The organism is Paenibacillus glufosinatiresistens (assembly GCF_031470375.1).
In the GTDB taxonomy this organism is placed as follows: domain Bacteria; phylum Bacillota; class Bacilli; order Paenibacillales; family Paenibacillaceae; genus Paenibacillus_AQ; species Paenibacillus_AQ glufosinatiresistens.
The window spans coordinates 1-54778 of the sequence record NZ_JAVFHT010000022.1 but is presented as its reverse complement, the minus strand read 5'-3'; the positions used below and the strand labels follow the sequence as shown (position 1 = coordinate 54778).

Sequence of the window (54778 nt, the reverse complement as noted above, 5' to 3'; positions counted from 1 at the left end):
CTGAATATTGTTTGAGCTTCTGCCCTTTAAACGCCATAAAAATGCACCCCTTAGATTTTATCGGAATAACCAGGGGGGGTTTCCAATGTCTATTCTAAGGGGTGCACTTCAATTCGGCGACGGGGCTGTTCATTTTGGCGTAAAATTCCCGAACTACAGTTCCAGGCTCTCTCCCGGCAGCAGCGGGCACCCCTCGATGCCCTCCGATTTCAAGCGACGGCTGAATTCGCCGGCATCCTGGGCGATGGCCGGGAAGGTATTGTAATGTATCGGCAGAACTTTGTCGGCCCGCAGCCACTTGGCTGCAAGCAGCGCGTCGTCGGGGCCCATCGTCAGCATATCTCCGATCGGCAGCGCCGCGAGATCAATATTATGACGCTCGCCGATCAGCCGCATATCGCTGAACAGCGACGTATCCCCTGCATGATAGAATGTCCGTCCGCCCATATCCAGCACAATACCCGCCGGTTCCCCCGCATAGATCCAGCTGTCCCCTTCCGTTATGGACGAAGAGTGCAGCGCCTGCGTGTACTTCAGGGTGAAATCGCGGTAGGTGCAGCCTCCCCCGATGTTCATCGGCATGACTTCAGCCCCCTTCTTCCGGCAGTACTGCGCCAGCTCGAAGGGCGCGAAGATCGGGCATTCGTTGGCAAGAGCGATTTCCACCGCATCTCCCAGATGATCGGAATGGCCATGCGTCAGCAGAACCGCGCTCACCTTGACGGCATCCGGAGCGATGCCCGACTTGGGATTACCCGAGAGAAACGGATCGATAATCACGGCGCTCTCGCCGCTCTCCGCCAGCACAGCCGAATGGCCGTAATACGTCACTTTCAACATTTTAAGAATCCTCCTCCGAAGGGCGCAGGATAGTTACTCTAATCCATTAACCGTTTTGGCAGGTTCTCCTATCTGTAAAAAGAATGATTGCCGATGGTCACGGCAAACTTGCGCGTGTGGTGAACCGTCAGATCCTGGGCCAGCCGAAGCGACAGAAAATAATAGGTGTCGTCGGTAACTGCCTTGACGCCGCTGAGCGCCTCATTCACGGCGCGGATGCTGTCGGCGTTGGGCTTGACACGCTGAAGACGCCCGTTCTGCACCGGGCTGAATTGGCTCTTCTGATAGATCACATCTCTAATGGTATCGGGAAAATTGGCTGACCGCAGCCGGTTTAGGACAACATTGGCGACTGCCACTTTGCCTATGTACGGTTCGCCCTCTGCTTCCGCCATCACAATTCGCTGAAGGAGAAGCAGATCCTCGCGAGAAACGCTGTAGCTCTCGGTTGCCCGGTCTTTCTGATCCGGGGTCAGCAGCTCGGTTCTCGTGAAGTATAAGATAGTGGGGGTATTGGCCTGGACGGCCGTCTTGGACTTCTGCGCGGCTTGTCTGGCGGCTGCCTGTGCCTTAGCCTTGGCCTGCCGCTGCGCCTGCGCGATTGCGGCCTGGGCCGCCTGTTCCTTCTTGTCCCGGTCACTCTTCCACTGGTCCAGCACCTCTGCCGCCGGGCGGGTCTCCCATATTCGGGTTCCCGAGGTCTGAGCGGGCAGCAGCGACAATTCGCTTAGCTGCCGATCCCGTCCCGGCTGACTGGCTCGGATGCCGCCCGGCGATTCCGTCATGGCCGCAGGCGCCGCGGATACCGGCTTCGCCTCCGCCCGGCCCCCCTGAAGCCGGTTCATCGTGACGCGGTCCCCGTATTCCCCGCCTCTTACGCGCGGCTGAAACAGAATTATGGAAGAAAAACACACCAGAATAACGCCGACAAGCAGCGCTACCCAGCGGTTTTGTCTAAATATAAGCATGATATTCCTCCCCGATTTTCGACACATTCCTATTCTATGTAACCGAAAAGGGGAGGTTTGAAAACTTCAACCGTTTATTTGGAAGTATTTAATGAAAATTCAGCAATCGTTTCATACATCGGAACAGCCCCCATCCGCGTAGCCAGCAGCACCATCCGGTCCGCCTCCCACAAGCCGCCCTCTTCGTCCAGGACGCGCTCGACCGCTGTGCGAAGCTGTTCCAAAGCCTGTCTGTCCTCCGGGCCTCCGCGAAATTTCCGCGCCAAGGTGACATGCGGACTGTACGCCCGCTCCTCTGCGCGGAACCCGAGCGGTCCGGTGGCGGCGGTAACCGCCCGCTGAAGCCCGGCCAGGCGGTCCCGTTCCCCCTCGACGCCGGCCCAGAGCACCCGGGGCGCCTCCGGCCTTCCGAAAGAGCCGGTCCCGGCCAGCCGCAGCCGGAACGGAGCCGACTGAAGGGCGGCCCGCTCCAAGGCGCGGGTAAGCCCCGGCACGGCAGCGGTCTCGGTGTCTCCCAGGAACTGGAGCGTGATATGATAATCCTCCGGGTAAGGCCAGCTTGCGAACAACGAACGGGCCGGACCGAAGCGGCAGACCGCGCCCAGCGGCTCCAAAAGCCGCTCCGGCAGACGGATGGCGGTGAACAATCGCATTTTCTCCATCACATTTCACCTTTCTTTCGCAATTTGCTATCCTAGGATGGATAGAGAAGCACCCGGAGAGGAGAATCCCCATGTCCAGATTGATCGTAAGCCTGCACGCCCTCAACGAGAAGCAAAAATCCCTAATCCTCGAGGCTGCGCCCGGTTACCGGCTCGAAGAGACCCGCGCCGATTCGCCCGACCCTGCGCTTCTGGCGCAAGCGGAGATTCTGATCGGCTGGGGCAAAGGCATTGCCGGCCATGTGCTCGCGGAAGGAACGCCCCTCCGCTGGGTGCAGTCCTGGTCGGCAGGCATCGACCGGATGCCGCTGGATCGCCTGCGGGAACGGGGCGTCTTCCTGACCAATGCCAGCGGCGTGCATGCCGAGCCGATCGCCTCGGTGATTATCGGCTTTATGCTGCTCTTTGTCCGCGATTTCCATACGGCGGTCCGCAATCAGGAACGCCGGCTGTGGCAATCGTCCGGCGCCGAGAGCGAGTTGACGGGCAAGACGGCCGTCATTGCCGGAACCGGCCGCATCGGGGCCGAGACCGCGCGGCTCGCCAAGGCGTTCCGCATGAAGACCGTCGGCATCCGCAGCAAGGCCGAGCCGGTTCCCGGATTCGACGAGATCCGGACCACCGGACAGCTGCGCGAAGCGGCCGCGGAGGCCGACTTTGTGATCAATACCCTGCCGCTCACCGACCGCACCCGCGGTCTGTTCGACGCTTCCGTCTTCTCCGCCTTCAAGCCGGGCGCTTACTATATCAGCATCGGCCGCGGCGGCACCACGGTAACGGACGATCTGATCGCGGCTCTTCACAGCCGACGGCTCGCCGGAGCCGGACTGGACGTGTTCGAGCAGGAGCCGCTGCCGGCGGACCATCCGCTCTGGGCCATGGAGCAGGTGGTCATAACCCCGCACAGCGCAGGCAATACGGACCGGTATGCCGACCGGATGGCCGATATTTTTGCCGGGAATTTAAAAGCTTATGCCGCCACAGGAACGCCGGACCTCAATCTCGTCGATTACGAACGCCAATATTGAGCCGGCGGCAGCAATCCCGTCCCGGCTCCCGGCCGCCGCTTAGCGGCAGATCCAGATGAACCGGGTCAGGCTGCTCTTGGATACGGCGCAGCTCTCTTCTACTCGGAAGCCCGCCTGTCCGATCTCCCGCTCAAGCGGCTGTGTGGAGACGATTACCGCCCGGCCGGTCAGCCGGCGCAGCGCCCGCAGCATCTCCAGCGCTTCCTCCGGCGGCAGCACGGAGCACAGATTATAGGGCATGTCCAGAACGGCCGCATCGTACGTCCCCTCCAGACTGCGCATATCCGCCAGCCGGACGGCATCTTCGGGGTAGCCGAAGTGCCGGAGGTTGCCGCGGGCTCCGCGGACAGCCAGCGGGTTCAGATCGCAGCCCGACATCCGGACGCCCATGCTAAAGCCTTCAATCAGCACGTTGCCCATTCCGCAGCAGGGGTCGATGACCCTCTTCTGCTCCGGATCGGGGACGGCCAGATTGACCAGCGAGCGGGACAGCCCGACTCCAAGACCGGTGGAGTACGGATGCGGCTTGATGCGCCGCGCCTGCCAGCTCCGGTCGGCTTCCCGGTACGGGCCGAAGGCATAGACCCCGCCGCGCCGCACAATGCCGTAGACCTGCCCGGGCGAGCGCAGATCGGCTCGGCCCCGGATACAGCGGCCTACCCGGCGCTCCAGTTCCAGCCGTTCCTCGTAGCTGCCTTCGCTTTCTCTGGGGCAGCTTACCCGGAACGATGTTTCGCCCGGCGGAAGCTCGGCCGCGAAGCGGCAGATGTCCTCGACCGAGCCGGAGGCCGACCACACTTCCATGACGCCGGACAGATACGGGCTTCGGCCGGGGTCCACCGCGGCTGCGGAGGACCGGATGCCCGCCGAACCGCGGTCCGCATTGCCCCCGCTGCCTTCTTCCCCTTCCTCTCCAAGCAGAACCTTCAGCTCCAGCCGGCAGAGTTCGCTCTCGGTCTCATGGCTGCGGTAGAAATAATAATAAATCGGTTCCAATGGGTTCATCGCATTGCAAGTTCCTCTCCTCCGCCGTGAATGCTAATCGAGATCGTAGATCGAGCCGACCTTCAGGCCGAACAGCTCGTTGTAGATTTTCTCGGCGAACGCGTCGGTCATTCCGGCAATATAATCAATCACCATATGCTCCCAGGTCCAGATCGGCCGAGCCTGCTTCTGGTCCTTCTCGAACCGCTGCAGCCAGTCGGTCGGGATGATCGCCTTGGAGGCGACCGGGTCCAGGAATGCGCTCCACAGTCGCCGGATAATCCATTCGCTGCGCTTCTGCAGCCGCTGAACCCGCAGATCGCGGATCATGGTGACCCAGGCAAAGCTCTTCAGCACGCTTACCGTGCGAAGCAGATCCTCATCCTCGGCCCCGTCCTTGACAAAAGTAACCTTCTTCCAATCCCCGTCGGAGATTACGCCGAGACTGGCCACGAAGGTGCTGACCCAATATCCTTTGACTTCGCGCCGGGTGCGCGAATAGTCGTTCTCGCAGACCGGCATCTTCTCCTTCCAGACGCGGAGGAACTCGGTCAGCACCGCTTCCGCCTTGCGCCGGATCTGTTCGTCGCTCCACCCTTCCCAGAAGAAATCCTCCAGCGTCAGCACCTTCTCGACAATCAGGCGCAGCGTGTAAGGGTCCTGAAGAAAATACTCATGGACCTCAATCTTGCCTGCCTTAATGCCGTCTTCGAGATCATGGGCGGAATAGGCGATATCGTCGCACAGGTCCATCAATTGGGCCTCCAGCGTTTTTTTGCCGTCCGGAATCCCCCACGCTCCCCGAATCTGCGAGATGTATTCCCACTCGTGCAGGTACATGCCTTTCTTCAGCACCGTTCCGGGGAACGGGTATTTGTTGATCCCCAGCAGAACGGCATCGGACAGATTGAGTCCGTCGAAATTCTCCCGTTTCTCCAGGAACATAATCAGCCGGAAGTTATGGGCATTGCCCTCAAAATGCTCGTATTTGGTCTTCATGCGCGCGCGGATCGCTTCCAGACGCACCGGGTCCGCCCCCGTCTGCGCCGCTTCCTGCAGCGTCTTCTCCTCAATCAGCTTCTCCAGAATGCTGTCCAGCACCTCTTCGCCCTTGTGGCCGAACGGCGGATGGCCGAAATCATGGGCGATGGCCGCGCATTCCACAACCTCGGGGTCGATCACAAGTCCGGGATTGTCGGCTTGTCCGGTCTCGACCTCCGGGTAAGCGCGCAGCAGGCTCTTCGCCGCTTCCCGCGCAATCTGGGCCACCTCCAGCGAATGGGTCAGCCGGGTGCGGTAATAATCGCCGGTGCCCGCGCCGAACACCTGGGACTTGCCCTGAAGACGGCGGAAGGTCGGCGAGTGAATCAGCCGGGAATAGTCCCGCTCATAGACGGCACGCGAAGTTTCCAGCCGGGCAGCTTCCGGGTATTGCCGGTGCTCCCGCTCCTGAAATCTGGTCATTTGAAGCCACCCCCTGATCGGTCTGTTCGTTATAGTAATTCATTATAAGGGATTTTCGGTCAAAGTTTCATCCTCTATACAGGCGGAGGTTCTTCAATTGCAGCCCCCGGTTAAATCGGGTAGTCTTATAAGAGGATGCACTGCCGCCAAGGAGGCTGATGAACCGTGCCCGAAGAGGTTTCCTATACAACCGAAGAGGTCGCCAAGCTGCTGAAGATCTCCAAGCTGAAGGTATATGATCTGATCAAAAAGGGCGAGCTTCCCTCGTACCGGGTCGGCAAGCAAATGCGCGTGGACGCTTCGGATCTCGAGCTGTACAAACGCCGCTCCCGGGAAGGCGGCGCTCCGCCGCCGCTTCCGCTCCCGCAGGCGCCTTCCGCCGGGCAGGGCTTGCCGCCCTGGCAGCAGGCTCCGGGAACGAACCGCGCCGGCCTGCGCGATATCGTCATCACCGGCCAGGATATGAGCCTCGACATTCTGGCCCAGCATCTCGAACGGTCCTCGCCCTCGATGCGTCCGCTGCGCTCCTACGCAGGCAGTCTCGACAGCCTGATCTCGATGTACCGGGGAGAGTCCGACATTGTCAGCACCCATCTGCTGGACGGAGATACGGGGGCCTACAACCTGCCTTATGTACGCCGGCTGCTCGTAGGTCTTCCCTTCCTGATAGTCCGACTGCTGACCCGGAGCGCGGGCCTGTACGTCGCCAAGGGCAATCCGAAGGGAATAACCGGGTGGGAGGATCTTGCCCGGAGCGGATATGTGCTCGTCAACCGCGAGCGCGGCTCCGGCGCCCGCGTTCTGCTGGACGAGCAGCTCCGGCTGCTCGGCCTCTCCTCCCGCGGAATCGAAGGCTACCGCACCGAAGAGACGAGCCATCTGGCAGTCGCAGCCAAGGTGGCGCGCGGAGAGGCGGATATCGGCGTCGGCACCCTGAAGGCCGCGAAGATCGTCGAGGGCGTCGATTTCATTCCGCTTATTGAAGAAGAGGTGGATCTCGTGATGATCAGGAGCGAGGAGAATGAAGGCTGGATTCAATCGGTTCTCGGCATCCTTCGGTCTCCCGCCTTCCGGCGGGAGCTGAGCGCTATCCACGGCTGCGATACCAGGAAGGCCGGCACCATCCTCTATGAAGCGGAATACCGGCAGGACCGGAGCGCAAGCGCCGAATGATCCGTCTCGCCGTCCACAGCAAAGGCCGCCCCTGCCGGGACGGCCTTTCTGCATAGCGGTCAACCGCCGCAGCCCTCGGATGGCCCGCCGGGCCTACCGGGTCCGGTTCGCCGCCAGCAGCATGAGGAAGGAGAGCAGCAGCACCGCCCCCACCCAGAGCCAGGCCATGGCCATGCTGCCTCCGTCCACGGCGGTGTAGATCGCGGCGGGAAGCGTCTGCGTCCGGTGCGGAATATTGCCGGCTATCATAATGGTCGCCCCGAACTCGCCCAGTCCCCGGGCAAACCCCAGCATATAGCCGGTTGAGAGCGACCGGCTCGCCAGCGGCAGCGTGACATAGCGCAGCACCTGCCACTCCCCGGCTCCCTGGGCCCGGGCGGCGTCTTCCAGATCACGGTCCACTTCCTCGAACCCCGCCTTCACCGTCCGGTACGCCAGCGGAAAAGCGACCACGACCGCTGCGATCACCGCCGCGCCCCAGGTGAACAGAATCGGCTGGCCCGTCCACTGCTCGTAGAGACGCCCGAACCGGCTCTGCCGGCCAAGTGCCACCAGGAGAATGAACCCGACTACTGTAGGCGGCAGGACCAGAGGCAGCAGCAGCAGCGTCTCGATCACGGTTCTTCCCGGGAACCTGCGGTGCGCCATTACCCTGGCCGCCGCGGCGGCCAGCACAAAGACAATCACCGAAGCGGGGATGGCTACCTTGACGGATATCCAGACAGGCGCCAGAAATTCGCTCCAGTCGATATTCATCGCTCCACCTGGCACCGTCAAGGCAGCTGAAACCCGAAGGAGACGAACACATCCCGGGCAGGCTTGGATTGCAGATAGGCGTAGAATGCCTTCGCCTCTTCCGCATGCCGGGTTCCCTTGACGATTCCGAGCGGATAACGAATGGATTGCCGGTCCGGAAGACTAACGGCAAGCGCAATTTTCACTTTGGAAGAGCCTGCCGCATCGGTCTTGTAGACAAAGCCGGCATCCACGCTGCCCGTCTCTACATAAGAGAGCACCTGACGGACATCCTTGGCGAAGATCAGCTTGTTCTGAATCGGCTTCCAGATTCCCTTCGATTCCAAAGACTGTCTGGCGTACTGCCCGGCCGGAACCGATTCAGGCTGCCCGATGGCAATCCGCTTGAAGCCTTCTTCTTCCAGCTGCCGGATCGTGTTCAGGCTTCCCGTTCCCGAATGGGCCGGGACAACGACGACAAGCTGATTCTTCAGCACATCCGTCCGGGTCTCCACCAGACCGCCCTTCACCAGCGCTTCCATCTGCTTGTCGCCGGCCGAGAAGAATAGATCGGCCGGCGCGCCCTGCTCGATCTGCTTCTGCAGCGTTCCGGAAGCGCCATAATTGAATACCAGATCGATGTCCGGATGAAGCTTCTCGTACCGGCTCTCGATCTTCTCCAGGCTGCCTTGCAGACTCGCTGCGGCGGATACAAGCAGCTCCGTCTTTCGGGCCGCCTCCGCCTCGCCGCCGGACGTCAGCATCCGTGCCGCTGCTGTCAGCAGCAGGGCTGCCGCGAGCGCCGCGCCAGTCAGCTTCATGCTCTTTCCCATTTCCCATCCCCTCCGGACTCTATTTATGGTTTGGTATGATTTAGAAGCCATTCTATCACGCATAAATCCGATTTTTCTATAGATATCATTATATTTGCATCTATTTCATGATATTTGGTTCGCTGCCCAATTACGCTGGATGCAGGCACAAAAAAAGGCTGCGCTTTATTTATAAAGCGACAGCCATACCTCCAGTTGGTGCTTCATTAATTCCCGGTAATAATAGGGTTCCATAATTTCGGCTTCCTCTTTGAACTGGCTAATCCAGTTGAAGAAAGCATTCGACCGCTCCGGCTCGACTTCAAAATGAATCATTCGGGATTCATTGTCGCTTCGCACCGGACGGAACGGTTCCGCATCGGCCTCGAGCCGCTTCCATAATCCCGGCGTTGCCCTGATTCGGAAGGCGAGACGCAGGCTGTCAGGCTCCAGCGACCATTTCTCCCGGATAAATGCATCCAGATTGAAAGGCTCGGGCGTGAATTCCCGGCTCAGAATACGGACCTGGGACAGCTGCTGAATCGGGTAACTGCCCACGCTCCCTTCCGGGCGGGCGCGGCCGATCAGATGAAACTGCCCTTCCAGATACACAACGAAGTACGGCTCCAGTTCGAAGAAGGCTTCTTCGGCGGCCGCCTCGGAATATTCCGCCCGGATGCTTCTTCGCTTCAAAGCAGCCGTAAGCACAGCCATCAGGGCGGGCGGAAGAACTTCCTGGACCGAAAGGCCCCGTTCTCCCGAGAGCAGCGGCCCCCCCTCCTTGCGGTTCTCCGTCCGCTCTTCCCGGTCTGCGCGATACTTGTAGCCCGCGGCCAGCACCTTCTCGTAGGCGCTCTCAAAACTGTCCGGGATATACGGCTTGATGGCATCCAGATTCTCGCTGAACTGCGAGAACGCAGCGGCTTCTTCCACCGACCAGTCCAGCGGGTACAGAGCAAAGTTGCCGATAAAGGTGTATCCTTTCCCATGCCCCAAATGGGTGATCGGAATATGCATGGCGCTCAGGGCGTCCATATCCCGATAAATCGTTCTTTCGCTGGTGCCGCACCGCTCGGCAAGTTCCCGCGCCAGGATGCCAGGCTTCGCCTGAACGAGTGTAATGATGCGCATCAGACGAATCAGTCTGTCCGTCATTCTCAATCTCCTTGCATCTAGTAAAATAGACTTATAATCCTGTTGTAAATGAACAGAGAATACGAAACCATCTGGTGAAGGCAGAAGATCAACTAGATCTATTGTACTATTTTACCATAAGAAAAGCGTGTCTTTTTGCCCCTCATATTAATAACTTGTGAATATAGTCCTATTCGCGAACATTCTGTTCTCTTCAGACGCATTCCAGCCTCCGTTCCCATGCTGCCCGTTCGTGTTCCGGCTGCGGCAGCATGGCCCGCGTCTGGCCCTGCCGGTACAGCCACTCCGCTTCCTGCAGCAGCGTATTGTCTCCGGAACGAACCGCCATAAGCAGCAGCCGGTCTCCCTGCCTGCGGATTTGCTCGATCCTCTTGTCATAGGGCAGCAGACAGTCCGGAGACAGAAATTCTTCCAGCAGCCGCCGGACCCGGAGAAGTTCGGTCTGCTTCTCTACATAGAAAGACCCCGGCTCCGATAGAACGCCGGTATGGACGCTGTGCTGAACCTTCAACCGGTGCACGGGCAGCTCCCGCATTCGGCTTCCGGCCGGGTGCCGGTACCGCCACTGAAGCCAGACGGCTTCGCGGTCGCCGGCCGGCATCCCCTCCAGTTCAAGCTCCACGGCCAGTTGTTTCTGCTTGCCCGCTTGCAGCGAACCGAACTCGTAGCGGAGCAAGGGAGCGTTTTCATCTGTCTCACAGCGTCCGCCTATGCTGTCGATCAGACGCACATGCGGCTCCAGCCAGACATCCAGTTCAATTCCTTTCGCCGCAGTACGGTGCTTCTCTTCCGCGTTCGGTGCCGGGTGCGTGCTGTTAATCTCTATCAGAAGCGTAAGCCGGCCGGCTCTTCCCGAGAACAGCGCATCGTGGCTCCAGGTATAGACCGGTTGAATGCTGGCCTGCATACGTCCACCTCTTTCTTGGTAAGGGACACGGGTTCGGGAAAAGTTATTCCGCAACTTCCTGTCTCTTCTATTAATATACCAATATTGGCGGACAACTCCTTGTCACGGAATGTATGTTCTCCTGTGAATATCGACATAAATCTGCAAATTCTTCTGTCGTGTCACATCCTGTATTATTCGGAGTGCACAGGTGTGGTAAATTATATAGGAGGAACTTAATGAATCAGAAGGACGGTGATTGGCATGAAGCCCAGAATCCGGGCAGCCTGTCAGGGTTTATCCGCCGCATTGATCCTGGCGGCGGTTCTTGTCTCGGCGCCGTCTGCCGCCAGCGCCAATTATTTTAACGACATTTATAAAGGGCTGGAGAAATTCTCCGAGCTTCCAAGCGATGTGAGCGAGCTTCAAGAGAGCTATAAGGAGACGATGAATGAACTGGGCGAGACGAAAGAAAGCCTGGATCAGACACGGTCCGAACTGAATGAAGCCCGGACGGAAATGGAAACCTACCGGAACCAGAACGCAGAGCTCCAGGAGCAGAACCGCCAGCTGACGGCCATGATCGGCGAACTTCGCGATGACCGGGCAGCGCGCGAGAACTATATTCACCGGCTCAAGGTAACGGTCTTTACGGGACTTGGACTGATTGCCGGCTATTTCATTCTGATCCGGCTTGTGCGCTTCGGCATGCGGGGCCGCTCCCGCCGGGGAGACCGCATCCGCTGATCTGCGGCGGGGCCAGAACAGGAACGGAGGCGCTCATGAGAGTTGAGATACAAGCCGAAAGCGCGGACGCCAGCGGACAGGCCCTGGCATTCACGCTGGAAGAGCAAGAGGAAATTCATGTGCTTCATCCCCAGCAGATTATTGCTTATCAGGGACCGTCGTCCGGGCGTTCGGACCGGTTCATGGATGTCAAAGGGATGTACCGGAAGCGCAAGCTGATCCGTGCGGACATGTCCGGACCCTGCCGGTTCACGGCAGCGCTCCCTCCCGGCTACCGGGTGAAGACCATTGAGCTTACAGGGGAAGAGGATCTGCTCTATGACTTCCGGCATCTCTTCTACTACAGCCGGGGAATTGAGATGCAGACCCGGGTGCTCAGCATGAAGAACATGCTCGTGACCCGGGATGTGGTCAAGGTCAAGTTCTCGGGCCGGGGCAGCATCGGCCTGCTGACGGAAGGAACGGTCTGCGAGGCGGTTCTTGATCCCGACGAGCCGCTCTATGTCGATGCCGGGAGTGTCATTGCCTATCCGGAGAACGCCAGGCTGGAGCTGACGGTATACGGCAACCATCTGGCGAGCCAGCACATGAGCTACCATTGGAAAATGACCGGCCGCGGCTCCGTGCTCTTTCAGGCCGGACGCCAGAGCCGGAGGTTCGAGCGGGACAACGACGACGACGGCATTATCCGGCGTTTCCTGAGGGAAGCTCTTCCCTTCGGGGGAGTCTTCATTAAATAGCAAATAGCGGCAGGCTTCCTTGCTGCGGCAAGTCAAAAGGCGGCGGCTTCTTCAGATTTGAAGAAGCCGCCGCCTTTTAGGTATGCCGCTATAGGAAGCGGCAGGGCGAATCAGCCCAGATAAGCATTCAGCATCCATACATGCTTCTCGACGTTCGTCCGAATGCCGATCAGCAGATCTCCGGTCGGCTGGTCGCCGGACTCTTCCGCAAGTGCAATCAGCGTCTTCGCTTCTTCGGCAATCTGAGAGAAGTCCTTGATGAGCTGGGATACCATAGCGGCGGCATCTTCGCTTCCCTTGGCTTCTTCCAGGGTCGACAGTTCCAGATATTCCTTCATCGTCGAGGCCGGGCGGCCACCGATGGCCAACAGGCGCTCCGCCAGCTCGTCCACATAGCCTGCGGCTTCGTTGTAGTATTCCTCGAATTTCTCATGCAGGGTGAAGAAGTGGCTGCCTTTGACAAACCAGTGATAGTGATGCAGCTTGACGCCCAGCAGGCTCCAATTCGCGGTCTGGCGGTTCAACCCGGCGTGCAGTTCGGTCTGGCTCTTCAGTTCGGTACTCATTATAATTTCCTCCCAACTATTTAATTTAGACTTATTCTAAATATATATTTAATTTAGCATACTTCCGCCGCATTTACAATGCCGCGAATGAATTTCGCATAGTTTATCATGCCCGTTAAGCTCCAGGCTATTAGGTCGGTCACAATTTCTTAAGATTCTCGTTCTCTTCCCCCAGCGTCTGAACCGAGCCAAGCGGCGACGCTTGAAGCGGAAGCTGTCCGCCGGCCGCCGAACGCCCTTTCTCGGCGCGGAACAAAGCCCGCATTTCTTCCCGCTTCGATTTGGGACTCAGCACATAGAGAACATCGCCCGGCTCGATCACCGTTCCTCCTAGCGGAGTGACAATCCGGTCACCGCGGATAATCGCCGTGAACAGGATATCCTCCGGCAGCTCCATCTCGGCAATCTGCAGGCCGGCAATCGGCATATGGGGCTGAATGACGACATGGTTGAATTCGGAGCTTGTTCGGCCCAGGGCGACCAGTTCCATCAGCGAAGGCGCTTCTCCCTCCTTGCCGACCAGCTTGAGCCGGAAGGCCAGCGCGGAAATCGTCGTACCCTGAATGACCGCGGAGGTCAGCACGACGAAGAAGACGACATTGAAGAACATCCGTCCATGGGGAAGATTCGCCATCAGCGGATAGGTTGCCAGTACGATCGGCACCGCGCCCCGAAGTCCCGACCAGGCAATCAGCGTCTTCTCCCTGACATTGAATTTGGCGAACAGGAGACTCAGGAAGACGCCGGCGGGCCGGGCCACCACCATCAGGATCAGCGACAGCAGCAGGCCCTGCCAGGCGATATCGGCCAGATCCTGGGGGAATACGAGCAGCCCGAGGAGCATGAACATGGCGATCTGCATCATCCAGGCAAAGCCGTGGTTGAAGTTCATAATGGTCCGGTGATAGACCACTTCCGAGTTGCCGAGCACCAGACCGGCTACATAGACCGCCAGCAGGCCGCTGCTGTGAAACATGGCCGCAAGTCCATAGGTCAGCACGGCCGCGCCGACCGCGAGCACCGGATACAGCCCGGTGGAATCCAGATTGATCCGGTTGATCAACCAGACGGCTCCTTTGCCCACGACCAGACCGGTAACCAGGCCCATGCCCATCTCCCAGATGAACAGCAGGATCAGCATCCAGATTGCAGTATCGGGGTGCTGAATCCATTCAATGAGCGTCACGGTCAGGAAGACCGCCATCGGATCATTGCTGCCTGACTCCGCTTCCAGCGTGGAGGTCAGCCGTTTGTCGATATTCTTGCCGCCCAGCACGGCGAAGACGGCCGCCGCATCGGTCGAGCCGACAATGGCGCCGAACAGCAGACTATCGGCCCAAGGAACATCCAGAACAAGCCGGGCAAAAAAACCGACGATGACGGTCGATACGATCACGCCTACGGTGGCCAGCGAGAGCGCCGGGCGGATGATCGGGCGAATCTCCCGGAAGCTGGTCTGCATGCCGCCTTCAAACAGGATAATGACAAGCGCAAAAATCCCCGCAAGCTGGGTCAGCTTGATGTTGTCGTAATAAACGAATTGGTTCAATACCATCCCGGCCGCGATGAAGAGCACCAGCGAAGGCATGCCGAAACGCGAGGAGAATTTGGTGGAGAATACGCCAATCAGCAGGAGAACGGCCAAGAGAAGAATCATGGTGTCGGAAAAATGCGTCATGTGCATCAATCACGCCTTTCCATTTGGACTGGTTTTGTTATGTTCGTTATTACCCATGTTATACTGGGTTGTGCCAAGAAATTTTACTCATTGGGAGGCTACACGCAGATGCAATACCGGCTTATTCGCCCAGAAGAGCTGCCGCAGGCGGCCGCGCTCGCCGACTCCGTATTCCGCAAGGAGGGCGACCGCTCAATGGGCGAACTCTTCCCCTCTATATTCCGTCCGGGTCTTGTCCACTCTTACGCAGCCTGGGACGAGGACGGCACGCTGGCCGCCTTCATGGGCTTGGTCCCTTCCACGGTCCAGGCCGGCCCTGTCGCGCTCCGCGCCTTCTCGATCGGCTCGGTCTGCACGGCGCCCGCCTACCGCAACCGGGGGCTTGCCGGAACGCTTCTGGCGCTCTGCCAGAAGCACGCCCGCCGGGCAGGGGCGGCGCTGATCTTTGTCTCCGGCGAGCGTTCGCTCTATGAGCGCGCCGGATGTGTGCCGTTTGGCCGCGCCGCCCGCGTGCGGCTGCATCCGGAGGCGGCCGCCTCGCTTGCCGCGGCCGAGAGCGATGACCGGCTGCTGCGGCCGATGCAGCCGGAGGACCTCCACGCCGTCTGCGAACTGCTGACGGCGCGGGAGGCGGGGTTCGCCGTCTCGGCGGGCGAACTAGCGGCCGAGCTTGGGGCCGGAGCCCTGGCGGGTGCGATGGGTCTGACCCCGCGCACCCTGGTGGCCGTCCGCGAGGGCCGCGTGGAGGGCTTCCTCGCCGCCGCGCTGCCGGCGGCGGTTCCGGGCGCGCCGGATGACCCGGCGCGCGGCGATGCCGCCCCTTCGGACGGGGCGGCTGTGGAGTGGGCGGGCCGCCCCGAAGCGGTGGCGGCCCTGCTGGCGAAGGCCGCGCTGTGCAGCGGCGCGGCGTTGGAAGTGCCGGTGCCGTGGCACGAGCACCGGCTGCTTGCGCTGCTCCGCGAAGCGGGCGCAGCGGCCGCCTTCGGCGGCAACGCCGGCACGGTCTGCGCAGCCAGCCGTGCCGAGCTGCTCCGCCAGGCCGTGCCGGCGGAGGCGGACCGCGCCGCAGTGGAGGCGGCGGCGCCCGGTGACCGCGAGCTGCTGTCGGTGCTGTTTGACCCGGACAGCCCCCTGCGGGCAGCTGCGGACGGACTGCCGCCCGCGCTCCCGCTGCCTTACCTGTACGGCCTGCATTTTGTATAGCGGCCGGCCCCGGCCGCAGCAGCGTCTCCTTCGACAACAAAGCCGTCCCTCGGCATCGGGACGGCTTGTTTTTTGGGATAAGAAATTCAGGGTTGGAAGACCGGGCGGAGAGAATGCGCGGCCCGTCCCGTCCTTGGCCTATTCTCTGGAATAGACCTGCAGCTCATAGATGGACCAGTAGTTGCCGCCCGAGCCGGTCTGGCGGATGCGGATATATCGGCCCCGGGTCTCCCCAAGCGGATACAGGCTCTGTCCCTTCCGGCCCAGGCCGGACTGGATCGTCCTCCAGCTTGAGCCGTCGTCGGAGACCGAGATTTCATAGCGTCGCGGGTAATCGTAGGGGGCTGGCGAGAGACTCATCTCCAGCGCTTCGAAGCTGTGCACAGCGCCGAGATCAATCTCGTATCTCTCGTCGGGCTTCTGGTTGACGCCGGTATCCCAGCGGGTCTGGCTGTCGCCGTCGATCGCTTTGCCGGGATACCCGTTCTCGCCGTTGACGTTCGCGCTCACCTTCCATTCGGAGCGGTCCAGAGGAACCAGTCCGGTAGCGGTAATCTGCACGGTCTTAGACATCTGCTCCGAACCGGTCCGCCGGACCGCGTACGTGTACAGCGTTCCTTCCCGAACCGAGCGGTCGGTGTAGGACGTAGCCGTCACCCCTTTGGCAATCGCCTTGAAGGCCGTGCTGGAGCCGTCGGCCCGGAGCACTTCGTAGGAAATGCCTGGAACTTCCTTCCAGTTCAGCCGAATGGCCGACCCTCTGACGGCTTCCGCCGTCAGCCCGGCGGGAGCCGTATCCTTCACCCGGGCAGAGGGCTCCAGGATATACTGCACCGCCTCTCCCGGAGCCAGCTTTTCCCGGAAGGTGATCGACGGGGAAGCCTTGAGGCTGCCGACATACCGGCGGGCCGTCTCATAGGTGTCGCCGCTGCCGAAGCGTTCGCCTTCATAGACAACCGCTTCCGGCATTGTGACCGCGACCTCCACCGTCTGCTCCGTGGATTCAAAATTCACCAGGTTGACCAGCACCTTGTCGGACGTCGCGCCGCTGACCGGAAGCGGGTCCAGCTTCGAGGTATCCACGGCCCGGACATACACTTTCTTGTCGGCCAGCTCATCCCGGTTGGCAAGGACATAGGTCAGAGGCGCGCCGTGTGTGGCATAGGCCAGCGTAAGCCGGCGCATGATGCTGACCCGGGATTCTTCGCCTTTCTTGGTGTAATAAATTCGGGTCTTCGCAGGGTCATGATCGTTCAGATTGAAATTGTACTCGAACAGACTGAAGTTCTTGAAGAAGGCGGCATGCTGGACGAACATATCGGCATAGCCGATATGAGCCCGCATAATCCGGTCAAAGACGGCCGAAGTCTTCTGATCGGCCCCGTACTGCCAGGCATCGACATGGCTGTCGGAGGTGCCGAACTCGGTGGTCAGCATTTGTTTGGGCAGTCCGTCTGCCGATCCCCCGAACGTCTTCAGGTTCTCGGTGAAGCTGCCGCCATCCCTGGACACATAGGATTCTCCGTAGGAATGGCCGTTCGTCAGATCGGTAACCTCCTCCAGTTCCATTCGCTGCTTCGGATCGCGCTCCCAGCCGTCCGGATCGCCGCATTGCTTGGCGCTGCCGCGCTGGTTGCCGCAGGATTTGGCGCTGTAGCCCGGCCAGTACGCCCAGCCCGGAGCCACGCTCTTCATCTCCGGCGAGATCGCTTTGCCCTGCTTGTTCAGCCACTTGGCTATCGCCAGATCGACTGCTTTGGAACGGTTGAACAAGCCCGGTTCGTTGTCTACCTCGAAATACTGGAAGTAGGAACCGTATTTCTTGAAATAATCGGTCAGCTTCCCGGCGGCTTCATCCGAGAGGCTGCCGTCTTTCTTCAGCTTGATGTCGGCCGTGTAGAGATACAGCACCACCGACTGCATGTTGTAATCCTTGAGAACCTTGTAATATTCCTCCATCTTGGAGCAAGCGTTCCCGACATCGCTGGCGCAGCTGGCCCGCATGACGTTGCCGCTGTAAGCCAGCCCCAGCCATTTCAGAATATAGGGCAGATGGTCTACGGCGCCTTGATCGTAATAGAACTGCTTGTTCGCCACCATCGTTCCCGTCTCGATATAGCTTCCGTGGATCGGCTCGCTGATCGGCGCATTCAGGGCGCTGAGCGACAGGTCATCCCAGGTCCACCACAGATAAGCGTCTTCCTCCGAAGAACAATAGAGACAGCGCTCGGTGCGAAGCTTCAATTCATTGCTTCCGGCCCGAAGCTGCTCCTTCGGTATGTAGAGCTCATACGTCTTGACAAAATTATAGTCGATGCCCGTTCCGGCCACGCCGGCGATCTGAATGATCCCCGACAGCTGCCGGTTCGAGAAGACGCTCATCTGCGGAACGGATTTGTACGCATCCAGGATGCTCACCCGGAATAGCACGCCATGCTCCGGCACCCGGTTCAGGTTGTATTGAATCTTCAATTCGGGGCGCTTCTTGCCGTCCAGACCCGAAGGCACCCGGCTAAGCGTATCCGCCGTCAGCGCCTCTCTGCCAACCGCAAGCTCCGCCGCTCCAGCGGCGGGCTTGGCGAATTCGGCAGCGGAGCCGTTATGGGTCCCCAGCTTCCAGATCGTCGTTCCCTTCGGGATATCCGCCCGGGTTACGCTCGGAGCAGACAGCTTGCTCATATCGACTGTCGTCCTCCCTTTCTCGTCCTTGGGCCCTCCCAGAAAGGAAAGGGTCATCAGAACCAAGAGCCCCAACCCTGCAAGCTTGGCAATCAGAAGGAAGTAGCGGTTCATGTTTCGGCTGGTTCTCATTTCGTCGCCCTCGCTTTCTGCCGGTTATTGGTCTCGAACGAAACGGTTCTTCTCACCGGGGAACGAACGAGATGGTAGAGGGCGCTGCGCTCTCTTTCTGGCCCGCGCTCTTCCAGGTCAGGGAGAAACTTGCATTGCCTCTGTTCTCAAAATACTCGACGGTCAGATTGTATTTCTGCCCCGGCTTGAGGTAGACGGTTCCCTTCCGGCTCTTGCTGCTCTGTTTGATCCAAGCGTCAATGACGGTCGTCCCGCCGATCTTCACCCGGCTTCCGTCATCCGAAGACGCCTTGATCTCGTAGAGGCCGCCCTTCGCCGAAACGATCGTCCCGCTCCAGCGGATGGAGAACAGATCCTTGGAGACCCCCGCCGCCGGGGAACCGGTGTGCCAGTTGTGCTCCAGCTTCTGCTCCTTGCGTGTCAGCACGGGCTTCCCGGAGAGTGTCGCATTGTTGAAGTATTCGGCAGTCAGCCCCTTCTCCGCCACCGCCGGCGCACCATTGCGGATCAGCTCGGTTGCCGACTTCACATCCTCGCGCGACAGCGTGAACGGATTGCTCATGAACTTCCGGATGGCCTGTGAACTGTTGTTCTCAGTCAGCATCTTGCCCCATGTCATCATGTAGACCCAGCGGCTCTGCGTCTTTGCCAGCATGCCCGGATCCGGCAGCTCGCCGTTCTCGCCGATGGCGATCGGTTTGTCTCCCGCGAGTTCCAGAAGACTGTCATAGTAATATTGACGGAAATCGTTGTTATAGATATCTGCGGCCAGGATATCGACCTTATCCGCTCCCGGATAATAATCTTTATACGCCCCCGAAGACTCGTTCGGGGCGTTCGGATTCCAGACCCACAGCAGATTGTTCAGACCATGCGTTACGGTGAAACGTTCATACATGAGGTCCCAGAGCTTGGAGAATTGCTCTTTCTGACCCCACCAGAACCAGCCGCCGTTCATTTCGTGGTATGGACGCCATAAGACCGGAACGCCTTCATCGCGAAGTTCTTCCAAGTATCCGGCGACATCGTCAAGCTCTGCGATCAGGTTCTTGTATTCCGCGGTTCCCGGCGTGATATAAGCATCGAACTTATCCGGGTCGAGCGTCATATGTACATTCGTCCACTCCGGCGAGGTGCCGGGCAGATTCTGGTGAAAGGTCATGACGACAATGCCGCCGCTCTTATACCAATTCTCGGCACTCTCCACGACAGCCTGCCGCTGCTTGCGGATCGTGGCGGTGGACTGGTTGCCGATCGCACCCAGCTCATAGCCGTGAATGACCGCCGATTCACCGGTGTACATACGCAGCTTGCGGTTGAACTCATCGGGACTCTCCAGATAATCATGCTGGCCGGACAGAATGCCCTTGCCTCCAAGGTTCACCAGATAGTCGTAGAGCCGCTTCGCTTCCGGCGAAATATTCGCATTGACCGGAGACGGAGAAGGCGCCGCGGGAACGGCAGACTTACTGGTCACCTCATTGCGGCCCAGCAGCACCAGCAGCAGAATAGCGGGCAACAGCGCAGTGAATAACCGATATTTCCGACTCGTTCTCAAATCCCATCTTCCTCTCAGGTGCATATAGCTCAGTAGCCCTGCCGGTGAGAGCAGGGCATACCTGGCGGTTAAGATTTCATGCGGTCGATTGCAGGAGGATGAAATTCGACGCCCGAGAGTCCAAGAGAGGACAATCGCTTACGGCAGGAACAGCGCGCCTGCCGGAACCACTTCTTTCTTCTGGCTTGCGCTGCTCCACATCAGCGTCGCTTTGGCATCCCCCTGATTCTCATAGTATTCCACTTTCAAGTCGTACATCCGTCCTGCTTCCAGCGTAATGGTGCCATTGCGTTCCGTTCCGCTCTGTTTGACCCAGCTGTCGATTACGGCCACGCCGTTCACAAAGACGCGAATGCCGTCATCGGACCAAGTGGAGAACGTATAGGTTTCACCGTACTTCGGCTTGATCTTCCCTGTCCATCGAACGGAGAAGAAGTCCGCCGGTACGGCCGCATCCGGAGATTTCAGGCGCCAGTTGTAATCCAGAACGCTCTCCTGTCTGGACATTACAGGCGCGCCGGAAAGATTCATGTTGTTGAAATACTCGCCGAGAAGTCCGTTAACCTCCGCCGCTTCCTTCCCGTCCGCTACCGTTAATTCCCCCGCAGAGGCCGGTTTTGAAACAACTGTCACCGGTTGTTCGATTATCGAAGCCGCGAGAGCAGGGAGGGCGGCAGGAGCAGGAGCCGCCGACTGTGCCGGCGCAGGCGTACTTGTCGGCGCAGGTGTGCTTACCGGTGCAGGCGTACTTGTCGGCACAGGTGTGCTTACCGGCGCAGGCGTGCTTGTCGGCACAGGCGTGCTTGCCGGCGCAGGCGTGCTTGCCGGCGCAGGCGTGCTTGATGGTGACGATGCCGCCGGCGCGGCCAGAGAGGCAGGAGCGGCGGTCTGTACGGTAAAGAATGCGCCGGACGGAACGCTCTGCTTCGCCTGCTTGGCGCTCTGCCACATCAGGCGGAGTTTCGCATCGCCCGTATTGTCATAGTATTCCACTGTAAGATCATACAGCCGTCCCGCTTGAAGCGCGATCGTGCCGGAACGTTCCGTTCCGCTCTGGTTGTACCAGCTGTCGATTACCGTCTTGCCGTCGATACAGACCCGGATACCGTCGTCCGAGGCAGTGTAGAAGGTATACGTCTCGGAGTAGTTCGGCTTGATCTTACCCGTCCACCGGGCCGAGAAGTAATCGGACGGAACGCTGCCGCTCGCCGGGGACAGCTTGCCCCAGTTCATATCAATCTTGTCCTCTCTGCGAACCAGCACCGGCGATCCGGACAAGGTCATATTGGCATAGTACTGGGCTTGAAGACCATTGACCGTCACCGGATTCGCAACGCTCTCCGGAGCCGGTACAGCTGTCGGTGTAGCCGACGGCTTCGGGGTCGCGGTCGGTGCGGGCGCGGCAAGTGCAGGCGTTGCTGCCGGTGTCGGCGTGACTGTTGGTGTCGGCATTGCTGCCGGTGTCGGCGTGGCTGCCGGTTTTGCAGCCAGCGCGGCCTCGGCCACATTTATATATTCGTCCCGCGTCAGCGTATAGCTGTGATTCATAAAGTTCTTGATCGTTGACGCAGTGTTTTTTTCGTTCAGCAATTTGCCCCAGTTCATCATGAATACATATTTGTTCTGGGAGGCGGACAGTACGGACGGATCGGGCATTTCCCCGTTCTCGCCAATGGCAACCGGCTTGCCGTTCGCCAGGCTGACCAGACTGTTGTAGTAGTTCTGCTTGAAATCATTGTCGTAAATATCAAGGGCCAGAATATCGACCTTGTCCGCGCCCGGATAGGTCTTCTCGATCGGATCGGACCAGGCGTTCGGCGCGTTCGGGCTCCAGACCCACAGCAGATTGTTCAGGCCGTGGTAATTAACGAAACGGTCATACATGATATTCCACAGGGCGGCAAAGTTGCTCTTCTGTCCCCACCAGAACCAGCCTCCGTTCATCTCATGATACGGACGCCACAGGACAGGAACGCCGGCATCGCGGAGGCTCTTCAGCGATACGGCTGCTGTGTCCAGGTCGGCGATCAGGCTGTTGTACTGACTCGTGCCTGGCGTTACATATTTATTGAATTCGGTCTGGCTGATCGACTTCTGGACATTGCCCCAGTCATTGCTGGTACCCGGAAGCTTCTCGTGAAAGGTCATGGCGACAATGCCGCCCTTCTTATACGTCTGTGTCGCGCTCCAGACGATGTTCTTGCGCTGGGCCGCCGCCGCGGCTTCGCTCTGGCCGGAAATGGCGCCGAGCTCATAGCCGTGCAGCGCGGCGAACTGGCCGCTGCTGCTCTGCAGCTTGTTCAGGTATTCATCGGGGCTCTCGAAATAATCGTGCTGGCCGCTCAGAATTCCTTTGCCGGAGATGGCGTTCAGGTAGCTGAGCAGTTTCACTGCGGCGGGGGATGCAGCGGAGTTGACCGGGTCCTGCGACGATGCGGCCCAGGCTCTTCCCGGGCTTGCCGGCGAGACCGGCAGCATGGACAGCAGCAGGACGATCGACAGCAGGGCAACGGACAGACGACGAGTACGGTAAGACTTCATTTCACTCTTCCTTTCGGTAACCAGGCTGTCTTCTTATAGAGAAGACCCTTGGCTTTGCGTCCCTACCTCGCGATAGGTTTGCCTTTTCGTTGTGGAAGGAGAATCCCTTCTTACCGTACTTATCGACAATCTTTTCGACCGCTTGAACCCTTCACGAACATACCAAGCCAAAATTGAATCTTAAGCCCTGTTTGAACGTTCTCCAAATCGGTTAAATTAGTTAGTTTGGTCTAAGAGATGAACTGTTGGAGTTCAATGTCTTCCCAGTCCAGCGTAATCCGGATATTGTCTTCTTCGACAAGCTCCGAGCCTCTCTGCACCTCGATCAGCTCGACGTCGGTCAGAGCCAGAATGCTGTGCTTGGTCCCCTCCGGGATGCGGACGACATCGCCTGCGCGGACCGTATGCATCCGCTCGTTGAGAATCACGCTCGCTTCTCCGCTGACAATCGTCCAGATCTCGCTCCGTTTGCGGTGCAGCTGGTAGCTGATGTTTTTGCCTTCCCCGATAAAAATCCGCTTCGTCAGCACTTCGCTGCCTTCGTCGTATTTGACATAATCAATGACGCGGTAGTGTCCCCAGCGCCGCTCTTCGTACATGGGACGCTGCTCGCTGCCCTTCAGCACTTCCTTGATTCGCGGACTCTCGGACTTGGAAGTGACCAGAATACCATCGGGGCTTGCCGCTACAATCAGATCCTTGGCGCCGATCACGGTGATCGGGATATCCAGTTCATTGATGAGGCAGCTGGATGCGGAATCCTCCGTCAGCAGGCCCCGGCCAAGCTGATTGCTCGCCATCTCCTCAGTCAGCGTATTCCAGGTGCCGAGATCCTTCCAGAAGCCGTCGTACGGGCGAACCACGATATTCTCTTCCTTCTCGACCACTTCGTAATCGAAGCTGATGGACGGCAGCAGCTTATACTGCTTCTGCATCTCCTCGTAGTTGAGCGGAAGGCCCTTGCTCTGGAGGATATCCAGCAGATACCCGAGTTTAAAAGCAAAGACGCCGCAGTTCCACAGCGCGCCCTGCCCGATCAGCTCTTCGGCCTGCGCGCGTTCCGGCTTCTCCTGGAAGTGGCTAACTCTCCGGTAGGCGTCGTCGGCCGTGCCCTCGGATACGGGGATAATGTAGCCGTATTTCTCGGAGGCGAGCTCCGGAACCACCCCCATCAGCGCCAGGTTGGCTCCGCTGGTGTCCATCGTCTGCTGGAGGCTTGCCACCGTCTCGAAGAAGGAAGCCTCGACGTATGGATCCACGGGAAGAATCGCCACGGTCTCATCCGGCATCACGCCGGCCACCGAGTACAGATAAGAAGCGGTCAATGCGATGGCAGGGAAGGTATCCCGGCGCTCCGGTTCGACTATGATCGGCACCTCCGGCCCGAGCTGGCTCTGAATCATCTCCACCTGCCCGCGCCCCGTCGCCAGGAAGGAATGCTCTGCGAGTCCCGTCTCGGCAAGCTGGCGCCAGACGCGCTGCACCATCGATTCGGGCTCGCCCTGCGGACTGCGCAGCACCTTAAGGAATTGTTTGGACCTGGAGTCGTTGGACAGGGGCCACAGCCGTTTTCCCGAACCGCCAGACAAAAGTACCAGTTTCATAAGTGAACCCTCCCCTTGGAATATGTGAATGCGGATAAATTACAGCGCGGTTGCCATCGGCGAGTAGCCGCTGAGACCGCCGAGCGACGGACGGCCGACGGAATGATACTCCAGGCCGGTGCCTTCGATCTGCGCTTTGGTATACAGGTTGCGGCCGTCGATCAGGATCGGGCGGCGCATGGTGGAGGCCATCTTGGCCAGGTCAATATCCTTGAAGACACTCCAGTCGGTCAGCAGCGTCACGGCATCGCTGCCCTCCGCCGCTTCTTCCGGAAGGGTGCACCAGCGGATCTGCGGATGGTCATACTGCTTGCGGAAGTTGTCCGCGGCGATCGGGTCGAACACCTTGACGATGGCGCCTTCCTTGACCAGCGCTTCGACAATCTCGCGGGCCGGCGATTCGCGCACGTCGTCGGTGTTCGGCTTGAAGGCCAGCCCCCAGACGCCGACCATGGCGCCCGCCAGGGAGCCGATGGATTCGTGCAGCTTGTCAAGGATCATGAACCGCTGGTCCGTATTGACCTCGACGACCGATTTCAGCAGCTTGAATTCATAATCCACGTTGCCGGCGATCTGTATGAGCGCCTTCGTGTCCTTCGGGAAGCAGGAACCGCCGTAGCCGATGCCCGCCTGGAGGAAGGAAGAGCCGATGCGCTTGTCTAGCCCCATGCCCTCGGCGACTTCGGTTACATCGGCGCCGACCTTCTCGCAGATGTTCGCAATCTCGTTGATGAACGAAATTTTGGTTGCGAGGAAGGCATTCGAGGCGTATTTGATCATCTCCGCGCTGCGGATATCGGTAACGACGATCTTGTCCGTGAAGCCTTGGTGCAGCTCGCGCATGACCGGCTCCACTTTCGGATTGTCGATGCCGATGATAATACGGTCAGGATGGAGCGTGTCGCGGATCGCGGAGCCTTCGCGCAGGAATTCCGGCGCGGAGACGATATCGAACGGATGCGGCGTATTGGCGGCGATGATCTGCCGGATCTTCTCGTTCGTGCCTACCGGAACGGTCGACTTGGTCATAATGATTTTGTAGCCGTCCATTGCCTGGCCGACTTCCGCCGCAGCGTTCTCGATATACTCCAGATTCGCTTCCCCGCTCGGCAGGGACGGCGTTCCGACCGCCAGAATGACGATATCGGAGCGGCGAACCGACTCTCCGAGATCGGAAGAGAAGGCCAGGCGCCCTTCGCGGAGATTCATTTCGATCAAGGCCTCGATGCCCGGCTCATAGATGGGGGATTCCATCTGATTGAGCTTGGCGATCTTCTCCTCGTCCTTATCGACACACACCACATGATTGCCATTGAGCGTAAAGCATACGCCGGACACGAGTCCTACATAACCGGTACCGATCACCGTCAGCTTCATACCCTCATCCTCCTTTTAGAAAGTTCACATAAGCCTGCTCGACATACTGTTTGAACCGGACCCGGAAGGCCCCTTCGTCGAATTTGCGGGCATGATTGATGATTCCGCCGATATCCCACGGATACCGCTCCACCTCTTGAATGGCCTCGAGCAGATCCTCCACTTCCTGGCGCTTGAAGAATACGCCGTTGACATGGGGAACAATGGTGTCCAGCGCCCCTCCCGCCTGGTAGGCGATTACCGGACGTCCGGCTGCGTTCGCTTCCAGCGGCGTAATGCCGAAATCCTCTTCGCCCGGGAAAATAAAGGCGCGGCACTGGGCCATCAGCCCGGTTACCTGCTCATCCTCCAGCCGGCCCAGGAAGGAGACATTGCCTTTGGCCATGCCTTCCAGGCGCTTGCGGTCCGGCCCGTCTCCGACGATGTACAGCTTCAGCCCGTTGCGGTTGAATGCTTCTACCGCAAGGTCGATCCGCTTGTAGGACACCAGCCGCGAGACGATCAGATAGTAGTCTCCGATGGACGAAGAGCTGCTGAACCGCGAGGTGTTGATCGGCGGGAAGATGACATCCGCGTCGCGGTGGTAGTAATTGCGGATCCGGGTCTTGACGACCGAGGAGTTCGCGACGAACTGGTTGACGTTCTTGGAGGTCCGCTGATCCCACATTTTGAGCTGCTGCATGTAGAGCTTCAGCACTCTTTTGAACAATCCGGAATTGGACTGGCGCTCCATGTACGTGTCATAGTCCCAGGCAAAGCGCATCGGAGTATGGCAGTAGCAGAGATGGAAGGTGTGCTTGGGCACCTGAATGCTCTTCATGAAGGCGCTGCTGGAGCTCAGAACGATATCGAATCCGCTGAAGTCCAGGTCCTTGATGGCCATCGGGTACAGCGGCAGCACATTCTTGAAATTGCTCTTCACGCCCGGAATCTTCTGCAGCCAGGAGGCCCGGATATCCGCGTCCTTCAGGTTCTCGGTGAGGCGGCTTCCGTTGAAGACGGTCGTATAGATCGGAGCCTCCGGGTACATGTGATGGAAGACCTCCACCACCCGTTCCGCTCCGCCCATCTGGATTAAATAGTCATGCGCGATCGCTATTTTCATGTAAATCATCCTCAATGTTTGATGGAGCAATGGGCTTAAGAAGATGCCGCCAGCAAACCTTTGTAGTAGTCGACGATATCCCGGACCGTATTCTCAATGACAAAATGCTCCTTCACCCGCTTCATGCCGTTCTCCGCCATGACCTGCCGTTCTGCCGGATGGTCCAGCATCCAGCGGATCGACTGCGCCAGCACCTGCGGATCGCCGGGGGTAATCAGCATTCCCGTCTCGCCGGGCACGACGGTCTCCCGCGGCCCGCCTTCATTGGAGGCGATGACCGGCAGGCCGGCCGCCATGCCCTCGACAATCACCTGGCCGAACGGCTCCGGCGTGATCGAGGTGTGCACGAGCAGATCGGCCTTCTGCATCAGCCCCTGGATGTCTTCGACATGGCCCAGGAGCCGGACATTGCTCAGGCCGTCCCGCTCGATCTGGTCGAGCAGCCGCTGCTTGTAGGCGTCCTCGCCGAACAGCGCATCCCCGGCCAGCCAGAAATGCACCTCCGGCCGGTCTTTGAACGATTGGGCCGCTTCCAGCAGAACGTGCTGGCCTTTCCATTCGGCGAGCCGCCCTACGAGCAGGACGTTGAAGTTCTCGCCGCTGCGGCTTGGCACGGCCGCGCCGATTGCCTTGGCGAAGGCGGAGTAGACGACAAGCGTCTTCTTCGTCTTCGGCAGCTCAAGCGCGCTGAGCGTGGACTGGCTGTTCGCGATGACGCCGTTCGGAAGCATTCTCGACATCAGCCGGATGCCCTTGGCGACTGCGGGCTTCAAATACGGAGCTCCGATATGATCCCGGATATGCCAGATCAGCGGCAGTCCCGCGGTCTTCGCTGCGACGGCTCCGTAAATGGCTGATTTCAGCGAGTTGGTATGCACGGCCGCCACTCCCTCCTGCTTCAGCAGCGGAGCCAGCCGGCGTCCGTAGGCGAGCAGCTTCAGCGCAGCCGCCGGCGCTCCGAAATTAACCGCATTGCGGTTCCGGTTACGGATCTCGTCGTCCAGCGGAACGATGCGGACGTCGATGCCTTTCTCCCGCAGCCGGTCGGCGAGCGCGCCTTCCTCCGCCAGAATGACCAGCGGATCTACCTGACTGCCGATATGGGTCAGGATGTTGAACAGCGCGACTTCCCCGCCGCTCCATCTAGCCGTGTGATCGATATACGCGATCCTCATCATCCTGCATCCCTCCTTTTCCCAGAACTTCTGCGAATATTTCTTCCACGCCGTCGGCCACATGCGGCCAGGTGTATCTCTCCAGCACATGCTCCCGGCATTCGTCCCGGCTCGGGAGTTGCTTGCGGTTGCCGAGCATCTTCAAGATGCCGGCCGCCATGTCTTCCGCCTTCAATCCGTCGAAGAGAAGCTCCGGCCGGAAATTCCGCAGAATCTCCTTGTTGCCGCCGATCGGCGTCGCCATGACCGGCAGTCCGCTCGACAGCGCCTCGACGGTGATGAGTCCGAAGCCTTCCAGCGCCTGGGAAGGGACAACGAACAGGTCGGCTGCCTGGTAATACGCCGGCAGCTCATGGTCCGGCACATAGCCGAGCAGCCGAACCTTCCCTCTAAGACCGTAATCGGCGATGCGCTCTTCCAGCTCTCCCCGAAGCGGCCCCTTGCCGCCAATCAGGAGAATGGTATTGGGGAAGCGCTCCGATACGGTGCGCCAGGCTTCGAGCAGTTGCAGCAGCCCCATCCGGTTGACAAGCCTTCTTACGGTCAGCACCGTAGTGGCGCCTTCCGGCAGGTTCAGCATGCGGCGGGCCGCCAACCGGTTCGTCCCGGGTATGAAGCGGTCCACATTGGCTGCGCCCGGTATAATCGTAATCCGGTCGAGCGGAATGCCGTGCAGGCGGTGGAGAATGTCCCGGAAGGTCTCGCTCAGCACGATAAAATGATCCGCCAGCTTGTAAGCCTTCCGTTCGATACTCTTCGCAATGGTCGTCTTGACCCGGTGCTTGATGCCCTGGCCTTCAATCTTCATCTCTTCATTCCAGGGGCCGTGGAACGTCATCACCACCGGAATGCCGCGCTTCTTCGCTTCAATCGCCGGCCCGATGCCGTAAGGGGCAAAATGCGAATACAGGATGTCGATCTGTCCCGCGTTCATCAGGTCCGCCGCTTTGCGCTGAAAGGAATCTCTGCGCTTCCAGATGCTCTCCCGGGGATCGCCGGCATTATGGATGGTCAGACCCTCCGGCGTAGACGGCGTCTCCGGACTGCAGATCAAGGCGTGGACACGGGCCCGCGTAGAGAGCTCTTCGCAGATGGACTTGAAATAGGTATTCAGTCCGCCCGGCTGTACCGAGGGCCAGCTCAGTCCGGTTGCCATGATGTTCAGTTCATCATTGTACGGCATAGCTTCCCTCTCCCTTCTGTTCGGTCCCGGCCGTCTGCGCCGCGCCCTGCGGAAGCAGCCGCTGGTTCCGGGTCCTTTCGTAGTGCTTAAAGCCGACCATGAATTCATACATCACCCAAAATACGGATACCGCGAAGCCTGCCAGGCCTTTGCGGTACAGCCGGTGAACAAAGTACTTCTGGACGAACCGGGCCGGAGCCCGCAGCAGCATGCGGCTGAGCTTGAACGGCCGTCCGCTCTCGAACGCGGCCTGCGCCTCGAGATCGGTGTACTTGTTGAAGCGGGCGACATGGTCCTGGATGCTGCGGAAGCCGTAATGCCAGAGCGTTCCGTTCAGCCGGACAATCTTCTCTTCCGGCACTTCCGGAATTTCATGCACCAGACTGTCCTTCACCCGGTAGGCCCGGCGGTTGTAGAGCCGGACGAGATACTCGCCCCGGTCCAGCCAGCGTCCCAGAAAATCGCCGATCCGGTACAGCGAGTACGCCATCGTCACATCGGCCAGATTCGGCTTGCGGGCCAGGAGATCGGCGGCAAGCTCGTCGCTGACCACCTCATCCGTATCCAGCAGGAACACCCAGTCGTGGGCAGCATGGGTCACGCCGAAATCCCTCTGCTTCGCGTAGCCGGGCCAGGGATTCTCATAGACCGCGCAGCCTAGGCTCCGGGACAGCGCCACCGTGCCGTCCTTGCTGCCCCCGTCCACGACGACGACTTCGTCGGCGAAGAGACGGCAGGACTCAATCGCCTTGGCAATCCGGACTTCATCGTCCTGAGCGATAATCACCGCGGAGATCGGGTAGCTTCCGGGACCTCCAAGTACGTTAGTTATTGAATCCATGCGGGTTCCTCCTTTTAATCTGCCGCCCGCTTCCAGGGCATGCGTTACTTGCGGATGTAAGAATTCATCGTCGTCTTCACCCAGCGGATGTCTCCGCCGTTAATGAGCAGGCTGGGAATTCGGACTTTCAGGTTGAATCGGATGTTCAGCAGAATGAAGCTGAACCGGAGCAGCGCCGAGCCGACCATGGCCGCGCCTGCGCCGAGCAGTCCGTAGGTTGGAACCAGCAGGAACAGCAGCGGAATGACGAGCAGCAGGCCGACGCCCTGAAGCATGGAGACGAATTTCGGCTTCCCGAGCGCCATGAACGCCTGCGCCAGAATCAGGGTGCCGCCGCTAATCGTGACTTCCAGCAGCAGAAGCCGGAATACCGTCAGCGCCTCGCTGAAGTCCTTGCCGTAGAGCAGCGGAATGACCAGCGGCGCAAGAGCCATAAGCAGGGCCGCGCCGATCAACGTGCAGGTCGTGCTGATCCGGAACGCCCGGAAGGTAAGTTCCAGCGCTTCTTCCTTGCTCAGCTCCGAGGCTTTTGGAAAGAGCACAATCTTGATGGAGCTGGAGAAGAAATTCACCATTCGTGCCAGGCTCACGGCCACCGCGTATAATCCGAGCTCCGCCGGCTTCAGCAGCGCCGCGATCAGAATCTGGTCGATGTAGCCGGAGAACTGGCCCAGCAGATCGTTCCCGTAGGAGCCGAGGCCGTAATTGAACAGCCGTTTGAACTGCTTGCCGCGTTCCCGGATGCGGCCCGGGTACGTCCGCAGAAGCTGCACGGTCATCCAGATGAACAGCGGAACCGCCGGCAGCAGATACGCCAGCGCCGTCGTATACGGATTGACAGTGTGGGTGGCGATCAAAATTCCGATGACGGCCAGCGTCAGCAGCGGAACGAGGTACCGCTGCCAGTTGAACTTCTGGTACTCGCCGCGGAATTGAAAGGCGGCGTTGTTGACCTGGGAGATCACCACCAAGGGACAGAGCAGCATGGACACCTGGGCGAACAGGACGACCTGGTCGTTGAAGGATTTCAGCCACATCGGCAGGAGCACGATGCCGATCACAGTCGCGGCGATGCCGGAGACCAGGCCGATCAGCAGCGACATCCGGTAGAGCGAACCGGCGTCCTCCGGATTCTTCTTGGCGTGATAGATCAGCGCCGACGGAATGCCGAGGCTCATGCTGAACGCCATGAACTGCGACCAGTTGACCATGGCCGTCTGCTCGCCCCGGCCGGTGGGACCGAGATAGCGGGCGGTCAGGATGCCCGTAAGCATGTTGAGCACGAGGATCAGAATGCTGACCGCCATCGTCTTAACGGCGGCGGAACTGTTGTCCTTTGCTCTGGCGAAGCGCAGGATGGATGCGCGGAGCGAGCCCCGTGAAATCGAATTAGCGCTCTGTGGCTGCATGGGCCGCTCCTTCCTTTCTGTCAATGGCTTGTGTGATGCCGAGTCCGAGTCCGACCAGCATCCAGACGAGATAGCCTTTCATTCCCGGGAAGCCGTTGTCCGAGATCAGACTCGCTACCGCCCCGGCCCAGGCCGCCAGCGCCAGCCGGGCATAAATGCCGTTCTCGCCGCCGCGCCGGGCGCCCTTGTAGACCGACCGGAGCGCCGCGCCGAGACCGCCGAAGAAGAGCAGCCCTCCGGCCAGGCCGAAGGTCAGGAACAAGGCGATAAAGCCGTTGTCCATAATGCCGTATTCGCCGAGCTCGCCGCCGTTGCCGAGCTTCGTGCTCTGCCCGACGCTGCCGATGCCCTGGCCAACCGGGTTGCCCATGACGGCCGGCACCATCGTATTCAGCAGGTTCAGCCGGTCATTGTAGGAGCGGTCCTCCTTGATGGAACCGAGCGTCTCCATCCGGGCCGTCAGCCCTTCCGCTCCCGGCAGCTTCGGAACGATATAGAAGAGCGCTGCGGCTACGAACAGAATCTGCAGCAGCGTCTTCCATTTGCCCTTCGAGCTGGAGGAGCCGATGTAGACCAGGAGCATCACGATCAGGATGAGCCAGGATGCCCGGACCAGCGTCGTCAGAAGCGCAACGACCACGAGCAGTACGCCTAACCAGCCGAGCGCTCCCCGCCAGCGCTTCTCCAAAATCATGGGCACCAGCGCGAAGGTCAGGAAGGTCGCCGCAGGACCCGGAGAGTTCAGCGAGGAGAACACCCGGATTTCCAGCGGAATCGGCTTGCCGATGGACATCATGCCCGCGCTGTCCATCCAGAAGGCGTCCCAGGCGGGAACGGTAAGATACTGGATGATTCCGTAGACCGCCACCAGAACGGCCAGATTGGCGAATGCCCTCAGCATCCGGTCCAGATCGGACCGGGAGAACCGCAGCACCGCGAAGTACGGAATCAGCAGCAGCGGGATGATGTAATTCATCAGATCATAGATGGAGCCCATGCCGTTCTTCGCCAGCCCGATCAACGAACCGTAGCCGAGCGCCGCTATGAAGAACATCATCACCCTGGAGGAGACCCGATGGATCTTGTGGATCTCCGCCATCACCGGAATCGCCGCCGCCGCTCCCGCCAGAAGCGGAGCCAGACTGACCAGCGAGACGGAATGATAGGTTCCTTCCGACCAGTCAATCAGCCGCCGCAGCTCCGGCGACACCGCCCAGACGAGCAGGGTATAGGCGACGAGCAGCTTCGGTCTCAAGACGGCAATCAGAAAAGCCGGGAACACGAGGCCGCAGAGGACCGCCCCCTGCAGGCTGACGCTCGGGCTGAGCGTCGCGCTGATGAAGCCGATCATCAGCGGCAGAACCATGCCCGCCGCCGCGGCCAGCGCCAGCAGAGCCGGCCGCACCGGGCGCCGTATAGAGAGATAGAGATTCGGATTACGGCTGCTCATGGTCTCCTCCTTGCCTTGTTCCAGAATGGTCGGCCGTCTATTCCAGCCTTGTCTTCGCCTTATCCCGGTCCCGCTTGCGCAGCTCCTTCAAGAGCAGCAGCAGGAACTGGGCATCGTCGACCAGATACCTCTTCCAGAGCCGGCCCGGCTCCTGGCTGAGCCGCCAGAACCATTCCAGCCCGGAGCGCTGCATGAAATCGGGCGCCCGCTTGACCGAGCCGGACAGGAAATCAAAGGTCGCTCCTACACCGATGGACACCGGGGCCCCGTAGGACAGGTAGTGGCGGTAGATCCACTTCTCCTGCTTCGGCGCGCCTACGCCGACGAACACGATATCCGGCTTGGTCTCGTTCAGCATCTGGATAATCCGTCGGTTCTCCTCCTCGTTGTGCTCGAATCCGTAGGACGGCGAGTAGCAGCCGACGACATTGATGTCCGGGTACGCCGCCTTCAGGTTGGCGGTCGCTTTCTCCGGAACCCCCTGGGCCGAACCGAGGAAGAACAGCCGGTACTTGCGCTGCTGGAACGCATGGCCGAGACGGTGGAACAGATCGGCTCCCGATACCTTCTGCTTCAGCGGCTTGCCGAGCATCCGGGACGCCCAGATCAGCGGCATTCCGTCGGCTACCACCGCTCCCGCCTGGGAATACACGGTCTGAAATTCCTTGTCCTTGCGCAGCTTGATCACATGATCGACGTTGCAGGTCAGGATGTAGGAATGGTTCTGCTCCCGGATGGCGGTATCGATATAGTCCAGCAGATCCATAAAGTCATAATTGTTGAAATTGACATCGAACATATTCACTTGATTCATCGTATCACTTCTTTTTGTGGAGAATCGGTTGGCTGAGCAGATCGATACAGGCAGTTCAGGTACCAGCAGAACGGAATGATGAGCTGAACCGTTGAGAGCGTGTTGTCCGAGAACGAATAAATCATGAATGCAGCGATGAAGAGTACGTAATACGGCCTCACCCCCCGCGGCAGAACCCGGTAGACCAGGACAAAGACCGTCAGCATGGACAGCAGCAGCAGAATTCCTCCGATATACCCGCCGTCGAAGTAGAAGCGGATGTATTCATTGTGAGGAACGACGAACCCCGCGTAGAGCGTACCGTCATTGGCAATGGTGACCGAACCCAGGCCCCTGCCGGTCCAGGGCGAGACGGAAGCGAGCTTCAGGAAATACGCCCACGCCTCCGCCCGTCCCGAGAGGTCAATCCCGGTATCGGTCGTTCGCTCGAACGAGCGCTTGGCGAGATTGTCGAGCTGCATATAGACGGCGACGGCAATGACGGCGAAGGACCCGAGCAGCACCAGAAGATAGCGGTTCTTGCCCTTCAGATACTGCCGGGCGATATCGAACAAGTAGTACAGCACCAGCAGCGAGAGGGCCAGCAGAGGACCCCGGGTCCCGGTCGCGAACAGAATGAACAGGTTGACGGCCAGCACGGTATAGAAAAACCGCGCCTGCGCCGGACGGCGCTTCAGCTCGATAAAGGGAATCGCCACGCCCAGAAAAGCCAGCATGGCCAGATGCGGCGGAATGTTCGCGCCCTGCAGCCGGACCGCCCCGTTGAACTCCACGTTCGTCATCGGGTGAAGCCCGGCGGCCTGAAGCAGCAGACCCGCCGCCAGACTGAAGGCCGGAAGAAGGCAGATCAGCCGGATGTGCATCTCGGCGACTTCCTTTTTCCAGTTGATCAGCATGAACATGAACGGCAGCGACAATCCGATAAACGCCTTGACCGCAAGCGACGAGCTCATTCCGGGCAGCCAGTCGGACCAGCCGAAGGTAATGATCAGCATCGCGGCCATGGCCCATACCGGAGGGCTGAGGCGAAGCCGCACCCCGTTGACCAGAATGCACGGCACCAGCAGCATCAGGACGGCCAGCTTGTAGAGCGACAGGATCTCAATCCCGAAGAAGCTGCCGGGGAACAGAAAGTTGATCGAGATGGACGTCGTCAGCAGTGCGAAGTAGCTGATCCATTCCGGCCGCGTCAGCGAGACGGCGAGCAGAAGGATGAAGCAGACCAGGCCCACCGCAACGATCGGCTGATAAATCACCGTCGTCCCGATGAAGAGCGCCGACAGCAGGAAGACAAGCGCGGCGGCCGGCAATAATGTGAATCTGGAACTCCAGTGATTAGTCATCGCTTCTTCACCCCGTTGCCGACTCCCGCTTGCGGCCCGACAGCATATGGAGAGTTCCCCGGATGCTCTCCAGCCGGCAGCGGTTCAGCAATCGTCTGCCTTGGCTTCGGGATACGGCCGCAATGGCCGAGTCAACGATAATGTAGACCATCTTGGCGGCTGTCTTGCCCAGCAGCAGCAGCCGGTCTTTGCCGCTCTGGCGGCCAATCGCATTGGTGATGCCCTGGCTGTAATACCGCTTCAGAATCCAGTCCTCCGTCAGCCGGCTGGCCGGAACGAAATGATCGACCGCCATCCGGGGGTGATACAGGATCTTCTGCCCCCGGCTGCGAATCTGGTCGAACAGCCAGGTCTCTTCGCCCGACAGCAGCGATTCGCCCTTGCGTCCGAGGTCCAGCGGGAACAGCCGCTCGTCGAACACCGATTTGCGCATCGCCATGTTGGCGCCGCACGGATGCAGCCGGCCGGGGTACTCGCGCACCCGGTCGCCCAGATCGACGATGGTGTACGGAAGCTCGAACGGCTTGATCAGCCACTCGGGACGCGAGCTCTCGAAGTTCGGAGCGACCTTCCCGCCCATGGCCATCACATCCGGCCGGCTCTCGAAGGTCGAGAGAATTGTCGTAATCCAGGGCCGTTCCGGCAGTGCGTCATCGTCGAGAAAAGCGATCAAACCCGATTTGGCGGCCAGAATGCCGGCGTTCCGGGCGGCCGAAAGGCCCTGTACCGGCTCCAGCATATAACTGACCCGGAGAAGATGTCCGCTGGTCTCGATGAAGCGCTTGGCGACCGCTGCCGTATCGTCCGTCGATTGGTTGTCGACCACAATAATCTCCGCCTCGTCCAGATCGTCCAGCGCGAGGAGGGAATCCAAGGTTTTGGACAGCAGCCGGGCGCGATTGTAGGTACAGATTACAACGGAAACCTTGGGAACATCTCCGTATCTACCCATTCGCATTCACCCATTTTCCATAAATAATTAATAAGCGTTCTTGGAGCCCAGCAGCATCAGCCCTGTCTTCAGAATAATCTTCAGATCCAGTCCAATGCTCCGCATCCGGATGTAGGCCAGATCCAGCTCGACCATTTCCTCGAATCCGACGCTGTTGCGGGCGCTGACCTGCCAGTATCCGGTGCAGCCCGGTGTTACCGTCAGGCGCTGCTTGTCATACTCGGAGTAGAGCGCCACTTCCTCGGGAAGCGGCGGCCGGGGACCGACCAGGCTCATGCTTCCGTTCAGCACGTTCCACAGCTGAGGCAGTTCGTCGATGCTGGTCTTCCGCAGAAAACGGCCCACGCGCGTGATGCGCGGGTCGTTTTTGATTTTGAACATGGCGCCGCTGACCTCGTTGTAGGCCATCAGGTCCTTCTTCAGCTCCTCGGCGTTGTGCACCATGGATCTGAACTTGTAGATGTAGAACGGCTTTTCGTCCTTGCCGATCCGGATTTGCCGGAAGAATACTTTGCCCTTCGGGTCTTCCAGCTTAATCAGCACCGCAACGAGCGTGAACAGGGGAAGCAGCACCAGGAGACCGACCGCGGAGAAGAAGACGTCGATCATCCGTTTGACCAGCAGATAGGAGTCGGATTCGTTTCCTTCGCCCGCGTGAAGCGTGTAGGGATTCGGCATTGCATACTCGCCGTCTTCCGGCAGATTGGGCATGCTCATTTCCTCCTCATCCTCCTTCGCTTGTATAGTGTCTTAACCGGCCGTCTGTTCGGCCTTGCTGAGCCATTCCGACATTGCGTCCATCAGCGGATAACGCAGATCCTTGTTCTGAAGAGCGAATTCCAGGGTAGTAAGAATATATCCGAGGCGTTCGCCGACATCGTATCGGGTGCCGTCGAAGTTGTAGGCGTATACCCGCTCGCTCTGGTTGAGCTTCTGAATGGCGTCCGTAAGCTGAATCTCGCCGCCGGCGCCGGTCTCTTGCAGATCCAGGTACTTGAAGATCTTCGGTGTGAACACGTAGCGGCCCATGATGGCCAGGTTCGACGGCGCCGTGCCGGGAGCCGGCTTCTCGACGAAGTTGTTGACCCGGTAGAGTCTGCCGTCCTGCATGTCCGGCTCGATGATGCCGTAACGGTTCGTGAACTCGTCCGGCACTTCCTGAACGCCGATGACGGAGTTCTGGGTCTCTTCATACTGCTCGATGAGCTGCTTCAGGCAGGGCGTTCCGCCCGCGACGATGTCGTCGCCCAGCATGACGCCGAACGGCTCGTCGCCGATGAAGCGGCGGGCGCACCAGACCGCGTGGCCCAGGCCTTTGGGTTCTTTTTGCCGGATGTAGTGAATTTCCACCTTCGAGGAGCGCTGCACTTCCTTGAGCAGCTCCAGCTTGCCGTCCTCCAGGAGACGCGATTCCAGTTCGAACGCATTGTCAAAATGGTCCTCGATCGCGCGCTTGCCTTTACCGGTTACGATGATGATGTCCTCAATGCCGGAAGCGATCGCTTCCTCCACGATGTACTGGATGGTCGGCTTGTTGATAATGGGGAGCATCTCTTTCGGCATGGCTTTCGTCGCCGGGAGAAAGCGAGTGCCAAGACCCGCTGCGGGAATAATGACCTTCTTTACTGTTTTCATCGCACTAGCCTCCTTGGAATGATGGTTGGTTCTACTTGGCCTGGTTCAGGGTGATGCCGAGAATAGGCGTTCCGGTCTTCTCGATCAGCGTCTTGACCTTCTTCAGGGCATCGCGCTTGGATTTGCCGTAGCGGGCAACGAGGATCACGCCGTCGCATTGCGGCGCAAGCACCCGGGCGTCGCTGTAGTCGACGGCCGGCGGTGAATCGACGAAGACGAGATCATGCGTGCTTCGCAGTTCTTCCAGCAGTTCGGCCATCTTCTCTCCGCCGAGCAGATCGGGCGGACTGGCCGTTGCCGTGGAACCGGCCGTAATGACGGTCAGATTGGCAAGTTCGCCGTACACGCTGATCTTCCCCGCTTCCTTGCGTCCGGACAGATAGGAAGCCAGTCCTTCGCCTTCATCGACTCCAAATACGCTGTGAAGTCCGGGAGACCGAAGATCGGCGTCGACGACCGCCACCCGCTTGCCGTCCTGTACGAACGAGACGGCCAGATTGGCGAGCACCGTCGTCTTGCCCGCGCCGCTCTCACCCGAAGTGAAGAGCAGCACGCGTCCGCTCCCCTGCATAAGGTCGAGCTGGCGGATATAGGTACGCAGCGAACGGAACGATTCCGATACATGGGAGCCCGGGTTGCGGTCTGCAACCAGACTGTTACTCAACCGTAGCATAAGCGCCCTCCCCTACTCTGGCTTTGGAGCCTGCGCTTCCGACATCGCGGCCCCGGATAACCGGAATGCTGCCGATGACCGGCAATCCGAGCAGCGCTTCGGCCTCTTTCTCGGTGCGCAGCGTCTGATTGAGGCTCTCCATCAGCAGAATGACAGCCAGAGCCGCCATCAGCGAGACTACGAAGCTAATGACCAGATTCATGGCGTACCCGCCGGTTGCGGGAGCCGGATTGGCCTGCGGATCGGCCGGCGTCAGGAAGGTGACGTTATCCATCTTCATGAGAGCCGGCAGACTGCGGATAAACGTCTGCGAGACGGCGTTGACGATTCCGGCCGCCGTCGGATAACTCTCGTCGGTGACGCTCAGGTTGATTACCTGGCTCTTCTCCGAAGTCTTCAGTTCAATCTTGCCGGCCAGCTCGCCTTCCGTCAGTCCAAATTCGGGATGCGCATCCACCACGGCTTTCATGATGGTCGGCGACAGCAGGATGTCTTTGTAGCTCTCGATCAGGTTCAGGCTGAAGTTCAGGTCGTTGAGGCTGTTGCCCGCCACGGGTGTCGAGGCGTTCACCAGGAGTTGTCCGCTCGCCCGATACTCCGGCACCACCACATTCTTGCTTACGTAGTACGTCGTGGCGCAGGAGATCAAGACGAACAGCACAACGAGCCACAGCCGTTTCTTGATGAGGTTGAGATAATCCAGAATCGTCCTTTCCACAGCGATCCTCCTTCCGGAAATGTTGTTCTTTGAAAGAAAGTTTTGAAACTTTCAGCTTCTTACTTGTATTCTAGCAATCCCTTTCACCGCTCACATGCCACCTCCCTTTACTTTCCCTTTCACTTTGGTAGCCACTTAAGTAACGCTGCGGGTGCAGGCGATGGTATACTTTTGTACCAGAGGTTCTCTTGAGAGCGTTTCCATCAATTCCCGGGCTGCCTGAACGCCGCAAAGCCGCTTCCGGGCAGGAGCAATTCCTGTCCGAAAGCGGCTTTGCGGGCCGTGCAAGCTGTTCAATTCGCAATCAATCGTAAGACATTTCGTATTTCGTCAGGCCGACTGCATTCGCATAGAGCGCCGCCTGGGTGCGGTCCGCCACCTGCAGCTTCGCCAGAATCTGGCTCACATGCTTCTTGACCGTAAATTCGCTGATGAACAGTCTGGAAGCAATCTCCCGGTTGCTGGAGCCCTGTCCCAGCTCTATCAGCACTTCCTTCTCCTTCGGCGTCAGTTCGTCGGTCGGACTGCTGCCGCTCATCCGCATTTTGTCCTCCATCAGCCCGGGATCGTAATATTTGCGTCCCTTATGTACAAGCTGGATGGCAAACAGCAGCTCCTCCGGCAACGCCTCCTTCAGCACATAGCCGTCGACCATGACCTCTTCCGCCTTCAGAAAGTCTTCCCGGCTTGCGGAAGAAGTCAGCAGGATGAACCGGCTGTCAATGCCGCGGGCCCGTGCGGCCTTCACGACGTCAAGACCGGACTCATCGGCCAGCTTGAGGTCCATCAGCGTCAGATCGGGACGAATCTCCTCCAGAACGCGCAGCGCTTCTTCTCCGTTCGTAGCCTCTCCCGCAAATTGCATGTGGGGCTGCATTGAAATGACGGCCGCCAGACCTCTTCTTACCAAGGGATGATCATCCACAATGACAATTTTCAAGTTCAACGCCTCCTGTCCTGAATGTTATGCGTTCTTTAACTCCGCTACGCCGACCGGTATCGTAATCAGAATCCGTGTCCCTTCGTTCAACCCGCTCGAGAGCTGAAAGTCTCCCCCAAGCGATTGGGCTAAATACTGCATATTCTTCATTCCAAGACCGCCCGCTCCGTCCTCCGACGGGGATACAAGCCGCGCGGTATCGAAGCCTTTCCCGTTATCGACGATAGACAGCCGAATCCACCGGGGCTTCAGAGAGAGCTCCACCTGGATGCTGCGCGCCGCCCCATGCCGAATGGCATTGCCCGTCGCTTCGGAAATAATGCGAAACAGCGCTTTATGATACGGATACGGGAGACTGAAGTCGTCTCCGGTAATCTGAAGCTGAATTTCCACGTTGTTCAATCTCGACAGGCTGTTCAGATGGGAACGGACCATGCCGAGCCAGGTCGGGCCGCCGCTCTTCTTGGAGCTGAGACTGTAGATGGTGATCCGCAGTTCCTTGGCGACGTTCGTCGCCGACTCATGGATCAGACCGATCTGCTCTTCCAGCTCCGAGTCGCTCATCTTCCGCCACAGCTGCTTCAGCGAATGGGTCGCATAGACGATGCCGAACAAGCTCTGCGAGACGCTGTCGTGCATCTCGTCGGCAATGCGGTTCTGCTCGTTCGTGATGATGAGCCGGTTCTCGATAACCCCGAGTTCGTGCCGCTCCAGAATAATGGCGCTCAGCTCCGCCAGGAACACAAGCTGCTGAATGTACCACCTCCGGCCTTCAAGCCCTTCTGAAGCATCGAGCCGAACGCCGATCAGTCCGACGAACCGGGTGCTCATCCGCACTGGCATCAGCAGAAAATCGCCGAGACCCGGCAGGCTTCGAAACAAGGGGTCGCGCTGACCCCGCCACTCATCCTCCCGGCTCTCCAGCTCGGTGAAGAGAAAGGTCTCCTGTTCCGGCAGCCAGCCCGTCTGGCGGCTCTCCGGAGCCGGCTCGCCGCTCTTCTTGGCGAACCAGAACAGCGCTTTGTCCAGCTCGGTCAGCTTCACCACGTAATCGGTAATGACCTGGCCGATATTCCGGAAATCATGCTGGCTTGAAGTTTCGACGATGTGGTACAGCGATTTGATATGCTCCAGCGTCTCGTCCGTCCGGGCCTCCGCTTCTTCGCTGCGGCTTCTGTAGCAGGCGACCGTCCGGACAAAGGTTGCCGCCAGTACGAGAACGAGCAGCAGATTCCCGCTGTCGTTCAGATCCAGGGAAGGCGACTCGCCCGAAGAAGCATAGAACGCGTAGCAGCAGCCGATGAAGGCGGCCGCATACCCGAACAGCAGACTCCAGCTGAACATCAGGGTCAGCGATCCTGCGGCCACCAGCACCGGATTTAAGGCATACAGCTTGAAGGGACTTTCATACCCTCCGGTAGCGACGGTCAACAGCAGAATCAGTGCCGCTTCCGCTCCGATTGCTGCCAGGAGCAGCCCTGGACGGTGTTTGCAGCGGCGGTACATTCGCAAAAACATCCACGCACTCACGCATAAGACGGCAACTACCGGAAGCTTGCGGACCCAGGACAGCCCGTCGTACGACAATAAGAACATCAAAGACGTCAACCCTAAGGAGAACCAACGGTAAAAGAATTGCATCCTGTCTTCCGCAGTTTTGATACCCATCCCACCACCCTATTCCCCAAGTTTTGTGGAAAAAAAGCGAATGTGACTGACCCGAGGATCGGCAAGACATTCCGTGAAAAAAGTATTTGACAAACCGGTTGCCTATATGAAATCGAGAATTAATACCAGCAATGATACATGAGAATAAGGCTTTTCTCAAGTTAACTGCCGCCTTGTGAACGGTTACACCCAGAAAAAGGTTAAATTTTAGGACTTTGGAACTCCTTTTCCCCTGCCATTAGCCTGAATAAATCCACACTAAGTGGAAGCTAAGCTGACAGTACCCTGCAACGGAACGTAAGACAGCCCGTCCGCACGCGGCGGCGTGCAGAACGGGCTGTCTTTGACAGAGGGCCGGCAGGGACAATGACGGCCGGGGCGCCCGGGAGACGGTCAGCGGGACGGAGGCTCGGCCCACGGCTGCCTTGCCGTAATGACCGCCCGGTCCTCGGCCGCCGCCCGGCGCATCGCAAGCGCCAGGTACTGGTCCTGGCAGCCTTCGGCCAGACTGTAGAACGGCGGGCCGCCTGCGGTGTAGCTTGCCATGCGCCTGAGGCTCTCGGCTACGGCAAGCTCATCGTCGGACAGGCGGGCCGGTCCGAACGGATTGCGATACAGCCACTCGGACCCGCCGACAATGCCCTGGAGGAAGAAGCCCTCCAGATTGCCGCCATGCCCGGCATCAATCCGGCGCAGTTCGGCATAAGCGGGAGCGTCGAAGGCCTCCAGCCAGACGGCCCGTTCGTCCGTAATTTCGCCCCGGTCGCCCCGGATCAGCATCCGGTTCCCCCGGACCCAGGAGAAGTACTGATCCTTGGCAAAATCATATACGCCCAGCCGGTCCCCGAAATCCAGCGTCGCAAGAAGCTGCGGCGAGAGAACTTGCGTCTCCGAGCGGGGCGGGCCCGAACGGTCCGGACCCTGAATGAGGGGGAACGCAAATTCCCTTGCCCGGATTTCGGCGTCCTCGAACCCGATGCCAAGCAGCCTTCGGATCAAGCTGACGCCATGGTAATCATGGGCCGCCGAAATCTGGGCCTGCGAGATCGTTCCCAGCCGCCCCGATCCGGCAAGCGCGAGACGGGCGGCATGCATCGGCTGGTAAGCATACTGCTCCGCCACCTGAATCCTTGCCGCCGGTCCTGTGCGGGACCACACCTCCAGCAGTCCCGCCAAATCCGGAGCAGGCGGAGTCTCCGCAAGCGCAGGATGCCCCGCTTCGGCGAGAGCCGCCAGCAGCCCGCCGGAGGCATCCCGGCTGACGCAGACGACGCTGAAGGCGCAGCCCGCAGTCCCGGCGCGCTCCAGATAGGCCGGAAGCTCCGACACCGCCGGAACGCCCCACCGTTCCGTGAACGCCCGCGCTTTGGCCGGTTCCCTCAGCAGAGCAGCCCCCACAGCAAAATGCCCGGGGAGCGCCCGGGCAATCCGCATATAAAATTCGGCGCGCCAGCCTCCGCCGATGATCCCGAATACCGTCCGATTCATCTCGTCTTCCTCCCCTGCCGGTCTGCATCACGGCCAAGCCTTAGCCTTAAGTTTCCTCCGATCCTTCCCGGCGCTTCTGTTCCCGGTAATCCGCCAGCCATTCCTCGTACTGGTTCACAATCATTTCCCGTTCGCGGGCCCAGGCCGCTCTTGAGTCCCGGGACGTGCGCGAACGGCTGTCTTCCTCCCCGGACAAGGTCCAGAGGTCGGAGAACAGCGGATCGCGCAGTTCCACGAGCCGGCCGTTCTCCCGGCCGCCGGACCATTCCAGCCCGCGGTCGGTCCTGACCACGGTCCGGCCGTCCGGCGTCGAGGCCTTCTGCCCCGGACGCATCACCGCAAGCAGCTGTCCCAGCGTATACCACTGCATCCCGGCTCCGCCTCTCCCTTCCCGTCCTTGGGTTTCTGCGCCTGCCCCTCAGGCTCTTGCCGCCGGAAGCTTGACGATGACCTCCGTGCCTTCTCCCTTGGTGCTCATGTACTTGATGGTTCCGCCCATGGCTTCGATAATTCGGAACGTGACCATAAGTCCCAGACCGGTGCCCTTGGTCTTGTTCGAGTAGTACGGCTCTCCCAGCCGGGCCACCTCGCCCGGCTCCATTCCTTCCCCATTGTCCTTGATGCTGACCACGACATGGTTCCCGGAACGCCAGGCGATGATGCTGACCAGGCCTCCGGCGCGCAGCGCCTCGATACTGTTCTTGACGATATTGATGAACGCCTGCTTGAATTTCGGCGAGCTGCACGTAATCATCAGATCGGGTTCAAGATGCAGCTCCAGCCGTCCGCCCTGGAGATTGGCCATCGGCAGCAGGATGCCGGCCACATGCTTCAGTTCGCCCGAGGCGTCCAGCACCTCGACCTTATCCATCTCCGGCTTCGCGAACGTCAGGAAGTCGTTGATGATCAGAGAAGCCCTGTCGAGCTCGGACATGGCAAGCTTGAGGTACTCCTTCTCTTTGTCAGTGGTCCCTTCTCCGAGCAGCTGGATGAATCCGCGGGTCACCTGGAGCGGGTTGCGGACTTCATGCGCGACCGAGGCCGCAAGGTCGCTGATCATCTCCATTTTCTCGGAACGCTGCAATTCGTTGTTGAATTTCTCGAGCTCTCTGGAATACATGACCACCTGTTCGTGGTTCTGCGCGAATCTCCGGCCCAGAATGACGATCAGAGAGACCAGGAACAGTACGATTCCCCATTTCCACCAGTAGAGATGGTAGATGCCGGACGTCAGGTAGAAGAGCAGCAGCTCGGCAACGACGATCAAGGTCAGAATCGCCAGTCCTGCCGTGAAGATAATGGCTTCTGTATTGCCTTTGGCGACATCTCTCACCGCCACCGCCAGCAGAGTGACGAACAAGGTAATGATGAGCAGACCCACCATGTAGACGGTGAACAGGACATAGATCCGGTCCCATCGCCCGTCCATCAGCAGATGGGCTGTGCTCAGCATAACGGCAAGCACGGCGTAGACGGTCAGGAAGCGCCGCAGCCGGAGAACGATCCGCATCGGTCCCGGGCCGAACAGCTGCTCGAAGTACGAAGCGAACGCCGGAAGCAGCGTGAAGATCCCCAGATCAAACACATAATTGACCCAGGGGCCTTTCTCCACAAGGACCGGCAGATAGGACGAATGAATGATAATCAGAATGCCTGACGAGAGGATAACCAGAACCAGCAGAAAGGCGCTGGAGAACATGTCTTTTCGCAGAAAAAGCGAGCACACCGCCAGTACGGTGGCCGTGAACACCAGGGCTCCGCCCAGAATCAGGTCAATCAATCCCTGCTTGGTGTAATTGGCGAGCAGATCGACATAGCTGCCAATCTCCATGCCGCCGAATACGCCGTATTGATCCTCTTGTCCGCCGATATAGATCAGCAGCGGCTCGCCCGAGAGGCGGTCGTTCAGAGGCACAATGAGGTTCCCGCCTCCGATGATGCGGTCAGGCGAGCGGAACACAAGCGTCCGGTCGGCATAGGCGGCTACCTCGCTGCCGTATGTCTTCTCCAGCAGCAGCGCGCTGCTGCCTTCAAGCCGGGGCAGCCGGACGCGCAGCCAGACGCCGGTGACCTCATCGGGCTTGGGCGGAATCGTGTCCGGCGTGACATCCAGCCAGCCCGTATCGGAGAGCGCCCGGTCCAGCTCTATGCCGTGCGCAGCCGGATCGGCCCATTTCATTTCCCACTCGGGCAAGCTTTCGCCGCCGTGCTTCCCCCATTCCATTTCAATGCCGATTGGCACAATCACCGCCAGGAGCAGAAGGATGAGCAGGACTGCGGATGTTTTTTGCAAAGGACCTTTCATGAGTGCACCTCGGCAGATCTACAGGATAAACATACAGGTTGGAAATTAATTCATACCCTACCTTACTTATTTCGACATCATTCGCGTTCTTCCCTTTCCGGGCTTGGCCCTGAACACAAAAAAAGCCTCCGGCTCGCGGATAGAGCCGAATCTCCGGAAGAACACTAGCTCTGGCGGACTTCCCCCGGCCGGACCTGCCGATGCCGGAATTGCAGGACGATCGGATTCGCCCTGCGCTCCGGCGGGTAAACTTTATTAGACATGCACTATGGCGGCGCAGCCGACCCTAAGGAGGCTGGATTCCATGAGCACACAGAAAGAACCGGAAGACGACGGCTTGGTCACGGAACGCGATATCGACGAGGAGTTCGGTCTCTTCCGGGAAGGAAGCTATGAAGACAGCTTGTCCGATGAGGATCAGCGCGATGCGATCCGGCACGGACTGCCGGACGAGCAGAAACTCCGGCGAGAAGACCGGCTTTAGGGCCTGGGCCATCCGGATCAAAAAAGGAGCTGAACAACATGTCCGATTCTTTTAATAAAACGACGGCGGATTTCGCCTATGAACGTTATGTGACGCTGGGTGACACGGATCCCGACAGCGGAATTCCGGCTGACGATCTGCGCCCCGCCGGCACGATTACCGCGCAGAGCGCAAGCGGAACCGGAAATACGGAGGCTGCTGTCGAATCGCCGTTCACACGCCACAAGTCGGCGGGCGCCGCTTCGATCGGCATTGACGGCGTGCCGGAACCCGGCACCGATCCCGCGCTGGTCGGCGACCCCCATCTGGCCGCCGATACAGGACTCGGCATTGCCGGTACCGGACCGGCCCCGGCCGGCACCGCTTACGGAAGCGGCGCCGATCCGGCCGAGCCTTCTGCCGAGGAGCTGGACTCGCCCGGCCTACTCTCCGGTCCGCCCGCTTACCGCGATGAGTTGGCGCATTCGGATGCGGCGCTGGCCGCAGACGCTTCGGGCCTGACCATCGGCGCAATTGACTATGCCGACGAGGAGGAAGAAGGCGTGACCGGCGGCCTGAACGAAGAAGATCCGCTGCCCGATGTCCCGGACGCGGACGAAATATCGGCGGACTCGCCGGTGGACCCTGCGGCTCCTCCGGTGGACGTCATGCCGGGTACGGATATTCTGAACGGCTCCACGGGAGAAGACGACTAGCCCGCCCCTGCAGAACCGGGCGGCAGGCTTGTTTTGCAAGAGCCGGCTCTGCCGGGTTATGATGATTCGGGAAGCACCCGACTGATTCTGACCCATAAGGAGAGACTGAAACGTGAAATTCAAGCTTCAACCCCTGCCGCTGATGCTGGTCGTGCTGGCCTTGCTGATGCTGGCGGGCTGCGGCAACAAGCCTGACGGCGGCGGCAAGGCCGCGAGCGCAGCCCCTTCCGCAGCCGCCTCCGGCGCCGACGCGGAGCAGGGTCTGCCTTCCGCAGATGCAAGCCATCCGGTCGTCACCATTGAGATGGAAGACGGAGGCGTGATCCGGGCCGAACTGTATCCGGAGGTCGCCCCCAACACGGTGAACAACTTCATCTCGCTGATTCGCCAGGGCTTCTATGACGGAACGATCTTCCATCGGGTCATCCCGGGATTCATGATCCAGGGCGGCGATCCCGACGGAACCGGCGCGGGCGGACCCGGCTACAGGATTGCCGGTGAATTCGCGAACAACGGGTTCGCCAATTATTTGCCGCATACCGAAGGCGTTCTGTCGATGGCCCGCTCGGGCGATCCCGATTCGGCCGGCTCCCAGTTCTTCATTATGACCGATGCGGCGCCCCATCTGGACGGCGATTATGCAGCCTTCGGCAAGGTAACCGAAGGCATGGATGTCGTCCGCCGCATTGTCAGTCTGGAACGGGACGACAATGACCGGCCGCTGAAGCCGCCGGTCATGAAGAAGGTGACGGTAGACACGCTTGGCGTAACCTATCCGGACCCGGTCAAGAAGCAGTAGCAGCCAAGGAAGCCCCTCTCCGGGAAGAGCCCAGTCTCTTCTCCCGGGAGCGGGCTTCTTGGTCCTGTGTTCAGGCGCGCGGCCGCGGCCGGCTCAATACGTGATGTTCGCTGCGCAGGAAAGTGCTCCGGGCATTCTTCAGCTGGGCGATCCGTTCCTGGGCCATACGGTCGGCGGCTGCATAAGACGGAATGTCTTCCGTCCGGGAAATCTCCAGAATGCGGGCCACGCTGTCATAGATTCGGGCAATTTGCTTGTAGGCCCGCTCCTTGTTGTAGCCGTGCAGCTCGTCGGCCACGTTAATGACGCCCCCGGCGTTGATGACATAATCGGGCGCATAGAGAATTCCCCTCCGGTGAAGCTCGTCTCCGTGCCGCGGTTCCTTCAATTGATTATTCGCCGCCCCTGCGATTACCTTGGCCTTCAGCTGCGGCAGCGTCTCATCGTTGAGGGTCGCGCCGAGCGCGCAAGGCGCGTAGATGTCGCATGCCGCCGCTGTAATCTCTTCCGGATCGGCCAAGGCCGCGCCGCAGGCATCCGCCACCCGCTGCGCCGCTTCCCGGTTGATGTCCGCCACCTGCAGCAGGGCACCCTCCTCCTTCAAATATCCGCATAAATGGAAGGCTACATTGCCTGCCCCCTGGACCGCAATCGTCCGTCCCTTCAAGGAATCGGAACCGAAAGCTTCCCCGGCCGCCGCCTTCATACCCCGGTAGACGCCGTAAGCCGTTGCCGGAGAAGGATTGCCCGATGATCCGTATGACGGGGACGTCCCCGTAACAAAATCGGTCTCCTGATAGATAAGGTCCATATCCTCAACCGTCGTTCCGACATCCTCTGCCGTTATGTACCTCCCGTTCAATCCCTGCACGAACCGTCCGAAAGCCCGGAACATGGCTTCATTCTTGTCCGTCCGGGGATTGCCGATAATGACCGTCTTGCCTCCCCCGAGGTTGAGTCCCGAAATCGCGTTCTTATACGTCATTCCCTTGGCCAGCCGCAGCGCGTCGGTCAGCGCCTCTTGTTCGGAGCCATACGTCCACATCCGGGTGCCCCCAAGCGCCGGGCCCAGCGTCGTATCATGAATCGCAATAATCGCCTTTAGCCCGGAATCCCGGTCCTGGCAGAACAGTACCTGCTCATAGTCGTCCATCGCCATTGCTTCAAAAAGCTTCATACTCTCCGGCTCCCGTCTTCTATATTGGATAGAGTGTTTTTCTTGCTCTTATTTCTGCTCTTATTATAGAGGAAAAGCAAATTTAATTTCCAATGACAGGAAAACTTTTTGATGTTCATTCCGCATGTTTATGAGAATTGTCATAAATTGGGCACGATCCGATGGCTTATAGTGTGGACAATCTCCTTCTCCAAGGAGCACTCCTGCAAGAAAGGTGTGTTGAGAATTATGGAACCTGCATCGCTGGTCAGTTCCGCCTTCGCTCTGTTCGAAAAGGAGGCCCCCGCTCACCGCAAAGCCTGGCTGGAGGCCGTTCAGGGTCTCGGAGCCGCCAGCCGGCTGGACCCGAAGACGGAAGCGCTGGCCTATCTTGCCGTTCTGGCGGCCGCCCGGCTGGATAGCGGCCTGCCCTTCCACGTGAAGCAGGCGCAGCACGCCGGCGCTACCCGCGAAGAGATTATCAGCGCAGTCCTGGTGGGCCTGCCCGCCGTCGGCAACGGCGTCATCTCGGCGCTTCCGGCCGTGATCGCTTCACTGGAGGAGTCCTAGACCTCCGGCATCCTGTCCTTCCCCGGGCCATGAGGTCCGGGGTCTTTTTTTGCGGTGAAGAAATAAGGGGATGGGAAACGCCGCATCTCTAATTCTCCGGGGAATCCGATTCCTAAATGATGACAAAGTGGAATTTACAGGGGAAAAGAGGTGAAATCCTGGGGGTGGAACCCTGATTTTCGCAACTATATGATGATGTAAGCGCTGACATTGGTCGCGCTGGATATCCCATTCTTTCTATACGAGGAGGAAAAGGAATGAAGAAGAAGTCCAAGTACATCTCGGTCCTGCTTGCCGCTGTCGTGGGTGTGTTCGCCTCTGTGTCCGTCGCCTTCGCAGCGACCTGGTCATCGTCCGACCAGTACGGCAATTGGGCGAACGGCGGGTATACGGTCTATAACAATGTATGGGGAAGCGGCGCAGGAGCCCAATCTATCTGGGCGAATTCCTACAGCAACTGGGGGGTATGGGCGCAGCATCCTTCCACGGGAGGCATCAAATCCTACCCGAACAGCACCCGGGAAATTAATCTGAAGCTCAGTGCGCTGAAGAGCGTAACCAGCAGCTTCAATGTAAGCGTTCCCACAAGCGGAGCCGCCTATGAGTCTGCCTACGATATCTGGGCAGGCACGAACAATGCCTATGAAATTATGCTCTGGATGAACTATTACGGCGGCGTGAAGCCGATTGCAGAGAACTGGAGCGCTGCCGGAGATCCCGTGGCGGCTTATACCAATGTAAGCGTAGGCGGCCATACGTGGAATGTATATAAAGGCAGCAACGGTTCCAACGCCGTCTATTCCTTCGTGCGCACAAGCAATACCAATTCCGGCACGGTGGATGTGCTGGCGATTATGAACTGGATCAAGGGCAAGGGCTGGTTCTCCGATGTGACCCTGAACCGCGTACAGTTCGGGTACGAGATTACCTCGTCCCCGGCGGGGCTGAACTTTACTACGAACAGCTACTCGGTCAGCTACTCGAAGTAGACGTCCCAGGGGTACCGGAGCCCTCTACCCGGAATCTGAACTCTGCCCGCTTCGTCGGCGCGGGACGGTATTCAAAGAGAGAGCGCTTCGCCTGGCGGCGAAGCGCTCTTGATTCGTATTCGCAGACTTTGGGATTACCGCTTCGCCATTGTCTCGGTCAGTACCGGAACGATCTGCGATTTGCGGGATACAACGCCCTTCAGCACAGCCTTGTTGGCGTCCAGCTTGACGTTATAGGCTTCTTCGACCGCCTGGGCTTGCCGGCCCAGGGCTACGCCTACGGAGTCGTTGTTCAGAATGTCGGTGACGACGAACAGGAACAGATCGAGACCCTTCTCGTCGATAATCGCGTTCAGCGCCTGTTCCAGTTCCGTCTGGCGGCTCAGCACATCATTCGTATCCACCGCGTTGACTTGGGCAATCTCCACCTTGTAGCTGCCCATGGCGAATTCCTTCGCATCCAGGGAGACGAGCTGGGCAATGCTCTTGTCGCTGAGATCGGCCCCGGCCTTCAGCATATCCAGGCCGTAAGTGTCCGAATCGACGCCGGCGATCTCCGCCAGTTCCTTGGCGGCGGCGATATCTTCCTCGGTGCAGGTCGGCGATTTGAAGAGAAGAGAATCGGAAATGATAGCGGACAGCATCAGACCGGCGATATTCTTCGGGATCTCGACGCCGTTCTCCTTGTACAGCTTCTTCAGAATCGTCGCGGTGCAGCCGACCGGCTCGGCTCTGTAGTACAGCGGAGCAGCCGTCTGGAAATTGGCGATCCGGTGATGGTCGATGACCTCCACGACCCGAACCTGATCAATGTCGGAAGCGCTCTGCTGGCTCTCGTTATGGTCGACGAGAATAACCTGCTTCGCTTCTCCGGCGACCGTCTCTACCAGGCGCGGAGCAGCCGCGCCGAATTGGTCCAGCGCGTACTGGGTTTCGCCGCTGATCTCTCCGAGGCGGACCGCTTCCACATCCCAGCCCAGTTCCTTCTTCAGGTGAGCATAGGCGATTGCCGAGCAGATCGTGTCGGTATCCGGATTCTTGTGTCCAAAGATCAAAGTTTTTTCCATATCCAAGCTCCTTAGTGTGGTTTATTTGTGTTACCAATATAACACACTTGGACAGGGCCCGCCAGCCGCGGGAGAGGTACGGCGGAAGCGGACACCGGCTTAGGGAAGAGGCAGCGGAATTCGGAAGAAACGGCCGCTGTCCGAGCCCAGATACAGGCGGTCTCCCTGTGTGTTCACCAGTCCGCGGCGGACAGCGGCTTCGCGCCCTTCCGGAATGCCGGCGGAGACGCCGGAGACGCGGTACAGCGTCTCGCCGTCATCAGCCCGAGTGATCCGAATACCGCCGCCGGTTCGAACTTCAAGCAGCCGGTTCCCCGGCAGGGCGTAGACCGCCAGTCCTGCCGATTCCGCATAGCCTTCCGGATTATAGAACGCCCGGTCCAGCGGCTGGCTCCAGCGGATTTCTCCATCAGCGGCATTCAGCGCAGCCAGCGGGCCGTTCAGATACAGATACAGCGTATTGCCCGCAAAGACGGCCGGTCCCCCGCTTCCCTTAAGCCGCCAGCGCTCCCGGCCGGTCGCCGCATCGGTCAGCACGATCTCCGGCCGTGTCCGGTCCGAGGCAAAGGGACCGGAAAATTCCCGGGTCAGCAGCAGGTTCCCGCTACTGCCGATCAGGTCGCCGCGCGCCTGGATCCGTGCCTTCACCTCTCCGGAGGACAAATCGATCCGCAGCCGCTCGCCTCCAAGGCGGAACCAGCGGACCGGCTCGGCCCCCGCTGCCGGCTCGGCCGGAAGCGGCGCCGGCTCCAGCAAGGGATCGTACGGGTCTGTCTCCAAGGCGGAGTCCGGCTCGTCCTTTCCGGTCAGGCTCCAGCGCAGGCTCCCCGTTCCTGGTTCCAGCCCGGTCAGCTTCGGGCCGCTCTTCAGCAGGACCACGTCTTCTCCGCCCTCATTTACTACCGCCCGGTCGCCCTTCAGCGCTTTCTTCCACAGCGTCCTGCCGTCCTTCTCGTTCAAGGCGAGCAGTCTGGCCGTCTGCGAATCCGGCTCATAGCCGTACAGCAGAATGATTCCCTTGGCAGCGTACATCTCGGTGTAATCGCTCCGCCCGTCCGCCTTACCCAGCTTCTGTTCCCAGATCGTTCGGCCTGTAGCGGCGTTCAGGTGGCGCAGCCGGTACTCATAGCCTTGCCCCGGTGTATAGGGATTCAAGACGGTCAGTTCCTGACGGCTGCGGTCGAGGGCCGTTCGGCTTCCGCCGAACCCGCCGTCGATCTGCCACAGCGTACGGCCCGTCTCCGGACTGACCGCATAGAGATTATCGTTCATATGCATCCCGCTCAGACCTCCGTCGTCTCCGAACAGTATCAGCGCTTTTGGGGTCACGTACCGGAGATACATATAGGCCAGGCTGCCCCGGTTGACCCAATCCGGCTCCAGGCGGCGGACTGCCGCCGGCTTCTCCGTTCCTGGCGCGCACCGGACGGGAGCGGAGCCGTAACAGGAAGTGAAGGACCGGAGCGGCGCGGCGGCCGCCGGCGGTGTCCGCGCCCCGGCTTCGGCTGACGGCGCGCCGCTCTCCCCGGTTCCGCGCGGATCTGCGCCATCCTGTCCGCCGGCTGCTTCGCAGCCGGACACCAGGGCAGCCAGCAGCAAGGCGGCAATTCCCTTGCGAAGATGAACAGACATGCCAACCCCTCCTCTTGTTCCCGCAGGCGAAGCAACGGGAATTCTCAAGCATTCTAAGGGGTTAGACGTTTTTGCCAGCAAGAAGTTTCCATATTCACCGGCACCTTACCGCCGAACGGCGGCTTAGGCGCGTTCTCCCCTGATGATCGGCGGCAGCTCTGCCAGTTCCCGGATCTCATAAGTGGGCGCGATATCGCTGCGCCCCGGCTTGCCGAGCGGATTGAACCAGCAGGTGTCGATGCCGTAGCCGTTGCCGCCCTTGATATCGGAAGTCAGCGAATCGCCGACCATCAGCGTCCTTGGCTTGTCCGCCGCCGTCAGACCCAGTTCGCGGAACGCATAATCGAAGATGCCGGGTTCGGGCTTCTGGCTTCCGGCCAGTTCGGAAATAATCACCTGCCGGAACGTGCTGTGGAGCGGAGATCCCTGAATACGGGAGCGCTGAACCTCGGTAATTCCGTTCGTGATGACGGCCAGCGTACAACCTTCCAGCTCGCGACACAGCTCCTCCGCTCCCTGGATCAGATACGTTCCGGCTCCCAGGTGCCGCAGATAAGCCTCGCTGAAAGCCGCAGGGTCCAGCTCCAGCCGATGTTCGGTGAACAGCCGCTGGAACCGCTCGACCCGCAGCGCCGCCGATGTGATGATCCCTTGCTCCAGGTCTCGCCACAGCGCCGAATTGATGGTCTTGTAGCTCTCTCCGTATTCCTGCGCGCCTGCGGGCAGGCCGAATTGAAGAAAGGCGTTCTCCAGAGCCCGGCTCTCCGCCAGTCCGTAATCGAACAACGTATCGTCCGCATCCAATAGAATAATGTCGTATTTCATCCTTGTCGCTCTCCTTTTGATTTCACTTGAACTGCGCCCAGCCTTCACTTCAGCATACCTTCTTCCGCCCGGCTGCGCCAACGGGCTCTTCCTTTCTCTTCCGTGCCCCAAGTTCCCCAGTGCGCGGCTGCCGGGCTGCGGCTGTCGACAGAACTCCCTCTGCGGCGTTATAATCGGAGGAAGAGAGACAGACAGCATATCCTCTCCACACCAATTTAATGGCGGTGATTTTCATTCTTTACGTATTGGCCTTTCTGTTGTCTTACGCAATTGTCTATTTCCTGATTCCTCCACTTCGCCGCCTGGCTTTCCGGCTTGATTTTGTAGACAAGCCCCGTCAGGATGTCGAACGCAAAATACACAGGGAGCCGATCCCGCTGACGGCCAGCTACGCCATTTTTGCCGGATTCTTCATCGTCTATCTGCTGTTCTCCCGCGACTTCTCGCTGGAGACGCTGGCGCTGTTCGCCGGCGGCATTCTGCTGCTCACAATCGGTACGGTCGACGACTGGTACAAGACAAAGGGCAAAGAATTTCCGGCGCTGCCGAAGATGGTGGTTCAAATGTCGGCTGCGGTTCTCGTCTACGCTGCGGGAATTTCATTTACCGGCTTCTATAACCCTTTCTCGGGCGAGTATTTCACCCTGCCGGTCGTTCTGCAATTCCTTCTGACGATCCTCTGGATCTTCGGCGTCACAACCGTCATCAACTTCACCGACGGAATGGACGGTCTTGCCGCCAGCCTGACGGCCATTTCCGGCACAACCCTGTTCATCGTCGCCTTGGTCAAGAACCAGTCGCCGTCTGCGATGATGGCCATTATTCTGATCGGCGTCACGCTGGCCTACTTCCATTTCAACAAGCCGCCGGCCAAAGTCTTCATGGGCGACGCGGGAGCGACCTTTCTCGGCTTCATCCTGTCCGTTATCGCGCTGGACGGCGCCTTCAAGCAGGCGACCCTGCTGTCGCTGTTCATTCCGATACTCGCCCTGGGCGTGCCGATCTTCGACAATCTGTTCGTCATCATCCGCCGCTTCATGCAGGGCAAGGCCATCTATCAGGCGGATGCCAGCCAGGCCCATTACCGGCTGCTCCGGTCGGGGCTGAACCACAAGCAGGTCGTGCTTGTCCTCAGCCTCATCAGCGTCTGCCTGTCGCTGTCCTCGATCATTCTGCTGCTGATGCAGAGCTAGAGCGCGGACGCCGGCCGCAGGGCTAACCGGGAAGCAGACGGGTGCTTCTCATGGCAAAAAGAGGCTGTCCCAAAAGTAGATATTTCTAAGCTGAGAGGGACCACCTCCACTAAAAAGTAAACAAAGCGGCCGTTCAA

At 59.5% G+C, this 54778-nt stretch carries 49 protein-coding genes and 1 riboswitch; of the genes, 11 read left to right on the top strand and 38 right to left on the bottom strand.

All coding sequences use genetic code 11. The features are described from left to right. Window positions 1–153: 153 nt before the first annotated feature. The 3 genes from RBI05_RS17390 to thpR form a co-directional block, all read right to left on the bottom strand. A complete protein-coding gene (locus RBI05_RS17390) occupies window positions 154–837 on the bottom strand; it encodes a metal-dependent hydrolase (protein WP_310551979.1) in 684 nt (227 codons plus the stop codon). Window positions 838–908: 71 nt separating this feature from the next. After that, window positions 909–1808, bottom strand: a complete 900-nt coding sequence (locus RBI05_RS17385) for a cell wall hydrolase (RefSeq protein ID WP_310551976.1) — start codon at window positions 1806–1808, stop codon at window positions 909–911. A gap of 74 nt (window positions 1809–1882) precedes the next feature. Next, complete coding sequence (gene thpR, locus RBI05_RS17380; RefSeq protein ID WP_310551975.1) at window positions 1883–2470, bottom strand: RNA 2',3'-cyclic phosphodiesterase; 588 nt, start codon at window positions 2468–2470, stop codon at window positions 1883–1885. 71 nt (window positions 2471–2541) lie between these two features. On the opposite strand from thpR, the gene RBI05_RS17375 reads away from it, so the two are divergent. Further along, window positions 2542–3498 (top strand): D-2-hydroxyacid dehydrogenase, encoded by a 957-nt coding sequence (locus RBI05_RS17375; RefSeq protein ID WP_310551974.1) that lies wholly within the window; start codon window positions 2542–2544, stop codon window positions 3496–3498. A gap of 39 nt (window positions 3499–3537) precedes the next feature. On the opposite strand, the gene RBI05_RS17370 is transcribed toward RBI05_RS17375, so the two are convergent. Together RBI05_RS17370 and RBI05_RS17365 are read right to left on the bottom strand one after the other, a co-directional pair. Then, entirely contained in the window at window positions 3538–4503 is a 966-nt protein-coding gene (locus RBI05_RS17370; RefSeq protein ID WP_310551973.1) for a TRM11 family SAM-dependent methyltransferase, read from the bottom strand. A gap of 33 nt (window positions 4504–4536) precedes the next feature. Continuing rightward, window positions 4537–5946: a deoxyguanosinetriphosphate triphosphohydrolase family protein gene (locus RBI05_RS17365; RefSeq protein ID WP_150457946.1), complete on the bottom strand. Its 1410-nt coding sequence runs from the start codon at window positions 5944–5946 to the stop codon at window positions 4537–4539. 165 nt (window positions 5947–6111) lie between these two features. On the opposite strand from RBI05_RS17365, the gene RBI05_RS17360 reads away from it, so the two are divergent. Continuing rightward, window positions 6112–7119: a helix-turn-helix transcriptional regulator gene (locus RBI05_RS17360; RefSeq protein ID WP_310551972.1), complete on the top strand. Its 1008-nt coding sequence runs from the start codon at window positions 6112–6114 to the stop codon at window positions 7117–7119. A gap of 93 nt (window positions 7120–7212) precedes the next feature. Here the strand turns inward: RBI05_RS17360 and modB are convergent, their stop codons facing one another. From modB to RBI05_RS17340, 4 genes are all read right to left on the bottom strand, one after another. Further along, complete coding sequence (modB, locus tag RBI05_RS17355; RefSeq protein WP_310551971.1) at window positions 7213–7875, bottom strand: molybdate ABC transporter permease subunit; 663 nt, start codon at window positions 7873–7875, stop codon at window positions 7213–7215. Between the two features lie 17 nt (window positions 7876–7892). Further along, window positions 7893–8687 carry a molybdate ABC transporter substrate-binding protein gene (modA, locus tag RBI05_RS17350; RefSeq protein ID WP_310551970.1) on the bottom strand — a complete coding sequence of 265 codons (795 nt, stop codon included), beginning with the start codon at window positions 8685–8687 and terminating at the stop codon, window positions 7893–7895. Between the two features lie 165 nt (window positions 8688–8852). After that, on the bottom strand, window positions 8853–9821 hold the full coding sequence (locus RBI05_RS17345; protein ID WP_310551969.1) for a helix-turn-helix transcriptional regulator: 969 nt from the start codon (window positions 9819–9821) through the stop codon (window positions 8853–8855). A 193-nt stretch (window positions 9822–10014) separates the two neighbouring features. Further along, complete coding sequence (locus tag RBI05_RS17340) at window positions 10015–10728, bottom strand: hypothetical protein (RefSeq protein WP_310551968.1); 714 nt, start codon at window positions 10726–10728, stop codon at window positions 10015–10017. Window positions 10729–10971: 243 nt separating this feature from the next. Here RBI05_RS17340 and RBI05_RS17335 point away from each other — a divergent pair, with 243 nt between their 5' ends. Together RBI05_RS17335 and RBI05_RS17330 are read left to right on the top strand one after the other, a co-directional pair. Continuing rightward, entirely contained in the window at window positions 10972–11454 is a 483-nt protein-coding gene (locus RBI05_RS17335) for a coiled-coil domain-containing protein (RefSeq protein ID WP_310551967.1), read from the top strand. A gap of 35 nt (window positions 11455–11489) precedes the next feature. Further along, complete coding sequence (locus RBI05_RS17330) at window positions 11490–12194, top strand: AIM24 family protein (protein WP_150457939.1); 705 nt, start codon at window positions 11490–11492, stop codon at window positions 12192–12194. A 110-nt stretch (window positions 12195–12304) separates the two neighbouring features. Here RBI05_RS17330 and RBI05_RS17325 read toward each other — a convergent pair whose 3' ends face one another. Together RBI05_RS17325 and RBI05_RS17320 are read right to left on the bottom strand one after the other, a co-directional pair. Next, on the bottom strand, window positions 12305–12760 hold the full coding sequence (locus RBI05_RS17325; protein ID WP_150458128.1) for a Dps family protein: 456 nt from the start codon (window positions 12758–12760) through the stop codon (window positions 12305–12307). Between the two features lie 139 nt (window positions 12761–12899). Then, window positions 12900–14444: a potassium/proton antiporter gene (locus tag RBI05_RS17320; RefSeq protein WP_408638343.1), complete on the bottom strand. Its 1545-nt coding sequence runs from the start codon at window positions 14442–14444 to the stop codon at window positions 12900–12902. A 102-nt stretch (window positions 14445–14546) separates the two neighbouring features. Between RBI05_RS17320 and RBI05_RS17315 the strand changes: the two genes are divergently transcribed. Next, on the top strand, window positions 14547–15641 hold the full coding sequence (locus RBI05_RS17315; RefSeq protein ID WP_310551966.1) for a GNAT family N-acetyltransferase: 1095 nt from the start codon (window positions 14547–14549) through the stop codon (window positions 15639–15641). Window positions 15642–15779: 138 nt separating this feature from the next. Here the strand turns inward: RBI05_RS17315 and RBI05_RS17310 are convergent, their stop codons facing one another. The 23 genes from RBI05_RS17310 to RBI05_RS17200 form a co-directional block, all read right to left on the bottom strand. Beyond that, the gene (locus RBI05_RS17310) at window positions 15780–18320 is read right to left on the bottom strand and encodes a discoidin domain-containing protein (RefSeq protein ID WP_310551978.1); all 2541 of its coding nucleotides are present in this window, start codon (window positions 18318–18320) and stop codon (window positions 15780–15782) included. Between the two features lie 184 nt (window positions 18321–18504). Continuing rightward, window positions 18505–20010: a glycosyl hydrolase gene (locus RBI05_RS17305; protein WP_310551965.1), complete on the bottom strand. Its 1506-nt coding sequence runs from the start codon at window positions 20008–20010 to the stop codon at window positions 18505–18507. A gap of 138 nt (window positions 20011–20148) precedes the next feature. Next, window positions 20149–22551: a glycosyl hydrolase gene (locus tag RBI05_RS17300; protein ID WP_310551964.1), complete on the bottom strand. Its 2403-nt coding sequence runs from the start codon at window positions 22549–22551 to the stop codon at window positions 20149–20151. Between the two features lie 12 nt (window positions 22552–22563). After that, window positions 22564–22644: riboswitch (cyclic di-GMP riboswitch) on the bottom strand. Between the two features lie 137 nt (window positions 22645–22781). After that, a complete protein-coding gene (locus RBI05_RS17295; RefSeq protein ID WP_310551963.1) occupies window positions 22782–24155 on the bottom strand; it encodes a sugar phosphate nucleotidyltransferase in 1374 nt (457 codons plus the stop codon). A gap of 39 nt (window positions 24156–24194) precedes the next feature. After that, window positions 24195–25532: a UDP-glucose dehydrogenase family protein gene (locus tag RBI05_RS17290; protein ID WP_150458134.1), complete on the bottom strand. Its 1338-nt coding sequence runs from the start codon at window positions 25530–25532 to the stop codon at window positions 24195–24197. A 4-nt stretch (window positions 25533–25536) separates the two neighbouring features. Then, window positions 25537–26637 carry a glycosyltransferase gene (locus tag RBI05_RS17285; RefSeq protein WP_150458135.1) on the bottom strand — a complete coding sequence of 367 codons (1101 nt, stop codon included), beginning with the start codon at window positions 26635–26637 and terminating at the stop codon, window positions 25537–25539. Window positions 26638–26672: 35 nt separating this feature from the next. Next, on the bottom strand, window positions 26673–27815 hold the full coding sequence (locus RBI05_RS17280; RefSeq protein ID WP_150458136.1) for a glycosyltransferase family 4 protein: 1143 nt from the start codon (window positions 27813–27815) through the stop codon (window positions 26673–26675). Next, on the bottom strand, window positions 27781–28995 hold the full coding sequence (locus RBI05_RS17275; protein ID WP_310551962.1) for a glycosyltransferase family 4 protein: 1215 nt from the start codon (window positions 28993–28995) through the stop codon (window positions 27781–27783). The genes RBI05_RS17280 and RBI05_RS17275 overlap by 35 nt, the downstream gene beginning before the upstream one ends. After that, window positions 28982–29836, bottom strand: a complete 855-nt coding sequence (locus tag RBI05_RS17270) for a glycosyltransferase family 2 protein (RefSeq protein WP_310551961.1) — start codon at window positions 29834–29836, stop codon at window positions 28982–28984. Before RBI05_RS17270 ends, RBI05_RS17275 begins: the two co-directional genes overlap by 14 nt. A gap of 44 nt (window positions 29837–29880) precedes the next feature. Continuing rightward, a complete protein-coding gene (locus RBI05_RS17265; RefSeq protein WP_150458139.1) occupies window positions 29881–31245 on the bottom strand; it encodes a lipopolysaccharide biosynthesis protein in 1365 nt (454 codons plus the stop codon). Further along, window positions 31226–32695: an O-antigen ligase family protein gene (locus tag RBI05_RS17260; RefSeq protein ID WP_310551960.1), complete on the bottom strand. Its 1470-nt coding sequence runs from the start codon at window positions 32693–32695 to the stop codon at window positions 31226–31228. Before RBI05_RS17260 ends, RBI05_RS17265 begins: the two co-directional genes overlap by 20 nt. Window positions 32696–32732: 37 nt before the next feature. Continuing rightward, complete coding sequence (locus RBI05_RS17255) at window positions 32733–33509, bottom strand: WecB/TagA/CpsF family glycosyltransferase (RefSeq protein ID WP_150458141.1); 777 nt, start codon at window positions 33507–33509, stop codon at window positions 32733–32735. After that, complete coding sequence (locus tag RBI05_RS17250; protein ID WP_150458142.1) at window positions 33506–34852, bottom strand: O-antigen ligase family protein; 1347 nt, start codon at window positions 34850–34852, stop codon at window positions 33506–33508. Before RBI05_RS17250 ends, RBI05_RS17255 begins: the two co-directional genes overlap by 4 nt. 7 nt (window positions 34853–34859) lie before the next feature. Further along, window positions 34860–35810 carry a glycosyltransferase gene (locus RBI05_RS17245; protein WP_310551959.1) on the bottom strand — a complete coding sequence of 317 codons (951 nt, stop codon included), beginning with the start codon at window positions 35808–35810 and terminating at the stop codon, window positions 34860–34862. Window positions 35811–35831: 21 nt separating this feature from the next. Next, the gene (locus RBI05_RS17240; protein WP_150458144.1) at window positions 35832–36521 is read right to left on the bottom strand and encodes a sugar transferase; all 690 of its coding nucleotides are present in this window, start codon (window positions 36519–36521) and stop codon (window positions 35832–35834) included. A gap of 33 nt (window positions 36522–36554) precedes the next feature. Beyond that, window positions 36555–37439: a UTP--glucose-1-phosphate uridylyltransferase GalU gene (gene galU / locus RBI05_RS17235; RefSeq protein ID WP_150458145.1), complete on the bottom strand. Its 885-nt coding sequence runs from the start codon at window positions 37437–37439 to the stop codon at window positions 36555–36557. 31 nt (window positions 37440–37470) lie between these two features. Then, a complete protein-coding gene (locus tag RBI05_RS17230) occupies window positions 37471–38112 on the bottom strand; it encodes a CpsD/CapB family tyrosine-protein kinase (RefSeq protein WP_150458146.1) in 642 nt (213 codons plus the stop codon). Beyond that, window positions 38096–38830: a YveK family protein gene (locus RBI05_RS17225; RefSeq protein WP_150458147.1), complete on the bottom strand. Its 735-nt coding sequence runs from the start codon at window positions 38828–38830 to the stop codon at window positions 38096–38098. The genes RBI05_RS17230 and RBI05_RS17225 overlap by 17 nt, the downstream gene beginning before the upstream one ends. Window positions 38831–39134: 304 nt before the next feature. Further along, window positions 39135–39770, bottom strand: coding sequence for a response regulator (locus RBI05_RS17220; protein WP_150458148.1), 636 nt, complete (start codon window positions 39768–39770; stop codon window positions 39135–39137). A gap of 24 nt (window positions 39771–39794) precedes the next feature. Next, window positions 39795–41276: a sensor histidine kinase gene (locus RBI05_RS17215; RefSeq protein ID WP_310551958.1), complete on the bottom strand. Its 1482-nt coding sequence runs from the start codon at window positions 41274–41276 to the stop codon at window positions 39795–39797. Between the two features lie 555 nt (window positions 41277–41831). After that, window positions 41832–42926: a Gfo/Idh/MocA family oxidoreductase gene (locus tag RBI05_RS17210; RefSeq protein WP_310551957.1), complete on the bottom strand. Its 1095-nt coding sequence runs from the start codon at window positions 42924–42926 to the stop codon at window positions 41832–41834. Window positions 42927–42972: 46 nt separating this feature from the next. After that, window positions 42973–43296 (bottom strand): hypothetical protein, encoded by a 324-nt coding sequence (locus RBI05_RS17205; protein WP_310551956.1) that lies wholly within the window; start codon window positions 43294–43296, stop codon window positions 42973–42975. Window positions 43297–43344: 48 nt separating this feature from the next. Continuing rightward, window positions 43345–45231 (bottom strand): sensor histidine kinase, encoded by a 1887-nt coding sequence (locus tag RBI05_RS17200; protein WP_150458152.1) that lies wholly within the window; start codon window positions 45229–45231, stop codon window positions 43345–43347. Window positions 45232–45535: 304 nt separating this feature from the next. Between RBI05_RS17200 and RBI05_RS17195 the strand changes: the two genes are divergently transcribed. The 3 genes from RBI05_RS17195 to RBI05_RS17185 all read left to right on the top strand — a co-directional run bounded on the left by RBI05_RS17195 (window position 45536) and on the right by RBI05_RS17185 (window position 47209). Then, a complete protein-coding gene (locus tag RBI05_RS17195) occupies window positions 45536–45715 on the top strand; it encodes a hypothetical protein (protein ID WP_150458153.1) in 180 nt (59 codons plus the stop codon). 38 nt (window positions 45716–45753) lie between these two features. Next, window positions 45754–46410, top strand: a complete 657-nt coding sequence (locus RBI05_RS17190; RefSeq protein ID WP_310551955.1) for a hypothetical protein — start codon at window positions 45754–45756, stop codon at window positions 46408–46410. A 142-nt stretch (window positions 46411–46552) separates the two neighbouring features. After that, entirely contained in the window at window positions 46553–47209 is a 657-nt protein-coding gene (locus RBI05_RS17185) for a peptidylprolyl isomerase (protein WP_310551977.1), read from the top strand. A 70-nt stretch (window positions 47210–47279) separates the two neighbouring features. On the opposite strand, the gene RBI05_RS17180 is transcribed toward RBI05_RS17185, so the two are convergent. Continuing rightward, entirely contained in the window at window positions 47280–48386 is a 1107-nt protein-coding gene (locus RBI05_RS17180) for a Glu/Leu/Phe/Val family dehydrogenase (RefSeq protein WP_310551954.1), read from the bottom strand. Between the two features lie 228 nt (window positions 48387–48614). Between RBI05_RS17180 and RBI05_RS17175 the strand changes: the two genes are divergently transcribed. Then, window positions 48615–48935, top strand: coding sequence for a carboxymuconolactone decarboxylase family protein (locus RBI05_RS17175; RefSeq protein WP_310551953.1), 321 nt, complete (start codon window positions 48615–48617; stop codon window positions 48933–48935). Between the two features lie 257 nt (window positions 48936–49192). After that, window positions 49193–49924: a GH12 family glycosyl hydrolase domain-containing protein gene (locus tag RBI05_RS17170; RefSeq protein ID WP_310551952.1), complete on the top strand. Its 732-nt coding sequence runs from the start codon at window positions 49193–49195 to the stop codon at window positions 49922–49924. Window positions 49925–50058: 134 nt separating this feature from the next. Here RBI05_RS17170 and RBI05_RS17165 read toward each other — a convergent pair whose 3' ends face one another. The 3 genes from RBI05_RS17165 to RBI05_RS17155 all read right to left on the bottom strand — a co-directional run bounded on the left by RBI05_RS17165 (window position 50059) and on the right by RBI05_RS17155 (window position 53448). Continuing rightward, a complete protein-coding gene (locus tag RBI05_RS17165) occupies window positions 50059–50991 on the bottom strand; it encodes a manganese-dependent inorganic pyrophosphatase (protein WP_310551951.1) in 933 nt (310 codons plus the stop codon). A gap of 99 nt (window positions 50992–51090) precedes the next feature. Then, complete coding sequence (locus RBI05_RS17160; RefSeq protein ID WP_310551950.1) at window positions 51091–52623, bottom strand: outer membrane protein assembly factor BamB family protein; 1533 nt, start codon at window positions 52621–52623, stop codon at window positions 51091–51093. A gap of 123 nt (window positions 52624–52746) precedes the next feature. Continuing rightward, complete coding sequence (locus RBI05_RS17155) at window positions 52747–53448, bottom strand: YjjG family noncanonical pyrimidine nucleotidase (protein WP_150458160.1); 702 nt, start codon at window positions 53446–53448, stop codon at window positions 52747–52749. 218 nt (window positions 53449–53666) lie between these two features. Here RBI05_RS17155 and RBI05_RS17150 point away from each other — a divergent pair, with 218 nt between their 5' ends. Continuing rightward, window positions 53667–54641: a glycosyltransferase family 4 protein gene (locus RBI05_RS17150; RefSeq protein WP_150458161.1), complete on the top strand. Its 975-nt coding sequence runs from the start codon at window positions 53667–53669 to the stop codon at window positions 54639–54641. Window positions 54642–54778: the final 137 nt, after the last annotated feature.

Bases quoted from the DNA above. Each gene is read 5' to 3' on its own strand.
- RBI05_RS17385 (WP_310551976.1), bottom strand. From the start codon at position 1,808: ATGCTTATATTTAGACAAAACCGCTGGGTAGCGCTGCTTGTCGGCGTT.
- thpR (WP_310551975.1), bottom strand. From the start codon at position 2,470: ATGGAGAAAATGCGATTGTTCACCGCCATCCGTCTGCCGGAGCGGCTT.
- RBI05_RS17375 (WP_310551974.1), top strand. From the start codon at position 2,542: ATGTCCAGATTGATCGTAAGCCTGCACGCCCTCAACGAGAAGCAAAAA.
- RBI05_RS17370 (WP_310551973.1), bottom strand. From the start codon at position 4,503: ATGAACCCATTGGAACCGATTTATTATTATTTCTACCGCAGCCATGAG.
- RBI05_RS17365 (WP_150457946.1), bottom strand. From the start codon at position 5,946: ATGACCAGATTTCAGGAGCGGGAGCACCGGCAATACCCGGAAGCTGCC.
- modB (WP_310551971.1), bottom strand. From the start codon at position 7,875: ATGAATATCGACTGGAGCGAATTTCTGGCGCCTGTCTGGATATCCGTC.
- modA (WP_310551970.1), bottom strand. From the start codon at position 8,687: ATGGGAAAGAGCATGAAGCTGACTGGCGCGGCGCTCGCGGCAGCCCTG.
- RBI05_RS17345 (WP_310551969.1), bottom strand. From the start codon at position 9,821: ATGACGGACAGACTGATTCGTCTGATGCGCATCATTACACTCGTTCAG.
- RBI05_RS17340 (WP_310551968.1), bottom strand. From the start codon at position 10,728: ATGCAGGCCAGCATTCAACCGGTCTATACCTGGAGCCACGATGCGCTG.
- RBI05_RS17335 (WP_310551967.1), top strand. From the start codon at position 10,972: ATGAAGCCCAGAATCCGGGCAGCCTGTCAGGGTTTATCCGCCGCATTG.
- RBI05_RS17330 (WP_150457939.1), top strand. From the start codon at position 11,490: ATGAGAGTTGAGATACAAGCCGAAAGCGCGGACGCCAGCGGACAGGCC.
- RBI05_RS17325 (WP_150458128.1), bottom strand. From the start codon at position 12,760: ATGAGTACCGAACTGAAGAGCCAGACCGAACTGCACGCCGGGTTGAAC.
- RBI05_RS17320 (WP_408638343.1), bottom strand. From the start codon at position 14,444: ATGCACATGACGCATTTTTCCGACACCATGATTCTTCTCTTGGCCGTT.
- RBI05_RS17315 (WP_310551966.1), top strand. From the start codon at position 14,547: ATGCAATACCGGCTTATTCGCCCAGAAGAGCTGCCGCAGGCGGCCGCG.
- RBI05_RS17310 (WP_310551978.1), bottom strand. From the start codon at position 18,320: ATGAGCAAGCTGTCTGCTCCGAGCGTAACCCGGGCGGATATCCCGAAG.
- RBI05_RS17300 (WP_310551964.1), bottom strand. From the start codon at position 22,551: ATGAAGTCTTACCGTACTCGTCGTCTGTCCGTTGCCCTGCTGTCGATC.
- RBI05_RS17295 (WP_310551963.1), bottom strand. From the start codon at position 24,155: ATGAAACTGGTACTTTTGTCTGGCGGTTCGGGAAAACGGCTGTGGCCC.
- RBI05_RS17290 (WP_150458134.1), bottom strand. From the start codon at position 25,532: ATGAAGCTGACGGTGATCGGTACCGGTTATGTAGGACTCGTGTCCGGC.
- RBI05_RS17285 (WP_150458135.1), bottom strand. From the start codon at position 26,637: ATGAAAATAGCGATCGCGCATGACTATTTAATCCAGATGGGCGGAGCG.
- RBI05_RS17280 (WP_150458136.1), bottom strand. From the start codon at position 27,815: ATGATGAGGATCGCGTATATCGATCACACGGCTAGATGGAGCGGCGGG.
- RBI05_RS17275 (WP_310551962.1), bottom strand. From the start codon at position 28,995: ATGCCGTACAATGATGAACTGAACATCATGGCAACCGGACTGAGCTGG.
- RBI05_RS17270 (WP_310551961.1), bottom strand. From the start codon at position 29,836: ATGGATTCAATAACTAACGTACTTGGAGGTCCCGGAAGCTACCCGATC.
- RBI05_RS17265 (WP_150458139.1), bottom strand. From the start codon at position 31,245: ATGCAGCCACAGAGCGCTAATTCGATTTCACGGGGCTCGCTCCGCGCA.
- RBI05_RS17260 (WP_310551960.1), bottom strand. From the start codon at position 32,695: ATGAGCAGCCGTAATCCGAATCTCTATCTCTCTATACGGCGCCCGGTG.
- RBI05_RS17255 (WP_150458141.1), bottom strand. From the start codon at position 33,509: ATGAATCAAGTGAATATGTTCGATGTCAATTTCAACAATTATGACTTT.
- RBI05_RS17250 (WP_150458142.1), bottom strand. From the start codon at position 34,852: ATGACTAATCACTGGAGTTCCAGATTCACATTATTGCCGGCCGCCGCG.
- RBI05_RS17245 (WP_310551959.1), bottom strand. From the start codon at position 35,810: ATGCGAATGGGTAGATACGGAGATGTTCCCAAGGTTTCCGTTGTAATC.
- RBI05_RS17240 (WP_150458144.1), bottom strand. From the start codon at position 36,521: ATGAGCATGCCCAATCTGCCGGAAGACGGCGAGTATGCAATGCCGAAT.
- galU (WP_150458145.1), bottom strand. From the start codon at position 37,439: ATGAAAACAGTAAAGAAGGTCATTATTCCCGCAGCGGGTCTTGGCACT.
- RBI05_RS17230 (WP_150458146.1), bottom strand. From the start codon at position 38,112: ATGCTACGGTTGAGTAACAGTCTGGTTGCAGACCGCAACCCGGGCTCC.
- RBI05_RS17215 (WP_310551958.1), bottom strand. From the start codon at position 41,276: ATGTACCGCCGCTGCAAACACCGTCCAGGGCTGCTCCTGGCAGCAATC.
- RBI05_RS17210 (WP_310551957.1), bottom strand. From the start codon at position 42,926: ATGAATCGGACGGTATTCGGGATCATCGGCGGAGGCTGGCGCGCCGAA.
- RBI05_RS17205 (WP_310551956.1), bottom strand. From the start codon at position 43,296: ATGCAGTGGTATACGCTGGGACAGCTGCTTGCGGTGATGCGTCCGGGG.
- RBI05_RS17200 (WP_150458152.1), bottom strand. From the start codon at position 45,231: ATGAAAGGTCCTTTGCAAAAAACATCCGCAGTCCTGCTCATCCTTCTG.
- RBI05_RS17195 (WP_150458153.1), top strand. From the start codon at position 45,536: ATGAGCACACAGAAAGAACCGGAAGACGACGGCTTGGTCACGGAACGC.
- RBI05_RS17190 (WP_310551955.1), top strand. From the start codon at position 45,754: ATGTCCGATTCTTTTAATAAAACGACGGCGGATTTCGCCTATGAACGT.
- RBI05_RS17185 (WP_310551977.1), top strand. From the start codon at position 46,553: ATGCTGGTCGTGCTGGCCTTGCTGATGCTGGCGGGCTGCGGCAACAAG.
- RBI05_RS17180 (WP_310551954.1), bottom strand. From the start codon at position 48,386: ATGAAGCTTTTTGAAGCAATGGCGATGGACGACTATGAGCAGGTACTG.
- RBI05_RS17175 (WP_310551953.1), top strand. From the start codon at position 48,615: ATGGAACCTGCATCGCTGGTCAGTTCCGCCTTCGCTCTGTTCGAAAAG.
- RBI05_RS17170 (WP_310551952.1), top strand. From the start codon at position 49,193: ATGAAGAAGAAGTCCAAGTACATCTCGGTCCTGCTTGCCGCTGTCGTG.
- RBI05_RS17165 (WP_310551951.1), bottom strand. From the start codon at position 50,991: ATGGAAAAAACTTTGATCTTTGGACACAAGAATCCGGATACCGACACG.
- RBI05_RS17160 (WP_310551950.1), bottom strand. From the start codon at position 52,623: ATGTCTGTTCATCTTCGCAAGGGAATTGCCGCCTTGCTGCTGGCTGCC.
- RBI05_RS17155 (WP_150458160.1), bottom strand. From the start codon at position 53,448: ATGAAATACGACATTATTCTATTGGATGCGGACGATACGTTGTTCGAT.
- RBI05_RS17150 (WP_150458161.1), top strand. From the start codon at position 53,667: ATGGCGGTGATTTTCATTCTTTACGTATTGGCCTTTCTGTTGTCTTAC.